The 44,707-nt window shown below is 50.0% G+C and carries 51 protein-coding genes; 26 read left to right on the top strand and 25 right to left on the bottom strand.

The genetic code is table 11. The annotated features are described in order from the left end of the window. Positions 1 to 37 precede the first annotated feature (37 nt). From J4F31_03210 to J4F31_03235, 6 genes are all read left to right on the top strand, one after another. The gene (locus J4F31_03210; GenBank protein ID MCE2495578.1) at positions 38 to 856 is read left to right on the top strand and encodes a hypothetical protein; all 819 of its coding nucleotides are present in this window, start codon (positions 38 to 40) and stop codon (positions 854 to 856) included. A gap of 54 nt (positions 857 to 910) precedes the next feature. Continuing rightward, positions 911 to 1,996: an acyl-CoA desaturase gene (locus J4F31_03215; protein MCE2495579.1), complete on the top strand. Its 1,086-nt coding sequence runs from the start codon at positions 911 to 913 to the stop codon at positions 1,994 to 1,996. Then, entirely contained in the window at positions 1,981 to 3,063 is a 1,083-nt protein-coding gene (locus J4F31_03220; GenBank protein MCE2495580.1) for an NAD(P)/FAD-dependent oxidoreductase, read from the top strand. The genes J4F31_03215 and J4F31_03220 overlap by 16 nt, the downstream gene beginning before the upstream one ends. A 30-nt stretch (positions 3,064 to 3,093) precedes the next feature. After that, positions 3,094 to 4,152 (top strand): endonuclease, encoded by a 1,059-nt coding sequence (locus J4F31_03225; GenBank protein ID MCE2495581.1) that lies wholly within the window; start codon positions 3,094 to 3,096, stop codon positions 4,150 to 4,152. Next, complete coding sequence (locus tag J4F31_03230) at positions 4,153 to 5,139, top strand: glycosyltransferase (GenBank protein ID MCE2495582.1); 987 nt, start codon at positions 4,153 to 4,155, stop codon at positions 5,137 to 5,139. A 91-nt stretch (positions 5,140 to 5,230) separates the two neighbouring features. After that, the gene (locus tag J4F31_03235; GenBank protein MCE2495583.1) at positions 5,231 to 5,749 is read left to right on the top strand and encodes a hypothetical protein; all 519 of its coding nucleotides are present in this window, start codon (positions 5,231 to 5,233) and stop codon (positions 5,747 to 5,749) included. Between the two features lie 100 nt (positions 5,750 to 5,849). Here J4F31_03235 and J4F31_03240 read toward each other — a convergent pair whose 3' ends face one another. The 6 genes from J4F31_03240 to J4F31_03265 form a co-directional block, all read right to left on the bottom strand. After that, entirely contained in the window at positions 5,850 to 7,250 is a 1,401-nt protein-coding gene (locus tag J4F31_03240; protein ID MCE2495584.1) for a response regulator, read from the bottom strand. A gap of 162 nt (positions 7,251 to 7,412) precedes the next feature. Next, positions 7,413 to 9,017: a hypothetical protein gene (locus J4F31_03245; GenBank protein ID MCE2495585.1), complete on the bottom strand. Its 1,605-nt coding sequence runs from the start codon at positions 9,015 to 9,017 to the stop codon at positions 7,413 to 7,415. A 54-nt stretch (positions 9,018 to 9,071) separates the two neighbouring features. After that, positions 9,072 to 9,242 carry a hypothetical protein gene (locus tag J4F31_03250; GenBank protein ID MCE2495586.1) on the bottom strand — a complete coding sequence of 57 codons (171 nt, stop codon included), beginning with the start codon at positions 9,240 to 9,242 and terminating at the stop codon, positions 9,072 to 9,074. A 114-nt stretch (positions 9,243 to 9,356) separates the two neighbouring features. Continuing rightward, positions 9,357 to 9,896 carry a hypothetical protein gene (locus J4F31_03255; protein ID MCE2495587.1) on the bottom strand — a complete coding sequence of 180 codons (540 nt, stop codon included), beginning with the start codon at positions 9,894 to 9,896 and terminating at the stop codon, positions 9,357 to 9,359. Positions 9,897 to 9,925: 29 nt separating this feature from the next. Then, complete coding sequence (locus J4F31_03260) at positions 9,926 to 10,843, bottom strand: hypothetical protein (protein MCE2495588.1); 918 nt, start codon at positions 10,841 to 10,843, stop codon at positions 9,926 to 9,928. Between the two features lie 21 nt (positions 10,844 to 10,864). Beyond that, on the bottom strand, positions 10,865 to 11,266 hold the full coding sequence (locus tag J4F31_03265) for a hypothetical protein (protein ID MCE2495589.1): 402 nt from the start codon (positions 11,264 to 11,266) through the stop codon (positions 10,865 to 10,867). Between J4F31_03265 and J4F31_03270 the strand changes: the two genes are divergently transcribed. Further along, a complete protein-coding gene (locus J4F31_03270; GenBank protein ID MCE2495590.1) occupies positions 11,267 to 11,455 on the top strand; it encodes a hypothetical protein in 189 nt (62 codons plus the stop codon). It begins immediately after the preceding gene. Positions 11,456 to 11,840: 385 nt separating this feature from the next. Here J4F31_03270 and J4F31_03275 read toward each other — a convergent pair whose 3' ends face one another. Continuing rightward, positions 11,841 to 12,269, bottom strand: coding sequence for a DUF2219 family protein (locus J4F31_03275; protein ID MCE2495591.1), 429 nt, complete (start codon positions 12,267 to 12,269; stop codon positions 11,841 to 11,843). Positions 12,270 to 12,380: 111 nt separating this feature from the next. Here J4F31_03275 and J4F31_03280 point away from each other — a divergent pair, with 111 nt between their 5' ends. Beyond that, positions 12,381 to 12,959, top strand: a complete 579-nt coding sequence (locus J4F31_03280; protein MCE2495592.1) for a hypothetical protein — start codon at positions 12,381 to 12,383, stop codon at positions 12,957 to 12,959. Between the two features lies 1 nt (position 12,960). Here J4F31_03280 and J4F31_03285 read toward each other — a convergent pair whose 3' ends face one another. Both J4F31_03285 and J4F31_03290 read right to left on the bottom strand, forming a co-directional pair. Further along, entirely contained in the window at positions 12,961 to 14,304 is a 1,344-nt protein-coding gene (locus J4F31_03285; GenBank protein MCE2495593.1) for a beta-lactamase family protein, read from the bottom strand. Positions 14,305 to 14,345: 41 nt separating this feature from the next. Then, a complete protein-coding gene (locus J4F31_03290) occupies positions 14,346 to 15,605 on the bottom strand; it encodes a proline dehydrogenase family protein (GenBank protein MCE2495594.1) in 1,260 nt (419 codons plus the stop codon). Positions 15,606 to 15,641: 36 nt separating this feature from the next. Between J4F31_03290 and aroB the strand changes: the two genes are divergently transcribed. The 4 genes from aroB to J4F31_03310 all read left to right on the top strand — a co-directional run bounded on the left by aroB (position 15,642) and on the right by J4F31_03310 (position 19,072). Beyond that, positions 15,642 to 16,742, top strand: coding sequence for a 3-dehydroquinate synthase (aroB, locus tag J4F31_03295; GenBank protein ID MCE2495595.1), 1,101 nt, complete (start codon positions 15,642 to 15,644; stop codon positions 16,740 to 16,742). A gap of 1 nt (position 16,743) precedes the next feature. Beyond that, positions 16,744 to 17,976, top strand: a complete 1,233-nt coding sequence (locus J4F31_03300) for a hypothetical protein (GenBank protein ID MCE2495596.1) — start codon at positions 16,744 to 16,746, stop codon at positions 17,974 to 17,976. A gap of 119 nt (positions 17,977 to 18,095) precedes the next feature. Next, positions 18,096 to 18,668 (top strand): alcohol dehydrogenase catalytic domain-containing protein, encoded by a 573-nt coding sequence (locus J4F31_03305; GenBank protein ID MCE2495597.1) that lies wholly within the window; start codon positions 18,096 to 18,098, stop codon positions 18,666 to 18,668. Continuing rightward, complete coding sequence (locus tag J4F31_03310; GenBank protein MCE2495598.1) at positions 18,614 to 19,072, top strand: zinc-binding dehydrogenase; 459 nt, start codon at positions 18,614 to 18,616, stop codon at positions 19,070 to 19,072. The genes J4F31_03305 and J4F31_03310 overlap by 55 nt, the downstream gene beginning before the upstream one ends. A gap of 401 nt (positions 19,073 to 19,473) precedes the next feature. On the opposite strand, the gene alaS is transcribed toward J4F31_03310, so the two are convergent. After that, the gene (gene alaS / locus J4F31_03315) at positions 19,474 to 22,080 is read right to left on the bottom strand and encodes an alanine--tRNA ligase (protein MCE2495599.1); all 2,607 of its coding nucleotides are present in this window, start codon (positions 22,078 to 22,080) and stop codon (positions 19,474 to 19,476) included. A gap of 166 nt (positions 22,081 to 22,246) precedes the next feature. On the opposite strand from alaS, the gene J4F31_03320 reads away from it, so the two are divergent. The 5 genes from J4F31_03320 to J4F31_03340 are packed head-to-tail and all read left to right on the top strand — an operon-like array spanning position 22,247 to position 25,399. Then, positions 22,247 to 23,218, top strand: coding sequence for a M23 family metallopeptidase (locus tag J4F31_03320; GenBank protein MCE2495600.1), 972 nt, complete (start codon positions 22,247 to 22,249; stop codon positions 23,216 to 23,218). Between the two features lie 36 nt (positions 23,219 to 23,254). Further along, positions 23,255 to 23,587, top strand: a complete 333-nt coding sequence (locus J4F31_03325; protein ID MCE2495601.1) for a MerR family transcriptional regulator — start codon at positions 23,255 to 23,257, stop codon at positions 23,585 to 23,587. Further along, entirely contained in the window at positions 23,584 to 24,165 is a 582-nt protein-coding gene (locus tag J4F31_03330; protein ID MCE2495602.1) for a LemA family protein, read from the top strand. Before J4F31_03325 ends, J4F31_03330 begins: the two co-directional genes overlap by 4 nt. Further along, positions 24,165 to 24,605 carry a TPM domain-containing protein gene (locus J4F31_03335; GenBank protein MCE2495603.1) on the top strand — a complete coding sequence of 147 codons (441 nt, stop codon included), beginning with the start codon at positions 24,165 to 24,167 and terminating at the stop codon, positions 24,603 to 24,605. Before J4F31_03330 ends, J4F31_03335 begins: the two co-directional genes overlap by 1 nt. Next, positions 24,605 to 25,399, top strand: coding sequence for a TPM domain-containing protein (locus tag J4F31_03340; protein MCE2495604.1), 795 nt, complete (start codon positions 24,605 to 24,607; stop codon positions 25,397 to 25,399). Before J4F31_03335 ends, J4F31_03340 begins: the two co-directional genes overlap by 1 nt. Before the next feature lie 120 nt (positions 25,400 to 25,519). Here the strand turns inward: J4F31_03340 and rfaD are convergent, their stop codons facing one another. Genes rfaD through mqnB form a run of 3 tightly spaced genes read right to left on the bottom strand, consistent with a single transcriptional unit; the run spans position 25,520 to position 28,001 of the window. Further along, on the bottom strand, positions 25,520 to 26,491 hold the full coding sequence (rfaD, locus tag J4F31_03345) for an ADP-glyceromanno-heptose 6-epimerase (GenBank protein MCE2495605.1): 972 nt from the start codon (positions 26,489 to 26,491) through the stop codon (positions 25,520 to 25,522). Continuing rightward, complete coding sequence (locus tag J4F31_03350; GenBank protein MCE2495606.1) at positions 26,488 to 27,324, bottom strand: 1,4-dihydroxy-6-naphthoate synthase; 837 nt, start codon at positions 27,322 to 27,324, stop codon at positions 26,488 to 26,490. The genes rfaD and J4F31_03350 overlap by 4 nt, the downstream gene beginning before the upstream one ends. Continuing rightward, complete coding sequence (mqnB, locus tag J4F31_03355; GenBank protein MCE2495607.1) at positions 27,321 to 28,001, bottom strand: futalosine hydrolase; 681 nt, start codon at positions 27,999 to 28,001, stop codon at positions 27,321 to 27,323. The genes J4F31_03350 and mqnB overlap by 4 nt, the downstream gene beginning before the upstream one ends. Before the next feature lie 37 nt (positions 28,002 to 28,038). Between mqnB and J4F31_03360 the strand changes: the two genes are divergently transcribed. From J4F31_03360 to J4F31_03370, 3 genes are read left to right on the top strand one after another with little or no spacing between them, the layout of a single operon-like run. After that, positions 28,039 to 29,025, top strand: coding sequence for an amino acid ABC transporter substrate-binding protein (locus J4F31_03360; protein ID MCE2495608.1), 987 nt, complete (start codon positions 28,039 to 28,041; stop codon positions 29,023 to 29,025). A gap of 4 nt (positions 29,026 to 29,029) precedes the next feature. After that, positions 29,030 to 29,434, top strand: a complete 405-nt coding sequence (locus J4F31_03365; GenBank protein ID MCE2495609.1) for a hypothetical protein — start codon at positions 29,030 to 29,032, stop codon at positions 29,432 to 29,434. Between the two features lie 18 nt (positions 29,435 to 29,452). Continuing rightward, the gene (locus J4F31_03370) at positions 29,453 to 29,851 is read left to right on the top strand and encodes a hypothetical protein (GenBank protein ID MCE2495610.1); all 399 of its coding nucleotides are present in this window, start codon (positions 29,453 to 29,455) and stop codon (positions 29,849 to 29,851) included. A 10-nt stretch (positions 29,852 to 29,861) separates the two neighbouring features. On the opposite strand, the gene J4F31_03375 is transcribed toward J4F31_03370, so the two are convergent. The 5 genes from J4F31_03375 to J4F31_03395 all read right to left on the bottom strand — a co-directional run bounded on the left by J4F31_03375 (position 29,862) and on the right by J4F31_03395 (position 32,082). After that, a complete protein-coding gene (locus J4F31_03375) occupies positions 29,862 to 30,587 on the bottom strand; it encodes a hypothetical protein (GenBank protein MCE2495611.1) in 726 nt (241 codons plus the stop codon). Next, on the bottom strand, positions 30,584 to 30,763 hold the full coding sequence (locus J4F31_03380) for a hypothetical protein (protein MCE2495612.1): 180 nt from the start codon (positions 30,761 to 30,763) through the stop codon (positions 30,584 to 30,586). Before J4F31_03380 ends, J4F31_03375 begins: the two co-directional genes overlap by 4 nt. A gap of 15 nt (positions 30,764 to 30,778) precedes the next feature. Next, the gene (locus J4F31_03385; GenBank protein MCE2495613.1) at positions 30,779 to 31,072 is read right to left on the bottom strand and encodes a hypothetical protein; all 294 of its coding nucleotides are present in this window, start codon (positions 31,070 to 31,072) and stop codon (positions 30,779 to 30,781) included. Between the two features lie 71 nt (positions 31,073 to 31,143). Then, positions 31,144 to 31,557: a hypothetical protein gene (locus J4F31_03390; protein ID MCE2495614.1), complete on the bottom strand. Its 414-nt coding sequence runs from the start codon at positions 31,555 to 31,557 to the stop codon at positions 31,144 to 31,146. A 144-nt stretch (positions 31,558 to 31,701) separates the two neighbouring features. Next, positions 31,702 to 32,082, bottom strand: coding sequence for a YrdB family protein (locus tag J4F31_03395; protein MCE2495615.1), 381 nt, complete (start codon positions 32,080 to 32,082; stop codon positions 31,702 to 31,704). Positions 32,083 to 32,189: 107 nt separating this feature from the next. On the opposite strand from J4F31_03395, the gene J4F31_03400 reads away from it, so the two are divergent. The 4 genes from J4F31_03400 to J4F31_03415 are packed head-to-tail and all read left to right on the top strand — an operon-like array spanning position 32,190 to position 35,367. Then, positions 32,190 to 32,609 (top strand): 6-carboxytetrahydropterin synthase, encoded by a 420-nt coding sequence (locus tag J4F31_03400; GenBank protein MCE2495616.1) that lies wholly within the window; start codon positions 32,190 to 32,192, stop codon positions 32,607 to 32,609. Further along, positions 32,599 to 33,465, top strand: coding sequence for a ChaN family lipoprotein (locus J4F31_03405; GenBank protein ID MCE2495617.1), 867 nt, complete (start codon positions 32,599 to 32,601; stop codon positions 33,463 to 33,465). Before J4F31_03400 ends, J4F31_03405 begins: the two co-directional genes overlap by 11 nt. 1 nt (position 33,466) lies before the next feature. Continuing rightward, on the top strand, positions 33,467 to 34,348 hold the full coding sequence (gene fabD / locus J4F31_03410; protein ID MCE2495618.1) for an ACP S-malonyltransferase: 882 nt from the start codon (positions 33,467 to 33,469) through the stop codon (positions 34,346 to 34,348). A 2-nt stretch (positions 34,349 to 34,350) separates the two neighbouring features. Further along, a complete protein-coding gene (locus J4F31_03415) occupies positions 34,351 to 35,367 on the top strand; it encodes a multidrug transporter (protein MCE2495619.1) in 1,017 nt (338 codons plus the stop codon). On the opposite strand, the gene rfbB is transcribed toward J4F31_03415, so the two are convergent. From rfbB to J4F31_03440, 5 genes are read right to left on the bottom strand one after another with little or no spacing between them, the layout of a single operon-like run. Beyond that, on the bottom strand, positions 35,364 to 36,428 hold the full coding sequence (rfbB, locus tag J4F31_03420; GenBank protein MCE2495620.1) for a dTDP-glucose 4,6-dehydratase: 1,065 nt from the start codon (positions 36,426 to 36,428) through the stop codon (positions 35,364 to 35,366). The genes J4F31_03415 and rfbB overlap by 4 nt on opposite strands. Position 36,429: 1 nt before the next feature. Continuing rightward, entirely contained in the window at positions 36,430 to 37,455 is a 1,026-nt protein-coding gene (gene galE / locus J4F31_03425; protein MCE2495621.1) for a UDP-glucose 4-epimerase GalE, read from the bottom strand. A gap of 3 nt (positions 37,456 to 37,458) precedes the next feature. Next, positions 37,459 to 38,445 carry an SDR family oxidoreductase gene (locus J4F31_03430; protein MCE2495622.1) on the bottom strand — a complete coding sequence of 329 codons (987 nt, stop codon included), beginning with the start codon at positions 38,443 to 38,445 and terminating at the stop codon, positions 37,459 to 37,461. Positions 38,446 to 38,455: 10 nt separating this feature from the next. After that, positions 38,456 to 39,766, bottom strand: coding sequence for a UDP-glucose/GDP-mannose dehydrogenase family protein (locus J4F31_03435; protein MCE2495623.1), 1,311 nt, complete (start codon positions 39,764 to 39,766; stop codon positions 38,456 to 38,458). Then, positions 39,763 to 40,890 carry a DegT/DnrJ/EryC1/StrS family aminotransferase gene (locus J4F31_03440; protein ID MCE2495624.1) on the bottom strand — a complete coding sequence of 376 codons (1,128 nt, stop codon included), beginning with the start codon at positions 40,888 to 40,890 and terminating at the stop codon, positions 39,763 to 39,765. Before J4F31_03440 ends, J4F31_03435 begins: the two co-directional genes overlap by 4 nt. A gap of 91 nt (positions 40,891 to 40,981) precedes the next feature. Between J4F31_03440 and J4F31_03445 the strand changes: the two genes are divergently transcribed. After that, positions 40,982 to 41,737 (top strand): hypothetical protein, encoded by a 756-nt coding sequence (locus J4F31_03445; protein ID MCE2495625.1) that lies wholly within the window; start codon positions 40,982 to 40,984, stop codon positions 41,735 to 41,737. After that, the gene (locus J4F31_03450) at positions 41,737 to 42,954 is read left to right on the top strand and encodes a 3-deoxy-D-manno-octulosonic acid transferase (protein MCE2495626.1); all 1,218 of its coding nucleotides are present in this window, start codon (positions 41,737 to 41,739) and stop codon (positions 42,952 to 42,954) included. Before J4F31_03445 ends, J4F31_03450 begins: the two co-directional genes overlap by 1 nt. Here the strand turns inward: J4F31_03450 and J4F31_03455 are convergent. Both J4F31_03455 and J4F31_03460 read right to left on the bottom strand, forming a co-directional pair. Then, positions 42,925 to 44,067, bottom strand: a complete 1,143-nt coding sequence (locus J4F31_03455) for an acyloxyacyl hydrolase (protein ID MCE2495627.1) — start codon at positions 44,065 to 44,067, stop codon at positions 42,925 to 42,927. The two genes, J4F31_03450 and J4F31_03455, sit on opposite strands and share 30 nt — an antisense overlap. A 74-nt stretch (positions 44,068 to 44,141) precedes the next feature. Next, positions 44,142 to 44,513 (bottom strand): hypothetical protein, encoded by a 372-nt coding sequence (locus J4F31_03460; GenBank protein MCE2495628.1) that lies wholly within the window; start codon positions 44,511 to 44,513, stop codon positions 44,142 to 44,144. Between the last annotated feature and the right edge of the window lie 194 nt (positions 44,514 to 44,707).

The following is a 44,707-nucleotide window of genomic DNA, read 5'->3' on the forward strand; positions in this document are numbered from 1 at the left end:
CCTCCGGAGCAGAGAGCTGAATCCTACTCTCGGCTAAATCGGGCACGAATATCTCGGTACAGGAAAGGGCAATCAGAAGATCTCGGTCGGACACATAGACTCGAAATTCGGAATCAGCATTCATCAGATACCACATGTAGAACGCTTGGTAAAAAGCCTGAACATCGACGTAGAAGGCATTCACGTACACACGGGATCAGATATCTTGGATGCCGATGTTTTCATAAGAGCAGCGGAGATTCTCTTTTCCGTGGTCGAAAGGTTCGACTCGGTCAAGTTCATCGACTTTGGGTCGGGGTTCAAGGTCGCCTACCGGCCGGGCGGACTCGATACTGATATTGAAGCTTTTGGCGAACGATTTTCCGAATCCTTCAATCAATTCTGTGCCCGACAAGGAAAAGAATACACGTTAAAATTTGAACCGGGCAAATTTTTAGTGAGCGATGCCGGATACTTCCTGGTTCATGCCAACGTTATCAAACAAACGACCAGTTGCGTGTTCGTCGGAGTCGATTCGGGCTTTAATCACCTCATTCGCCCCATGTTCTACGATGCTTACCACCACATCGAGAATTTGAGCAGACCCGGTGGCCCCGAAAAGGTATACACCGTAGTCGGTTATATCTGCGAATCGGACACCTTTGGAGTCGATCGGCGACTGGCCGAAGTCCAACAAGACGATATTCTAGTGATGCACAATGCCGGGGCCTGTTGCTTCACCATGTCTTCGAATTACAACAGCAGAAACAGACCTGCCGAAGTGTTGTTACACAAAGGAGAAGCTTTACTTATCAGGGACCGCGAGACCTTTGAGGACATCTTACGACATCAGCTAGACCCCGATTATATAAAATAAAGAATGCCTCAATTGGCGTTGAAATGATTAAATTGCAGTGCCTTAATATATTCTATGAAGTTCAAGAAAGTCACTTTCCCACGAACGCAAGATGCCGAGTTCATTAAAACACTCCGCGAACGCGTAAATATCTATTTCAAGGAGAATAACATAAGTCGATATGCGAACGGACAAATGGTGTTCAAGACCATTTTCATGATCCTGTTGTACGCTGTCCCTTATTTCTTGCTCGTTTTCGGGGCTGCTGATCTTTGGTGGGAGCAGCTCATCCTTTGGTCGTTCATGGGGCTCGGCATGGCCGGAATTGGTCTCAGCGTGATGCACGATGCAAATCACGGAGCTTACTCAAGGAATGCCGCGATCAATAACGTTCTCGGACATACGATCAACGTGCTTGGAGGATTTGAGACGAACTGGAAATTGCAGCACAACGTATTGCACCACAGCTATACGAACGTTCATGGCATGGACCAGGATATCAAATCGGTACCGGTATTGCGCTTTACTCCGCACGATCGCCGTTTTTGGTTCCATCGCTTTCAGTTCTTGTACGCTTGGTTCTTTTACTCGCTCATGACCCTGTATTGGATGACCGCCAAGGACTTTGTACAGCTCGTTGGTTTCAAGCATCAAAATCTAGCAGATGTGCCACAAAAATTCGGAAACCTGATGTCGAGAATGATCACTTGGAAGGTGATTTACTACGTGTACATCATGGCCATTCCGATCATCGTGGTTCCCGGAGCTTGGTACTGGGTTTTGATCGGTTTTGTGATCATGCATTTGATCGCAGGAAGTATACTGAGTGCGATATTCCAGCCCGCTCACGTAATGCCGGATACAGAATTTCCGGTCCCAAGCGAAAAGGGAACTATGGAGAACAACTGGGCCATTCACCAACTATTGACCACAACGAATTTTGCTCCTCGCAGCAGATTCTTCAGCTGGTTCGTAGGTGGGCTCAATTTCCAGATCGAGCATCACTTATTCCCGAACATCTGCCATGTTCATTATAAAAAGATCTCGAAGATCGTTCGCGAAACAGCCAAGGAGTACGGACTCCCGTATTACTCTCAGCCGAATTTCGCCATGGCCTTGATTCAGCACACACGCTTTCTTAAAAAATTAGGGAAATCGTAAACGTAGCCATCATCGGCGCGGGTCCGGCCGGATGCGCTGCTGCCCTGGCCTTTCGCGATTCCAACCTATCTGTAGCACTTATAGATCGTGCCCATTTTCCGCGCGATAAAACCTGCGGCGACGCGCTTCCTGGACGAACATTTCGATATGTCAATCAACTCGTGCCGGGAAGCGAAGGGGTCTTCTCCGGAATTGATGACAAACAGGTGCTCAGCTCATCAGCGGTTTACGCCAAAGGGCGCAAGGTTCTGACCAAATCGTGGGTACTCCCCGCGGTGAATAGTCCGCGACTTCATTTCGACAATTACCTTTTTGAATCGGTTATCACACATACGAACACTCGGGTGTATCGGGGTATTCGGATCACGGATATCGAGAGGTTTAATGGACATTTTGTTCTAAATGACCAATCGGGAAAGGAGGTGATACAAGCGGAATCGGTGATCATTGCTGTAGGTGCCAATGCCAATCTTCGAGAACAAGTTTTGGGTCGTCGGGTAGTCACAGGGAATTACGGTGTTGCCGTTAGTCAGTATTTCGAAGGTGTTGACATCTCAGAGGACCAAAACCACCTCTTCGTACCCTATCGACAGAAAATTCCCGGATACTTTTGGATATTCCCTCTTGGACAGAATCAGTTCAACGTAGGCTACGGGCTCCTCAGCAAAAAGAAAGTGTCGGTATCCAAGATGTTCGAAGACATCCTTCATGGCGACCCACATATCGCCAAGCATTTTAACGAGGCCAAAGCATTGGGCAAAATAAGAGGGCATAAACTTCCTTTCCCATCATTCAGCTGGCCCTTGACGAGCGATGGAGCGCTCATTATCGGAGATGCTGCGGAGCTGATGGATCCTTTGCTCGGTCACGGGATCGATAAGGCCATGCTAAGCGGCATCATCGCAGTCGAGACGCTCATCGATGCATTTGCGCAAGGCGACCTTTCAAAAGAATCCCTCGGCGTTTATGAAGAACGGATCGAAAAGGAAGTGTATCCGGAGATCAAATCGAACGCGCGGTTGCTTCGGATACTCTATCCGATCATGAGATTCGTGAACCTGTTCTGAAATGCGTATTTATTGCGCTACTTTTGTTTCATGCGACACATCATTACGCGTTTAATCATGGTTCCCTCGTGTTCGGTATGGGCACAGGGAAACTACTATCAAAACGCCCTTGGATTGCGCGACGACTCGCTAAAAACGGCGTTGCACGACATCATCGATAATCACAACCCCTTCCCATATACGAGTTCGGGAACCGACACCTGGGACATTCTGAAGGACACCGATCGCGATCCCAACAATTCCGATAACGTCATTCTATTGTATTCGGGCCGATCCGTAGATGCGGATCAGGAGTACAATAATGGAGCGGGCTGGAATCGAGAGCATGTTTGGACTAAATCGCGTGGCAACTTCGGCACGAGCCAGGGAGCTGGAACCGATGCACATCATTTAAGACCGTGCGACATCAGTGTAAACAGCGTTCGTGGAAACAGAAATTTTGACGATTGTGCGAGTTGTGTTGATGTGATCGATGAAGGAACCGACACGGGCAGCGATTACGACAATGTCGACTGGACCTTTGAACCTAGAGATGCTGTAAAGGGTGATGTGGCGCGAATGATCTTTTATATGGCCGTGCGCTACGAAGGCGGTGGCGGAGACCCCGACCTGGAACTTACCGATGTATTGCAGCCTCAAGGGTCAACACAACCGCTTCACGCCCGCATGAGCACGTTGCTCGAATGGCACAGAAACGATACGGTCGACAATTTCGAAATGAACCGTAACGAAGTCGTTTATGGGTATCAGGGAAATCGCAATCCGTTCGTGGACCACCCCGAACTGGCTGAGCACCTGTGGGGGTTGCTACAGCAGATCCATTGGAATGGCCAGAACACGATAGGGATCAACGAGCCCGAGGAGAGTACGTTCACCGCTTTCCCGAACCCGACCGATGATGTGGTACAATGGAATGAAGTGGCTGAAATGGCCCAGGTATTCGATTTAAGCGGAAAGCTGCTGATCACCGTAGAGTGGACGGATCGAATCTTGATGTCGAATGCCGGGATCGCGGCCGGAACGTACGTGCTGGTGGTGCATCGTGCCGCAGGCACAAAAGAGATCAACCGCATCGTATATCGCCCTTAAATGCATATTCTGATCGTTCATACGGCTAAGATCCCCGTGTACCATTATGGCGGAACGCAGCGCGATATCTGGTATCAGGGAAAGCTTTCCGTAGAGCTGGGACATCGGGTAACGTACTTGGTCGGTGAAGGATCACGCTGTGAATTCGCCGAGGTGCGGATTTTAGACCGAGAGCGGCCCATCGCGGAGCAAATTCCGGAGGATGTTGACGTCCTTCACTTTCATTACAACGAAGCTGCAGCGGCGACCATTGAAAAGCCCTATTTGATTACGATTCACGGGAATTGGGGTAAGGACGAAGCCATAGACCCCAATACGGTATTCATTTCAAAGGACCATGCTTGGCGTCACGGTGGTGATGTTTACGTGTACAACGGGATGGATTGGCGCGATTACGGCGTTCCCGATCTGGAGAATGACCGGGACTTTTTTCACTTCCTGGGGAAGGCGGCCTGGAGCATCAAAAACGTTCGCGGAGCTATTGATGTGGTAAAGCAGGCTGATGAACGGTTACGGGTATTGGGTGGCGTCCGTTTCAACTTCAATATGGGCATACGGTTCACATGGAGTCCAAGAATCTCGTTTCACGGCATGGTTGGCGGGGAAGAAAAATACAGGCTCATCAACGGGTCAAAGGGGCTGATATTTCCCGTATTGTGGCCTGAACCCATGGGGTTGGCGGTCATCGAATCCATGTATTTTGGCTGCCCGGTTTTTGCTACTCCATATGGCTCGCTTCCTGAATTGGTCCCCTCTTTTGCAGGTACGCTGACGAATGACTCTGCAAGTATGGCAGGGGCCCTTTCCAAAGCTTCTGAATTCGATAGATCAGAGATCCACCAATACGCCAAAGAGAACTTCAACGCCCTTAAAATGACCGAAGGGTATCTTGAATTGTTCGACCATGTACTTTCGGGGAAAAGCGTTCACGAATCGCCATTGAAAGTGAGAAAAACCCTGCCGAACAAGGCCTTAGGGTGGTTTTAGGTGTATTGTGGCACAATAGTATACTTTTCTGGAACAATTTTGAACTTCGATTAGGTTGATTCTCTGGACATTAGCATCAAACCTAATTGTCATGAAACCCTACCTCACCCTCAGTATCATTTTGATCTCGAGCGCACTTTTTGCGCAGTCGAGTGACATTCCAGAGTTCACTGTTTGTACAGACAGTCGACAAATTCATGTTCATGCAGAAGAAGCCACCGTTCAGTGGGTGAATTGCGATACTCGCGAAGAGATCCCCGGCGCCGATTCTGACAATTTCCTGCCTCTAAAGAATGGCTATTATTCAGCTATCGTAACTGTGGGAGATCGAGCGTATCAAACTTCGTGTATCGAAGTAAATGGATGGCCTGCTGAAATGACCAAAGGTGAGCCTGTGGAACTACACACACGAGTAGAGGCCGTAGAATGGATCATGAACCAATCGGACGATGAAGTTCACATTTTTAATGAAGATGGAGTTTGGATAGACACCTATTACAGCGGTTTCGCTACTGACTCTGAACTCTCCTCAGGAAGATATAAAGTAGCGATACATACCGTGACGGATCAATGGATGATCCGAGACCTAATCGTATCGTATGAAGATTAAAACATTTAGGTAATGGCTGACAACACACGTTAATGGTATACGAGTAGAATTCGTGTTGTCCTCCAAAAGAGTCCCGGCATTAAGTCCGGGATTTCTTTTTTTATGCCGAAACCGAAGATGGAGGCACTCCAAAATGCTCTGTAAAACAGCGGGTGAAATAATTGGCACTGCTGAAGCCCACAGCATACCCAACCTCCTTGACTGAATATGAACCGATCCTTAAGAGTGCCATGGCCTTTTTCATGCGGTAGGTCCGAATGAACTGGGTTGCCGACAGTCCGGACACAGCCTTTAACTTACGATGTAGACTAGAACGACTTACACCAAGCACTTCAAACATCATGGATACGTCAAAATCTTCCCGACTGAAGTTTTCGCTAAGTACCTCCTGAGCTTTGAGAATGAAGGGATCCTCCGTAGGCACTTCAGTATTATCCGACTCTTGATTCAAGTACTCATTCCTGAAAGAATCGCGCAAGGTCTCTTTTGGCTTGAGGAGATTCCCAATTCGAAGAACAAGCTCCTGTTTGCTAAAGGGTTTAACCACATAATCGTCTGCCCCTGTTCGCAATCCGGTCAACTTGGTCTCCAAGGCACTCAATGCGCTGAACAAAATTACCGGAATGTGACAAGTCTCATCTGTACCTTTCACCATCGAACAGAGCTCGATACCGTCTACTTCAGGCATCATGATGTCGGTCAAGACTACGTCCGGAATCAATTCCAAAGCCTTGGCAAATCCCTCCCGACCATTCTCTGCCTCTGCGATCCGGTATTCCGTCATGAGGGAGACCTTCAGGTAACTGCGGAGGTCGTCATTATCCTCCACGATCAAGATCAAAGGCTGATCTTCGTTTTCATGCTCTTCTACTCCGTTTTTACCCCATGACTCGATAGTGGGTATTTCTATTTCGAAATGCGATTCTTCTTCTTCTCGTTCCGATGATTCGTGGAAAGGTATGGTCAGAACGAAACTTGCACCGCCAAGTGAGGAGTGCTCTATCCAAAGATCTCCGCCCATTAGGTCGGCGTATTCCTTTGAAAGGGCCAGCCCACTTCCGGTTCCGCCGGCTCTGTAGGAATCGCGTTTTCCAACCTGATAAAAAGGCTTGAACACAGATTCGTGGTCCTCTGAATCTATACCTGGTCCATTATCCTCTACTTTTATTTCAAAAGAATTCTCGGAATAACCTAAGGTTACATTTACCTGCCCCTTTTCAGGTGCGTACTTTATTGCGTTCGACAGGAGATTCACCAGTATGCGTTCGACCTTTTGTCCATCATAGCCAACAGTTCTAGTCTCCGGCACCTCTACAGAAAGAGTGATCTCTTTCTCGCGAGCCAAGGTCTCCATACGCTCCGATACCCCATTCACGAATCCCGACAGCTCTCCAAGCATGAACTCGGGTTGAAGCATCCCCTCTTCGATCTTGTTTAAATCGAGCAGCTGACTCACGAGCTGAAGCAGGTCACGTCCATTGCGTTGTGCGATATTGAGCAAGTACCTTTCACGCTCATCCGTCGAATCCTTGGACAGATCATTTATAGGACCTAAGAGTAAGGTCAGGGGCGTTTTGAATTCATGAGAAATGTTCGAAAAGAATCGGATCTTTGCCGCTTCAAGTTCTTTGACCCTTTTGGCCTCGTTTCTTTAGAATTGCAACTAATTTCTCAGGGCAATTCTCCTGTTTCGGAACCGAATGAATCCGGCACCTGAAATGATCATGATCACGATATAAACCGCAAAGGCCATTGGGCTCCTGAACCATGGAGGCCTTACATGCACTGGAATACTCATTATGGAACCATTCTCGGTGCCCTTCCAGTCGATAGCTTTTATACGAAGCTCGTACTTCCCTTCGGGAGGCTCTAATAGGGAGACAACGTTGCTCGACCCCAAAGGAATCCAATCTTCTTTATCGGATATACTGTAGAAGTACCTCGTTTCGCTCGTTCTTGTGTAGTAAGGCCACAAGAACTCAAATCTCAACTGACGAGCTTCGGAGGATTTAAACTCCCAGAATTTACCGGGTGAAGGAGGCCGAGATTTCGGAACCGGCCTTCCGTTGCTAAAACACTGAATCTCCTTTAACTGAATGGGAATATCCTTAGGTTTTAGAACTAGATCCGTTGGGTCAAAAACGGTCAGACCTTTCATTCCACCAAAGGCCAATTTATTCTTCAGTTTTACGGAAGACCGCGTGTTGAACTCGTTCCCTTGGATTCCCGTTCCGTAGGAATAATTCAAAAAAGCCTGCTTGGTCGGGTTAAATCTAAAGAGCCCTCTGTTGGTACTCATCCACAGGTAGCCAAGCGGGTCTTCTTCCAAGGAATAGACCGTAGTATTGGTTAGACCCTCTTCTACTCCATAAGAGATTACTTGGTCATTCTCCGGAAAATAATACAGCAGTCCGCTACCCCGGATAGTCATATATAAGCCGCCCTCGTCGGTACCGTGAATATCCGTGATCTGATAATCCGGGGACATGCTTTTGCCATAGGTACCATCGGGGTACAGGCGATGAAGGCCAAATAAGCTACCCATGAACAAGGTACCGTCACGAGCTTTGAAGACACAAGTGGCCGAATTCATCCATCGAGTGATAGAATCCTTGCAAAACCGCACCGCTTCAAATTCACTACTTACCTCATCGTAGTACAAAGCATAAGACGAGGCAAAGGCAATGATGCGTCCATCGGCAGTCTCATGAAAGAGTTTAACTCCCCCATCAATTCCGTATCCCGTCTCTTTTCCCCTATCAAAAAATCGAACGCGTCCGTGTTCATCTTTGAGGATCACCCCCGATTGAGTAGCTACCCATTCCCTTCCTTTAAGATCAGAGAAGTAGTCCTTCACACTGTATCGGTCGCTGTCGTCGCGGAACGGTTTCACCAAGGTCGCAAAGTCCTCAAAAGTGGAGGTGCGCTCGTTCAGCTTCATTAAATCCCTGAATAGAAATACGATCTCATTGGACGGCCCCAACCGTAGCATAGGAATGTAGTTCTCGAGGTTCTCGCTGCCCGCTCGTCGCCCCCCATTGGCAAAGTATTCAAATGGTGTATCCCTCGGGCTGCAGATATAAAACCCTTCGCCATTTCCGCCGATCAATATTTGACCATCCTTGAGACGAGCGAACTTTTGCGCCGAGATATCGGAACCTATCCTCAACTTGCTCATTGGAAACAGTGCCGAATCCGCCTCCTCGTCGTACAGAAACAATCCCTCCAAACAATTGATCCACAGAATTCCGTTTCCATCGCGAATCATAGATGAAATACTCACTCCGGGGAAGTGCCTCCGAAAATCTATGCTCTTACTTTTTCAGGTTCGCAAATCGAACTTGATCATGACCCCCCTCAAAGAGGTTAAATACAGCTTATCTCCTTCCTTCAGTATCCAACGGAAGTGATCAAATTTCCACTTCGTGGGCGGATCCTCACCTAAAAACAACTCGACTTCAGTAAACGTAGGAGCATCACCTAGAAAATCCACGCTGTAAAAAAGCTTATTGACGCTGGTTATCCAAAGCGTATCTCCACTTACCTCTATATCGTAGACCGATCCATACGGCCTTCCAAACTCTATCGATGGATACCTGTTCGCCGCTCAGGAATCCAATGCTTCAACCTCGCTCCAGTCGCTACCAACCGAAATCTTACCTATGCGACCAAGCCGATCTAAAAACACGATCTCACCGGAGGGCATTTCCCTAAAGGTCTTGATCTCACCCCAGCGCTTATCGACCAATTGCGTATCGGAAGGAATCCGATGAACGTTCTGACGTTCCCGATCGATCACGTTGATCTCTCCATCCATCATGCCCAACCACAAACGCCCGAAACGATCTTCGAACATGGCGTTAACCTCATTCAAACTCAAGGAGTTAGAATCGGCCGGATTATGATAAAAGTGATCGAATTCAACACCGTCATAGCGGTCGAGTCCGCCCGGTGTGGCCAACCAAATATACCCTCGATGATCTTCGAGTATATTCATGACCAAGCCCTGCGACAATCCTTGCTCGGTCGTCACTAGCTCATACTCGTAATAGGCATTCCGTTCAAACTCCCGTTCCCCGTCGTAGGCAGGAACGAAAAGGAGTACTAAAAGCATGATCGAAAGCCGGTGGTAGACTTTCGCATTCATAGGGTTAGGTTATTCAAAAGATGGGCTTTTTATTCAAGTACGAACATTACCGCCGTTCCGGGCACCGTATAATTCTCATTATCAAATCGGTACGCGACGGCCGTGGTCGAACTATTCAATAAAACCAGTCCATTTTTAGGGTCCTGGAAACGGAATCCAACGAACGAATTCGAAGTTCCATCGAGCCGGGTAAAGCGTTCTGAGTGTTCTTCCTTACTGTATTTTCCAATGCCTGGTTCCTTGCGGAACGATATGCACCTTCGCACCCATTCAGAACCCTCCGGATACGTTTCGAGCCGAGACCAATCGAGCCGATTAATACTGTCCGGAGATTCGTAGGAGTTCTCTACTCCGTACTTAGTGCGGTAAAACTCGGTTCCGGCATGTAAAAAGGGAATTCCTTCAGAAAGTAGTACTCTGCCCAGAGCTAATTGATGTCTCCTGCGCAGTAACGAATCCGATTCTTCGGGTAACGAAATTCTCAGTTTATCCCACAGGGTGTGATTATCGTGGCAGCTCACATACGATATGAAGTTCGGATATCGGCCCGAACCTTCGAAGTTCAAGCGAACTCCTGGCAAACCTTTGTCATCGCCTTGAACCCAACCCCGATCGTGTTCGTCGAAGACCGACCCTTTGAAGCCATCTCGAACATCATCGCTAAATATGGCCACTTCCGGAAATTGGTCCGCATTGTCCTTCAACGCCAACTGACCGTCCGGCAAGGGTGAACTCCCCGCTTTCCACGGCTCACCGTAAAGCAACACATCGGGCCGCAGACCCCGCAATTCAGAAGCGATCGCATTCATGGTCTCTATATCGTGAATGCCCATGAGGTCGAATCGAAAGCCATCAATATGATACTCGTTCATCCAATACTTCAGCGACTCGATCATGAACTGCCGCACGGCCGGATGCTCGGACGCGATCTCGTTACCACATGCCAACGCATTGCTAAAGGATCCGTCCTAGTTCATGCGATAAAAGGTTCCCGGCGCCAAGACCTCAAAATAACTGTCCTGCGTTAGTCGCGTATGGTTGTAAACCACATCCATGACCACGCGAAGGCCTTGTTGATGCATCGCTTGAACCAACTCCTTCAGCTCTCGAATTCGGACCGCGCCATCGGTCGGATCCGTACTGTAGCTGCCCTCCGGAGCATTGTAGTTCAGCGGATCGTAGCCCCGGTTGTATTGCGGCTCGTTCAAGCGCGTTTCGTCCACCGAGTAAAAATCAAAAATGGGCAACAAATGAACATGAGTAACTCCGAGCGACGCAATGTGCGGCAATACCACGGGCGGCTCCGCCAACCCCTTGAAGGTTCCCGGATGCTGTGCTCGTGGACCGGGATCGATAGTAGCATCGCGCACGTGCAGCAGTTCATGATCGATTCGCCCAGCGAGCCCAATGCGGGAGGTGTGTCCGACTCCCAACCGGCCGGATCCGTTCTATCTAGATCGATCACCTGCGCCCGCACGCCATTCGTTCCGACCGCAACGGCAAACGGATCGGGTACAGCGCGGGACCAAGCCCCCTCTCGATACACCGAAAACGCATAATACGCTCCGGCCAAATCGCCCTCGAAACTTCCGAACCATGTATTGTCATCACCAGCCTGCAGAATACAATTCGCCGTATCCGGTCCACCCAAATCGGCGGCGTAATAATGAATGCGCACCGAATCCGCCTTCGTGGCCAACAGCTTGAACGAGGATCGCTCCGGGGTGTAAGTCAGTTCAAAATCTTTTGGTGGTTCGGATGCCTTGCGGCACGATAGGCAAGCGAGCATACAAAGGCCAACGAAGCGGATGCTTTTCATTTTTATTCCATTGAATTAAGGGCCTAAAATAAATACCCTACTCGAAAACCCGCGTAGTGATGTGCCTCGAGTTCTTTTACATCGGGACTCGACCAGTTGAATTCGACGCTAAGTATCACCCCCCTCTACTGGGCTTCTACGCCGGCCATTCCATTCAACCTTCCAACATTCATTTGGTCGCGATGGAGCGCTTCGGGGTCCGATCCAAAAGGCGCTCCCGGCAAAGTAGCATCGTAAAGCACTGCGGTGGCGTCGATCCCGAACTTAGCTCTGACGTAGGTACGGTCTGCGGTTCGAGGCGCAAGGGGGGAATCCACCAATCCAACATAGGCGGTACCTCCTATACCGGCCGAGGTGTTCAGTGAACCGACATCGGTCCCGTATCGGCCCGAGAGGGCCCAAAAACGATCTCCAACGACATAATGAAGTTCGAACCCGAATTGCACAATGGGCATGGATCTTAGTTGCGCATCCCGGCCGTAGGCGGTGGAACTCCCTTCGAGCCGCGAATGGACCTCGTTTTGCAGTTCGCCTCCACGAACTTCGTCGCCCATGACCCCGCCCGAACTGTTTATGTTAAGCCGTGTACTACCGCCATTCGTCCATGCGGAGCGCTCGATCGCAAGAGACAGCGTAGCGGTCTAGGGGCGGTTTCCGGGCAAACCATGCCCGAACCGGTCACTTTCCCGGAAGGTGTTTACGAGCTCGATCAAGGAGTGCGCCGCGAACTCATGGGAGCCACCGACAGCATGTCGTTCGAGAAGGCGATAGACATTTACCGCGAAGAAATGGAGCGGATCGATGAGGCCAACTTGGATACCATGCTCGGTATTTGGCGCAAGTACGGTTGGCTTTCACCCGACCAGGTCGGCGGTAAAGGCGCACACGCGCAGTGGCTCGTTGTGCAGCACGCTCCGCTCGAGATTCAACTCGAGTACGTTAGTGTCATGAAAAAAGCAGCTGAAAAAGGTGGTCTGAGAAAATCGAACCTGGCCACCTTCTTGGATCGCGTAAATCTTCGGCAAGGGCTCCACCAAACCTATGGTTCCCGGATCGGCTATGGGCCCGATGGACAAGCTTACATTTCGCCGGTGAAAGATCCCGAAAACCTCAACGAGCTTAGAGAAGAGATGGATATGTCGACCATCGAAGAGTACGCCGAGAAAATGAGCATTCAATGGAACCTCCAAAACTACGTCGACAGCTTACCCATTTACCGCGTTTGGGAATGGGGATCGCAGTAGGTCATTCTTTCTTAAAATCGGCCACAAACTGCCCTTGTTCCAGGTGAAAACAGCAGAATTCGCCCGACTCATCCTTTGAGAAGGTCATTACGATACCCGCGCGCTCCAAAGTGAACACGTCGTCTCCTTGAGGCTCCAACGGCAATTCGGGCTGTCCTTCGGCTTGAGCCGTGAGCTGCGCGCCATTGGTTCGGACTTCTATCGGTAATGGGAATGTTTCGCTTTTGTAGGTCCCCTCGAGCGAATGTAGGTACTCAGGGCTCAGGTCTACCTGCACGAACGTCGGCATTTCGAGGATATCGCCGTAAAATGCGGATGCCGCAACAGCGCGCATTTCATCGATATCGTAGCGGACTACATTAGCCGTGAAGGCGATCGCCAAATCATCCTCCGGCACATAAACCAGCACTGCGGCGAAGTCGTCGATTCCCCCATTGTGTCCGAATCCCTCTTTACCGTGCACATCAATCGGAAAGATCCCCAATCCATATCCATCTTCCACGGTGGTCATCTGACTCAGTTGATCATCACCAATGAGTTTCCCCGAAAACAACGCCGTAATGAAGGTCGTTAGATCCTCGGCGGTGCTCACCATGCTTCCGGCCCCGTGCGGAATACTCATATCCGTTTCGGTCGAGGGGATCCACCGGCGGCCATCCCATTCGTAGCTTTGGGCTTCATTCTGACCCTGCGGGTCGATGGGTCCACCGTAGTAGGTTCGCTTGAACTTGAGCGGCTTGGTGATCTTTTTCTCAACGAGTTGCGCATAAGATATGCCCGTTTCCTTTTCGAGAATGTATCCGAGAAGGACGAAATTCGAATTGCTGTACGAATGCTTGGTTCCCGGTGCAAACGCAGGTTCGAACTCGTAAATGCGTTGCAGCATTTGTTCGTGCGTTTGTGCCGTTTCCATGTACTCGAGGTATTCAGGATCGGAGGTGATTGAATATATCCCACTTGAATGATTGAGCATTTGTTTGATCGTGATGTTCGCCGCGTTGGGGACGGACGGGTACCAGTTACTTAAAGGATCGTCCAAACTCACATCCCCTTTTTGGACCAACTGCATAATCATGACGGCCGTGAAGGTCTTGGAGATGGAGCCGATACGGAAGGCGGTTTTATCGTCGGGGGCTACATTTCCGCTTTCATCGGTATTGCGCACTCCGATCGATTTGGAAAACAGCAATTTCCCATCGGCCCGCAGGGCCAAAGCACCCGAAGCGCGCTGGTGGGCATTAAGCGTGTCGAGATAATTCGAAAGTTGTTGGGTATTAAAATCCTGCGCGAAGATCGCCGCAGAAAACAAGACGAATTCGATCGCTAAAAGTTGGCGCTTCAACATATAGTGAAATCGTTTATTGAAGGACTAAGGTAAGAAAATGACTAGGCGCGCACCTGCACTCCCTTCTCGGCTTTTCGGCGAATCACCTCCTTTGTCAGGAGCGTAAGCTCGCGTCCGGCCTGCCCTTCCACTGAGGTATTTTCTTCGGCGCGACGAAACAAATAGGGCATGACGTATCGCACCGGACCAAATGGAAAATATTTCACCACGTTGAAACCGCGGTCGGCCAGGTTGAAGCTGATGTGATCGCTCATTCCAAAGAGCTGCGAAAAGTAAACGCGCTTGTCGTCCTTGGCTATGCCGTACTTTTCCATGAGATCGACTCCTAGTTGAGAGCTTAGTTCGTTATGGGTTCCCGCAACGATGGCCATTTGATCGATGTGCTCCAAGATGAAGCGGAAGGCCTCATTGAAATCGCGGTCGGTATCGTCCTTGGTCTTTTGGATGGGATCGGTATAGCCTTTTTCGCGTGCGCGTTCCCTTTCTTTTTCCATGTAAGCCCCACGGACGATCTTGATGCCCACTTGAAAACCATTCTTTACGCCGTCTTCATAGAGGTACTTCAGGTAATCGAGGCGATCGTGCCGATACATCTGAAGTGTATTGTATACGATAGCGCGATCCTTGTTGTACTTGGCCATAAGGTCGCGAACCAATTCATCAACAGGATTCTGAATCCAGCTTTCTTCGGCATCGATCAGCAGCGGAAACCCTTTCTCGGCCGATTTCGCAGCAACCTCATCGACCCGCGTTTTGGCCCGCTCCCACTCGGCTTCTTCCTTTGAAGATAGCTGTGCGCCCGATTGAATTTTTTCGAGTAAGCCAAAACGAATGAGCCCGCTCGGTTTAAGAACGGTAAATGGTATTCCCTGTACACTTTCGGCCCGATCAATGATCTCGAGTGCTACGTGCTGCGCATTATCAAGCACATCGCTAGTTACCTTACCTTCTACCGAATAATCGAGAATCACCTCCACGCCCAGTCCGCGCAGTTGCGCCAAGGTACGCTCGCACTCCTCCATGGTTTCTCCTCCGCAAAAATGGTCGAAGACCGTAGCTCTAATGATGGGCTTGATAGGTAAATGCAAGAACAGGCCGATCTTGGTCAAGGCCTTTCCGATAGATACGAGCCACGGATAGTTGAGCATGCTGAACAGGTAGTAAGCCCTGCGCAATTCGCGGTCGCTTTTGGCTCTGAAAGCAACGCTAGTATCATCAAAATGTATTCTCTCGGCCAATGAAGTCAACTTTGCGTTAATCCCACCGGGGATATTACGGCAAATATAAGCTTGTTCAAGCATTCTCCTGTATATTTAACGCCTCTAAGCCGAGACCCTATGTCCCCATCACTTCTCGAGACCAACGACTACCCCATTTACTTCGGCGAACAGGGCATTCGCGCGCTGAACGAATCGCTCCGCAGCGGTGACTACAGCTCCGTTTTCGTGCTGGTCGACGAGAATACCGAACAGGCTTGTCTCCCCATTTTCCTGCATTTCGCCGATGCCGTTGAGCACGCATCGACCATTCGGATCTCCTCGGGTGAGGAGCACAAGGATATCGACACTTGTCGCAGTATTTGGTACGAGCTCCTTACACGTGGAGCCGATCGGCATTCACTGCTGATCAACCTCGGAGGTGGGGTCATTACCGACATGGGCGGGTTTGCCGCAGCGACCTTCAAACGGGGAATCGATTTCATTCACGTGCCAACTACTCTGTTGGCTCTGGTCGATGCTTCGGTAGGCGGAAAAGTCGGGATCGATTTCGAAGGAGCCAAAAACCAAGTCGGCGTATTTGCCCAGCCCGGGGCCGTGCTCATTTTTCCGAAGTTCCTCAAGTCCCTCAGTAAACAGCATTACCTCGCCGGTTTCGCCGAAGTGATTAAACACGGACTCATCGCCGATGCCGATTACTGGAGGCGTTGCACGGAAACCTCCTTGGCCGATACCGACGACCTACAGGGGCTCATTTACGAGTCGATCCGCATCAAATACGAATTCGTAAAGCGCGATCCATTTGATCGCGGCAACAGGCACGCGCTGAATTTCGGGCATACGGTCGGACACGCGCTCGAGAGTCATTTCTTGATCGACGATGAGCGCATGCCTCTCCTACACGGCGAAGCGGTGGCAGCGGGCATGGTGATCGAAAGTTACCTCAGCTACCGAATGGCCGGGTTACCGCACGACCAATTGGACGAGATATCCGGATTTATTTTGGATCTTTTTGGGAGCGCGCCCTTGCGGGCAGATGAGGGAGTCGCCGTCCTCGAGTGGATGCGCAAGGATAAGAAGAACGTTTCGGACGAAATTCGCTTTTGTCTGATCCCAAAAATTGGCGAATTCAAAGTAGGTGAAGCATGTTCCGACGAACTCATACACGAAGGATTGAATTACTACCTTCAACGAGCCGAGTTACAACCAAAAAAGCACTGAATTGAGCACCATCCGCCTTCAATGGTCCCTTTGGAAGAACGAGGAGGTTCGACTGCCCGATTCAAAATCGTGGTGGAACAGGTACTACTTGATCAAAGCCCTTAGCGGACAATCACTTTCGGAGCCCAAAATTTACCAAGCCGATGACGTGCATAGAATGTACGATGGGCTAACGCAAACTGGAGCCGAGATCAATGTTGGCGGCGCGGGTACTGCGTATCGATTCATGACCGCAAATTTGGCGCTCCGAGCCCGGCGATCGGGCCGAACGTTCCGCCTCGACGGAAACGATCAAATGAGAAAAAGGCCCATTCGCGCATTGGTTGATGCTCTACGACTCCTTGGCACCCGCATTGAATACGTAGGCAATAAAGGATATCCACCACTACTCATACAGCCCGGAAATCTGAAGGGTGGTACACTGCACTGGAGCAATCGCGAGTCGAGTCAGTTCGTCAGTGCCCTGATGATGATCGCGCCATATTTGGACGAAGGGCTACAGATTCGATGGTCGGGCCGGTTGGTATCGGGCAGCTACATCGACCTCACACAAGAAATTATGGAGGCATGTGGTGCTACCATCCAGCGCGAAAAGCATAAGATCGTGATCGAACCGGGTGAATACAGCGAAGACTTCCACATCCGCCCGCAGGGCGATTGGAGCAGTGCGGCATTTTGGCTGAGTGCTTTGATGCTGCGCGGACGCGGTAGTGTGACCTTGCGCGATCTGTACCCCGGCACTCACCAAGGCGATGAGTGCCTCCTCGGAATTTACAAGAGTTGGGGCTTGCAGGCCACACCGACACAGGTGGGCATGCATGTTGCGTTGCTCGATCGAAACTTGCCCGAACGGCTCGACATCGACTTGGGTGACGCGCCGGACTTGGTTCCGACCATGGCTGCCACTGCCGTCGGACTCCGGATGGTGGGGCGCATTAAGGGCATTGGACATTTGCGGTTCAAAGAGAGTAACCGGCTCGAATCGCTGAAGGCCGAACTGGAAAGATGGGGCGCTACGGTTGAGATCGGTGAAGATCAGCTAAAGTGGGGGTCATTCGCCAAACCGCAAGAGGACATCGTACATCGGACCTATGGCGATCACCGAATGGCCATGGCCTTTGCACCTTTGGCACAAATCAAGGAGATCAAGATCGAAGACCCGGAAGTGGTAGCTAAGAGTTATCCACTGTTCTGGGAAGAAGGCGAAAAGCTGGGGCTGGCTTCGAGTTCTTAATTCTTAGTTGGTTGATTAGTACCAAAATTTAGATTTATAGCTTCAATCGAAAAGCTAAAGCTTACGGCTTATGGCTACAAAAACATAGACCTCAACACTAAACGCTAAGAACTATGGTAATGAAAGCCGCATATCGCGAAATATACGGAGGGGCTGAAGTGCTCGAATGGCGCGAAATACCTACTCCAGAACCTAGTGCCAATGAGGTGCGGGTTAAGGTTGTCTACACGAGTGTGAACAGGGCGGATTCTGAAGTCGTGATGGGGAATTACTGGTTATTCCGGCTTTTTACCGGCCTTTTTCGCCCGAAATACCCGGTTCCGGGGGCCGATGTATGCGGCATCATCGATAAAATTGGCGCTGGGGTGACTCAATTCCAAGTGGGCGACCGTGTAGTTGGTTTAAACGACAATAGCCATCCGACACAGGTCGAATACTCGGTATGGCCCGAAAAGAGCAGTTTGCGTAAAATACCAAGCGAAGTTTCGTTCAAGGATATCATTGCCTGTGCCGAAGGCGGATATTATACGCTGAATTTCATCAATAAGGTGAATATGAAAACCGGTGATCGGGTTATGGTAAATGGAGGAACCGGAGCTATAGGCTCTTCGGCCATACAGATCCTGAAGCAAATGGGGTGTACCGTTGTAGCTACTCGCGGACCGAGCACCTCGAGCTCGTTCGGTGCTTAGGGGCGGAGCAGGTCATTGATTACACACGGGACGATTTCACGAGAGTCGACGATCAGTTCGACTTCATCTTCGATTCGGTCGGAAAAAGTCGATTCAAGTATTGCAAACGAATCATGAAGCCCCGTGCAGTTTACATCAGTTCTGAACTGGGCCCAAAGGCCGAGAATATCTGGTTAACACTGGCCGGATTGTTCACGAAAAAGAAGCGGGTAAAGTTTCCTGCTCCTTCGAATCCGGCCGAAAACCTCGAAAAACTCATCGCCCTAATTTCCGAAGGCTCATTAAAGGGTGTGGTCGCTAGAGAATATCCTCTTGAAGAAGTTCAAGAAGCTTACACCTATGTCATTGGTGGGCAAAAAGTCGGGGCCGTACCGGTGTCTCTAGGCGCAAATACCGGAGGGTGACGGAAAAATCTATGAGCTGTAGGCTTAGCTTTAGCTTTAGCTTTAGCAAAGATCAAAAAGGCCCCGTTCGTCCCAAAAATTAACCGTTCGTCCCAAAAATTAACCGTTCGTCCCAATTGGAACGTTGACAAGTGCTTTAGTTAGTGAAGTTGAGCAGAATGCAGAACCAAGGAGCTAAAGCTTATGCCATTGGCATTTCAGAAGAAACTGATTTCGGCTTGGCCGAAACCTGATTCGCCATAGGCGAACCTGATGCAAAGCGCTTGATTTCGGTTCCTCCGAAACCCGATTCGCCATAGGCGAACCTGATGCAAAGCGCCTGATTTCGGCTCCTCCGAAACCCACTTATACCACTTATGAAACTGCTAGCACCGCAGATGGGCCTGAGTTGATCCTGTGGCTCAACCCTGAAAGAGTTCTTTTGCTTTTTCCAGCGCTCGGTCGATTCCGCCCGCTTCCTTACCCCCCGCAGAGGCAAAGAACGGCTGCCCGCCGCCGCCGCCTTTGATCTCTTGTGCGAGATCGCGAATGATCTTTCCGGCATTCCAGTCTTTGGATTTCACTAAGGGTTCGCAGACCAAGAGGTTGAGGTTAGGCTTTCCATTATGGACGGTGGCTATTACGACCACCAGGTCATCGTTTTCCGCCTTGAGTTCAAAGGCCAAGTTCTTGATACTTCCGGGATCCAGGTCAACTTTAGCCACGATCAACCGACCTCCGTCGATGGCAATGGCGTCTTTCAGCAGTTCGTCCTTGAGTCCGCCCGCCTTCTCAGCCAATAGCGATTCGATCTGACGCTGCATCTTGTGGTTTTCGTCGCGCAGCTGAGCGATCGACTTCAGTGGATCTTGCGACTTCAACAATACTTTTACCTGTTGTAAAAGTCCCTCCTGCTCGCGGAAATAAGCATCGGCCTTATCGGCCGTAATAGCCTCAATACGGCGGATTCCGGCCGCAATGGCTGACTCGCTCACGATCTTGAAATGCCCGATTTGCCCCGTGCTCGGAACATGTGTACCTCCGCATAGCTCGAGGCTTTCGCCGAACTGAATAACCCGAACGGTATCTCCATACTTTTCGCCGAAAAGCATCATGGTGCCCATATCCTTAGCTGTACTCATTGGAACTGAGCGGTGTTCTTCGAGTTGAATATTTTGACGGACTCGTAGGTTCACCCAATCTTCCACGCGTTTGATCTCCTCATCGGACATCTTCTGGAAGTGGGAGAAATCGAACCGCAAATGATCCGGATGCACCAAACTTCCTCGCTGTTCTACGTGATCGCCGAGTACCTCGCGCAAGGCCTTATGAAGCAAATGCGTGGCCGAGTGGTTATTCTCCGTTCTTCTTCGAACTGAAGAATCGACAACAGCTTTGTACGTGCGGTCGGTGTAGCACGGCAACTCGGTGGTCATGTGTACGATCAAGTTGTTCTCCTTCTTTGTATCGAGGATCTCGATCTTATCGTCGTCGCACTGAATGTAACCGCGATCTCCTACTTGCCCCCCTCCTTCGGGATAGAATGGAGTGAGGTTGAAAGCGATCTGAAAGAGTTCTGCTTTTTTAGTTTTCACCTTGCGGTAGCGCGTTACCCGAACATCCGTCTCGAGGTAATCGTAGCCCACGAACTCCTCTTTTTCGTCATGAGTGAGCACCACCCAATCATCGGTCGTCACTTCAGCTGCGGCGCGTGATCGCTCTTTTTGACGATTGAGTTCCTGTTCGTACTCGGCTCTGTTCATCTCCATTCCGCACTCGCGCAAAATGAGTTCTGTTAGGTCCGTTGGAAACCCGTAGGTATCGTAAAGCTCAAAGACCTTGTCCCCGGCTAGTTCGTTACTCTTACTTTCGGAAAGGTACTGATCGAGGTGCTTAAGACCTTGTTCCAAGGTACGCAAGAAGGAAGCCTCTTCCTCTTGTATTACTTTCTCAATGAGGTCTTTTTGTTGACGCAATCCCTCGAAGAAATACCCCATGAGTTCATCGAGCACCTCGATGAGTTTGTAAATGAACGGTTCTTTTTGGTTGAGGAAGGTAAATCCGTATCGCGATGCACGGCGAAGAATTCGGCGAATTACATAACCCGCACCGTTGTTACCGGGTAATTGTCCATCGACGATGGAGAAAGCGATAGCTCGGACATGATCTGCGACAACGCGCATGGCGATGTCAGCCTTTTCGTTTTCGCCGTAAGTATGATCGGTTAGTGCTCCGATTTTGTCGATGATGGGCTTGAAGACATCGGTGTCGTAATTCGACTTTACGCCTTGTAAAGCCATGCACAAACGTTCGAATCCCATTCCGGTATCGACGTGTTTTTTAGGAAGGTGAACCAGCGACCCATCGGCCAGTCGATTGTACTCCATGAAAACGAGGTTCCAGATCTCCACGACCAGCGGGTGGTCTTGATTGACCAACTCGGTGCCGGACTGAGCACGGCGTTCTTCATCGGACCGCAGGTCGATATGTATTTCAGAAGAAGGGCCGCAAGGACCTTGATCGCCCATCTCCCAGAAGTTATCTTTTTTGTTCCCCATCAGGATCCGGTCTTCGGGAACGATGTTCGACCACTCGCGGAAAGCCTCGCGATCCATACCGAGGTCATCACCTTCATCACCTTCGAACACAGTCACGAACAGGCGATCTTTGTCGAGTCCGTAGACGTCAGTAAGCAATTCCCAAGCCCAAGCGATCGCTTCCTTTTTAAAATAATCGCCGAACGACCAGTTTCCGAGCATCTCGAACATGGTGTGGTGGTAGGTATCGTGCCCCACCTCTTCGAGGTCGTTGTGCTTTCCCGAAACGCGCAAACATTTTTGCGTATCGGCCACGCGGGCATGCTGAATTTCCGCATTACCCAAGATCAGGTCTTTGAACTGATTCATACCCGCATTGGTGAACATGAGGGTAGGATCGTCCTTGATCACCATGGGTGCGGAAGGAAAGATATGGTGTTCTTTTTCGGAGAAGAACAACAAAAACTTGCGACGGATTTCCTGTGAAGAGATCATATAGCGGTCGAACTTTGCCGACATTCTATTGTTGATAACTGAATGTCAGGCAGTTACAAAACAAGCTTAAATAATGTGTATTTTTGCAGCGCAATAAGTACTTAAAAGGGTACCGTTTTTGCCTGGTCAAAAGTGGTCCAAATTTAAGGAATCCGCAATCATTATGGCGAATGTCAGATATTACTACGACAGCGAAACGCTGAGTTACAAAAAGATCGAGAAGAGCCCGAAGGACACGGTGCGCTCGGTTTTGCTGTTTCTTTCGGCCAGCGCGCTCTTTGCAGTGCTGATGTTGTTCGTATTGTTCACTTTCTTCGACTCTCCAAAAGAGAAGCGATTGAAGCGCGAATTGGAGCAAATGACGTTTCAGTATGAGATGTTGAATGACCGCATGGATCAGATTCAGGTGGTCATGAACGACATACAGGAGCGCGATGATCATATTTACCGAGTAATTTTCGAGACCGACCCCATTCCCGCGAGTATTCGGAAATCCGGGTTTGGAGGGGTAAACCGCTACAAGAAATTGGAAGGGTATCAGAATTCCAAGCTCGTTGTGGAGACTACCAAGAAGCTCGATCAGTTGAGCAAACAGGTCGTGATCCAGAGCAAGTCGTTTGACGAGGTCATCGAAAAAGCGAAGCGCAAAGAAGATATGTTGGCGTCCATTCCGGCGGTTCAGCCCGTGGCGAACAAGGATCTTAAGCGTATGGCCAGTGGGTACGGTTACCGGATCGACCCGATCTACAAGACCCGAAAGTTCCACGCCGGTATGGACTTTAGTGCGAATACGGGTACACCTATCTACGCTACCGGTGACGGGGTGGTAACACGAGCCGATCGCCGCAGTAGTGGGTACGGAAATCACGTTCGTATCGATCACGGATATGGTTACCTGACCCTGTACGGTCACATGAGCAAAATGTTGGTGCGTCCTGGACAAAAAGTAACTCGCGGCGAAATCATAGGTTATGTAGGAAACACCGGAAAGTCGGTCGGACCTCACTTGCACTATGAGGTGCACAAGAATGGCAAGCCAGTAAATCCGGTGAATTTCTATTTCAACGACCTTACTCCGGAGGAATACGAGATCATGATCGAGTTGTCTCAGCGCCCAACGCAGTCACTCGACTGATAATTTGCTATCTTCGATTCCCCTATCGAAGATTGAATGTCTGACCCCGCTACATCCAAGAAACTGTATTACTCGATCGGCGAAGTTGCCAAGATGTTCGATGTAAACACGTCGATGATACGTTATTGGGAGAAAGAGTTCGACATTTTAAAGCCTAAGAAGAACAAAAAGGGCAATCGTTTATTTACTACAAAAGACGTTGAAAACCTCAAGGTGATCTACCACCTTTTGAAAGAAAGGGGGTTCACCATTGACGGGGCAAAGAAAAAGCTACGCGAAAACAAATCGGACTCGGTGAATACCGCCGACGTAGTTGCGCGTTTGAAGGAGATCAGAAACACATTAATGGAAATCAAAAGACAATTATGAAAAGGGGAACACTCATTCTCTTAGTGGTCGTTGGAGCTATTTTGCTCATCGGCTTTAGTATGTTCAATATCGCGACAGGCACGTACGACAAGGCCGTGGGGTATCAAGAATATGTTGATCAAGCTTGGGGCGATGTGCAAAGCAGCTATCAGAGACGTGCCGACTTGATCCCTAATTTAGTGGCAACCGTTCAGGGAGCTGCCGAGAACGAAAAAGAGATCTTAGTGCAGGTGACGCAGGCTCGCGCAGGCATTACGGAAGCCACCACTCCTGAGGAAATGGAACTCATGGGTCGAAAGATCAACACGGCCATCAATCTGGCCTTTGAGCGATACCCGGAAATCCGAAGTACTCAAAACTTTGCCGAGCTCCAGTCACAATTGGAAGGGACCGAAAATCGCATCAATGTAGCCAGGAGTCGGTATAATGAAGCCGTGGCGCGCTATAATACTTTTATTCGCGGATTTTGGAAGCGCCTGTACCTAGGTTGGTTGGGAGCCCCCGATGAATTCCCACGGAAAGACTCGTTCAGTGCGAAGGCAGGAAGCGAAGACGCGCCGGAAGTGAGTTTTGAGTAATGGCGAAACCTGTCGATCAATTCTTAACCACCGACGAACAAGAGCAGGTCATTGCGGCTATAAAGCAAGCAGAGCTCAAGACTTCGGGTGAAATCCGCGTACATATCGAACGACATCACGAAGATGAGCCCTATGCACGGGCGACCGAAATCTTTGGAAAACTGGGTATGCACGAAACCGCCCAACGCAATGGGGTGTTGATCTATGTTGCCACAGACGACCATCGCTTTGCCATCATTGGCGATGAGGGAATTGATGCGGTAACCCCTGATGATTTCTGGGAGTCGACGAAGGACGCCATGCAAACCCTCTTCAGAGTGGGGCGATTTGCGGACGGATTAGTAGCCGGGATCATGAGTGTTGGAACCGAGCTCCTGCACCATTTCCCGTACCAAGACGACGACGAAAACGAATTGCCGGACGAAATCTCAACGTCGTGATGAAAGCCAAGCATCTCATTCTTTTATTGGCCGTCTCAGTAACGCATCCGGCCGTAGGCCAAGATTTTCCACAACCGAAAAAAGGGCGAATTGTACATGATTTTGCCGAGCTTCTCAACGAGCGCGAAGAGCAGGCCTTGGAGCGCAAGTTGGTGGCGATGAACGACACCACGAGCGTTCAGATCGCGGTCATTACCATTGGTAGCCTTGGTGGATATGACGTGGCCGAATACAATATCAAGCCGAGTCACCTTTGGGGCATTGGTCAAGCGAAGGAAGACAATGGTATTTCCATTCTCATAGCGAGGGACGATCGCCGTGTGAATATCTCGACCGGATATGGCGTTGAGGAATTCGTTACCGACGCATTAAGTCGTCGGATCATCGATCAATACATGGTGCCGGAGTTTCGCAATGGCCACTATTACGCCGGGCTGGACGCAGGTACCGATGTGCTCATCGGATTGGTGAACGGTCAATTCGATGCTTCACAACTGGAAAAGCCGAAAGGCGAGCAAAAGGTTCCGGCAGGAGTCATATTCGTGATCGTATTGATCATCGTATTCGTTTTCGTGATGGCCTCGCGCGGTGGAAGAGGTGGCGGACGCGGAGGTGGCCGTAGAAGATCGGTCGCAACGGATGCCCTGTTAACGGCGTTTTTACTAAGTCACTCGGGTCGCTCCAGCTGGGGCGGCGGAGGCGGCTTTGGCGGTGGAGGCGGTTTCGGAGGAGGAGGTTTCGGCGGCTTTGGTGGCGGTGGATTTGGCGGCGGCGGAGCCAGCGGATCATGGTAAAAGTGCAACGCACTTTTACCCGTTCTTAGTTCTTACTGTTTAGTTCTTGGTTACCCGAACTCTGTCCATAGTGATAATCCACTGAACAATAGAATGAACTTAACACTCAGAACTATGAACTCAGTATCGTTTCCCCTCCAAGAGGTAACCCTTAACATACTGCTCTACCCCATTCTCCAAACTCGTAAAGGGCCTGTCGTAACCGGCATTGCGCAATTTTGACATATCGGCTTCAGTGAAATACTGATACTTATCGCGGATATCTTCCGGGGTATCGATGAACGAAATATTGGGTTCGAGCCCCATACCTTTAAACGTCGCCGTAGCCAAATCGATGAAACTTCTGGCCTGACCCGTTCCTAAGTTGTACAATCCGCTGCTCTCCTTTTTCCGATGATGCATGAGCCAGTACAAAACGTCAACGGCATCCTCCACATAAATGAAATCGCGCAGTTGCTCGCCATCCTTAAACTCGGGATTGTGACTTCTAAACAGTTTCATTCCACCCGTAGACTGCACCTGATTAAAGGTGTGAAAAACCACACTCGCCATTCGGCCTTTGTGGTATTCGTTTGGACCATAAACATTGAAGAATTTAATACCCGCCCAGAAATACGGTTTGCGCTTTTCCGCTAGTGCCCACTTATCGAAGTCGTTCTTTGAATCGCCATAGGGGTTCAGCGGCTTCAGGCGGTCCACGATGTCGTGGTCATCCTTGTAACCAAAATCCCCCAACCCATAGGTCGCCGCACTCGACGCGTAGATCAAGGGCAATCCAAACTCCACGCAATTGTTCCAAATTTCCTTGGTGTAATTGAGGTTTAGGCGATCAAAAAGCGCCACATCGAACTCCGTAGTATCGGTCCGCGCCCCGAGGTGAAACACGAACTCAACGAGCCGATGATTCGCCCGAAGCCATTCCGGAAACTCATCGCGATGAACGGTTTCCATATACTCTTTCTCGGTCCAATTGGACTTCTTATCGGCTCTATCGAAATCATCGACCAACACGATATTCTTGAACCCTTCGCGGTTCAATTTTCCTACTAAAACACTCGGGATGAATCCGGCCGCGCCGGTTACGACGATCATGCGCTCACGTATAGCGGCGTGTCGGCTGAATCGATGAGTCCTTGCCGCAGCATTTCGGCCCGCATGAAATCCACGGCCGCACGCCCATTCTCGCCCAAAGTTACGGTATAATCGTTGACGTACAAGTCGATGTGCCGATACATCACCTCGCGCTCCATCTTCTGCGCATGACACCGCACGTACTCCTCGGTTTGTTCGGGGTTATTCCGAGCGAATTCAACGGATAAGCGCAGCATTTCTTCTATTTCCTTCTGAGCCTGCGGCTCGATGCGGGAGTTCACGGCAATGCCACCCAAGGGTATGGCGTGGCGCGTCTCTGCTTCCCAGAACTCACCGAGATCACGCACCTTGGCCAGACCCTTTTCCGCGTAAGTGAAACGATTTTCGTGAATGATGACCCCCATGTCCACCTCGCCGTTCAACACCGCGTCTTCGATATCACTAAACAACATCGGCACTTTATTCTTCGCCTCAGGATAGGCAAAGCCCATGAGAAAATTAGCCGTTGTGCGTACGCCAGGTATCGCGATCCGTGCCTTTTGCGGGTCCAGCCCTTCGGTCTCCTTTCGAGCGATCAACAAAGGACCAACGCCCCGGCCCAAAGCGGTGCCGCTGTTGAGCAGTCGGTATTTATCGGTCAAATGCATCAGGGCGTTGAAACTCAGTTTTGTAATATCCAGATCCCCCTCCGCGGCTCGTTGGTTCAACTCCTCGACATCGAGTAAAACGGGTTCGAACCTCATATCTCCGGTATCGATTTTTCCATGAACCAGCGCATCGAAAATAAAGGTATCGTTAGGACAAGGCGAAAAGCCCAGGGTATAGGTCGTCATAATTGGTTCAAATACGCGATCAGGGTATCATTGAGCGCTTCGACGGCCCGTTTCAACTCCCAGTTATCGCGGTTGCGTCGTTCGACGTAATTGCTAACGGACCTAATTTGCGTAAAGTTCAATCGGCCCACGCGACAGGCGTACATGAAGGCAGCGCCTTCCATACTCTCGACCTGAGGCTGAACACGGCGTTCGGTCTCTTCAATGGTGACCTCATTCCCATGCACTTTATTCACGGTAACCGCCCGAACTTGGGTCAGTTTAGCCAATGGACCGTCGGTCATTGGCTCCGGATGCTCTATGACTCCGCTGCTGAAAGGGAAATCGTCGTCTTCCAGCAAGTCTAGATCGATCAAACTCAAGAAATTCTCCCCGTCCTCGGCCCCCATTTCCGGGAACTCATCTCGTGTCACCTGAACTACCTGAGCCACGTCTAACGATCGATCAAAGGCCCCACAAACTCCCGCATTGATGGCGATGTCGTAATGAGCACGGGCAAAGGCATCGCCCAGCCAAAACGCCGTGGCCATCATGCCCACTCCGGTTGTAAGTACATCGATCTTGTGTCCACGGTGATGGTATCGCACGGCTTTCGAATTCAACCGCTCCCCTTCGCCCAGGGATTGAATGAGGGATTTAATTTCAAGGGAGGTCGCGCTGACCAGCAGAATCTTCATAATATTCTATCTTAACGTCCCCCAAAGTTAGCATCCCATGCGCACATTTTTAGTGATTTTTTTCATCACTTTTTCAAGCCTGACCATAGCCCAAGAAGCCAACCTGAAATTGGTGGCGGACTATTGGCCGCCATTCACCAACGAGCCCAACCAAATAGCTTTTGCCCAGAGCCTGGTATATGAGGCCCTAAGTCGGGCCGATGTTCAAGCAACCACCACGATTCTTCCGTTCGATGACGTTTTAGCATCCTTGCGCAGTGGAGATGCCATGGGAAGCCCGGCCTTGTGGTTCTCATCGGACCGAGCGCAGCATTTACTGTATTCAGAACCTTACCTCGAAAATCAAGTGATCTTGGTCGGAGCAAAAGGCGCGGATGTCAGTGCCCGATCGCTTGTAGACCTCCGGGGAAAACGCATTGCCGTGGTTCAAGGCTACGCTTATGGAAACATGGACGAATCGGGCGTTATACTGATTGAAGGTGCCGATCAACAAGCTTGTTTGATCCGTGTTTTGAACGGTGAAGCGGACTACATGCTCGTCGATGCGCTATTGGTGAACTACGTGATGCAGCGGCAAGCCGAGCAGATGGTTGATAATCTCGCCGTAGGCGAAAACGTGCTTTTACATAAACCCCTTCATTTTGCGGTTAGGAAGGACATGGAGGGAGCCGAGAGTTTGATCGCGGCGTTCAATGCTCAGATCGAAGAAATGCAGAACGACGGAACGTACAACCGAATTCTGGAGTTGAACTCCATTCAGAAGGATGTGGACGGCGATGGTAGGCTCGATTACGTTCTGAGTTCCGATGCTTCCGGGTCGGCGCCGATGATGGCGAGTGATGCCTATCGTTTGTATCACGATCAGCAGGCGGAGACCCGGGGGTCATTTTATGTCGATGGTCAGCGTTATGCGACTTTGGATGAAGTTACGGCAGCGCACGGACATAATCCTGAAGCCCTGAGAGTTGAACAGGAAGTTCGCGGAGATAAGACCGGTGTTTATCTGTGGAATTTCGACCTCTGAGCCGATGTTCAAAGTGTTCAACAAACGGAGGTCGACGTCGCTCCAGAACGGTAAGGCAGGTCGCTATTTATCTTATGCAGTAGGGGAGATCATTTTGGTCGTGGTTGGGATCCTGATCGCCCTGCAAGTAAATACTTGGAAGGAAGGGCGGAAAAACAGGGATACGGAGCGGAAATACCTCGAAGCGCTCCTTGAAGACATTCACCTCGATCTGGAACACAATGAGGGTGTGGTGAATAATTCGACCCACAACCTTACGGCAATGAATAATGTGCGCGAGGCCATTCGTTCAAAGGCACTTTTTGAAGAGCTCGAATTCGGAACTTTTCCTCTTTCCTCGCAGAATGATACGATCAAATTTATAACGAGCATGGGCCGAATGGGATTCATGATCCTTCATCAATACTAGCTAAGCACTTTTGATGACATGAAATCTGCCGGCAAGACGTCGTTGATCCGCGACCCCGACTTGAAGAAGGCGATCTTTGAATACTATCAAACGATGGAGCGACTCGATGATTGGACGCACATCAAGCGCGTTGATCATCAGCGCATGACGCGAATACTTTCAGAGGTCATGCCCCACGAGCTCCGGCTATGGGTCAATTACCGAGTTCCGGAAAAAGATTCCCTTTGGCGGGCTGCTGCGCCGGATCCGGAATTGATGAGGGAAGCGCTGAAACAACACCCGGATTTTGAAGCGGCTTTGGAAGGCGTGATCTTCACGGCCAACCGGTTGATTATTGAACGGGCCTGGCGCGATGGCGAAGCTCATCGGCTCGAGGAACTTCTCGTGGCATACCTGGAACGCGATCACTCCGAATAAGTCGGTGGGCTCAATCACCCATGCCGATCACGATCCCCGCTTGAATGCCGTAGTTATTTGACCACATTTTCATATCGCGCAGCTCGCCGGCGACTAAATCCGTTATGAATGTAACTCCTGAACCTTCGGTCCAGAGGTCTTCTACCCCTCCCGAGCCGTTCCGGGGCACCTGGTAGTACGGCATGATTCGGATTCCGACCGCTTCACCCAGGGCCAAAACGACTTGCGCATTAAATGTCGTTGCCCCATTCATATGCAGTCCTTCATTCGCTCTGCGCCATTTGTTTTGATCCGTTGACCAGTTGTAAAGCTTAAAGTTGTACAGGTCCATGGAGGCGCCTACGCTAAAGCGCGACAATTCACTCCGCCAAATGTTGTAGAAGACGATGTAGCGAAATCCGTTGTGCTTGACTCGGAACGAATTCTCGAAGGGCTGACCCCAGGGGTCAATGCCCTCCAAGGTGCCTAGGCCTGCTTTTTTGTAATCGAAGATCATCTCGATACCCCAATGTTCGTCGGTAGCACCAAAGCCCCAAACTATACCTGACATGTCGCTGAGGTAACCGATTTGTTTTTCATCGGTGCCAAAGTAAAGGTTCGTGGCTTCCACGACTCGATTTACATTGTTGTTCGATTGGGTCATGGTAGCCCATTGATAGCCGCCTGTGAAGTACCGCTGCGACTGTGCGCTAAGAGCAACCGCGGCGGTTGCGGTAAGGAGTAAGAACTTTTTCATTCGAATGGTTTTCCGGTGAGTTCAATGGTGACCGTGTGCTCACCGTTGCGGTAACGTTTCCATGTTTCTCGGCCATCGGCCGGATACTCAATGCGGTGTTCTACCCAATCGTACAGTTTAGCGGGATCGGGGTTGATGAAGTCGATATAGATCAAATTTTCATTGAGTGCTATCACATTATTCCAATTGCTTTAGGTACTAATCGCCGGACCAAACATTCCGGCCCAATCCGGTGAGCTCGAAAAGGACCATAGCGTGTGCTCAACGGTATCGCTTAAAGTGCTGTTGGCATTATTTTGAAAGAAGACCAAGCGACCACAATCGGTACATACCGTACTGTCGCCATCATCGGTCTTTAGTACGAAGGCGTCGACATTGTATACCCCGGATTTATTCTCGAAGAATTCTTTTCCGGTGACGACGTCTTTATTGCACGCCGAAGCCATAATGGCCAGTAGCGCAATGAAATAGAGGGGTTTGATCATGACCTGTTGATTTACGGTAGCAAGTTGCAACAGCAAAAGCCTCAGGTCAATAGGACATTTGTACTAATTCTTCAACCGGGCCATACGGAAGAATCGTAGGCCAAGAAGAGCGTAACGCTGGCCATGATCTTTTCGAACAGAGAGGTAGCCAATAGGTTCCCGACCGTATTCAGGGCGAACAGCCCACAAAAAACCCATAGGGCGATGCGAACGTAGAGTGAATTTTGCCAGTGACCTATGAACCCGGCCCTTAGAGCCACGATGGCCATGGCGATCAGGTTAACAATCATAGAAACCGTTTCCATGACCACGAGTTGTTCCTGGTCTTGGAGTCGACCACCCCAAAGTTTATCCATCGGCATGAATCCGGCCCAGGCCAACAGGTGGAACATGGAGATCGCTCCGAATAGGATCAAGAGTGCTCGTGCTATGGACGTGATGTTCATGATGATATTCTGAGCACCTAAATATATTTTATTTCGCAAGGGTTTCTTAAAAGCACTTGCCGTCAACGGCTCAAGGGGCCGTGTAAGCGATGAGGCCAGGTGAAGATTTGTATTGGACTCGGCGCAAACCCATCGGGCCGCGAGGCCCAGAATCAAACAAAAAAAACGTGCCGGGACAGACATTCATCGCTGGCCGAGAAGCCAAAGGATGCGGTCCCAGGATAAAATGTAGTGAAGCACCGTAACAGCTAGGAAAACGGCGCCTAGTCGAGGGATCGACAAATCGAAGCAGGCCCAAATGGCACAAGAGAATAGGGTCCACTCGAGGGCCAACCGAATGGGTCCGGGGGTTTGCACGAAGGTCTTTCCGGAGCGACTGGGATCGTTCCTTGTGGCGAAAATGGCCCAGAGGCTCATGGCGAGTGTTGGGAAAAGAAGGGCCCACCAATAGTGCCGGCCTTGGGCGGCAATGTGGTATCCCCAAAATCCGAGGGCGAGTAGCATGGCGATTTCGAGGATGAATCGGACCGCTAAATTAAGAGGGTGGCTACCGAGGCGAAACATAGTACAGCGGTTTAGTTGCAAGGTATCAAGGTACTCATTTGACGAATGAGGAACTCACTATATTCAATACCTCAGGTGTCGTATCTTTGCACCAAATTTAAGCAGGCATGGCCTTAGTATATATTCAGCGAAGGGAGCGATTTAGTGCGGCGCATCAATTGTACAACCCAAATTGGACTGTCGAGCAGAACGATGCGGTCTTTGGGAAATGTGCCAATGAGAATTTTCACGGTCATAATTTCGCTTTGATCGCTACGGTCAAAGGAGAGCTGGATCCGGATACTGGCTTCGTAGTGAACTTGATAGACCTGAGTAGATTGATGAAGGAAAAAGTGATCGACCAGGTGGATCACAAGAACCTGAACCGGGACGTGGATTTTATGCGAGGTAAGATGGCTTCGACTGAAATCCTTATCATTGAGTTCTGGAACATACTAGCTCCGGAGATCGAAGCTTTAGGTGCGAAACTGCACAAGCTGCGATTGGAGGAGACGGAAAATAACTTTGTGGAGTATTATGGGGAGTAAGAAGATAGCGTTAGTGCTAGCATTGGCTTTAGCTTTGACCGGAGGAGTATGGGCGCAGCCTAAAGCATCGGCTTGGTTCAACGCCGAAGGTAAAGAGGTCAAGTACGAAAAACTCAAGAAGGACTTGTTGAATGCCGATGTGATCCTGTTCGGTGAGCTGCATAACAATCCGATCTGCCACTGGGTGCAGTGGGAAATGACTGATTTTGTTAATCGCGAGGGAGAGGGTCGGTTGATATTGGGCATGGAGATGTTCGAGACCGATCAGCAGTTGGTGCTCGACGAGTACATGAGTGGGCAAATGTCGGAGCGCAGTTTTAAGGGTCAAACTCATTTTTGGCCCAATTACTCTACCGATTACAAGCCGATAGTTGAATACGCCAAGGAGAATGGCATTCCGTTGATCGCGACGAACGTTCCCCGCCGCTATGCCAACATCATTTATTTGAATGGTATGGCTGCGCTGGATTCGCTCCCCGCTGCGGCTAAAGCTTATTTCCCGGCCGGAGATATGCCACTCGACACTAATTTGAGAAGCTATCGCGAGATGCTTGAAATGGGAATGGGTCACGGCGGTTGGGACATGATACGCGCTCAGGCAATGAAGGACTGGACCATGGCATGGAGCATCAATAAAAATTTAGAAGAGGGCGACAGTTTCTTGCATTTTCATGGAACTTTTCACAGCAAGTACGGTGAGGGAATTGGCTGGTACTTGCGTCAGATGAACCCGAATTTGAAGATCGTTGTGATCGCTTCGGTGGAACAAGCAGAAATTGATGAATTAGAAGAAGATCATCTCGGTGAAGCCGATTACATCATCGCTATTCCCGAGACCATGACCAAAACTCACTGATATGAAAGCATACGTTTTTCCGGGCCAAGGCGCTCAGTTCGTTGGAATGGGGCAAGACCTTTACGACAGGGGTGGTGCATTGAAAGAGCGCTTTGAGCAAGCAAACGACATTTTAGGATTCCGGATCACCGACATCATGTTCAGTGGGACCGACGAAGAGCTAAAGCAAACAAAAGTTACCCAACCGGCCATTTTTCTCCATAGTGTGATCTCGGCTGAAGCCGTGGGTTCAGCGTTTACTCCGGATATGACCGCCGGGCATTCCCTCGGGGAATTTAGCGCGCTGGTTGCTTCGAAGTCAATGAATTTCGAGGACGGATTGAAATTAGTATCTCAGCGTGCGTTGGCCATGCAGGAAGCTTGCGAAGCGGAGCCTTCTACCATGACGGCGATTTTAGGGTTGGACTACGCTGTTGTTGAAGACCTTTGCAGCCAGGTCGACGGAATCGTTGTACCGGCCAACTATAACTGTCCGGGTCAACTGGTGATCTCAGGCGCATATCCGGCCGTTGAGGCCGCGTGTAAAAAAATGCAGGAAGCGGGTGCACGAAGAGCATTGATACTTCCAGTGGGGGGCGCTTTTCACTCGCCATTGATGGAGCCGGCTCGTGAAAAGTTAGCTGCCGCGATAGAGAACACGTCGTTCAGTAATCCTATTTGCCCTGTATATCAGAATGTTCCGGCGGCCGCGGTTAGCGATGCCGGTGAGATCCAAAAGAACTTGGTGGCGCAATTGACGGCACCGGTGAAGTGGACTCAAAGCGTAGAGGCCATGGTGGCCGGTGGAGCTACGGATTTTATTGAAGTTGGACCGGGAAAAGTGTTACAAGGGTTGGTGAAGAAGATCCATCGAGAGGCGAATGTATCTTCTTTTAGCCTTTAACGATGCTCGTTCAACGCAGCATTGATTTTAGAAACCTGGTCTGGTATACGAGGGGAGGTATTCTATTCATGGCGATCTATTCGGCCGCTGTGGTTATCGTATATGGCATTTTCGGCCTTAAGTTCGTCAGCATACCGTGGGCTGTAATTCCGGTCGTGGGTGTAGCTGTTTCATTTTACCTGGGTTTTAAGAACAATTCGGCCTACGACCGAACCTGGGAGGCTCGAAAGATTTGGGGAGGCATTGTGAACTCGAGCAGAACCTGGGGGATCATGGCACGTGATTTCGTGCAGGATATGGACGGAATCGCGGGGTGGAGCGAAGAGCAGCTTAAAAAGATGCACCGCAAGTTGATCTATCGCCAAATTGCGTGGCTATATAAGCATCGTAGGCAACTTCTCGAACATAGAACTTGGGAGCATTACGAGCCCCACAACGAGCCCTATCGATTGAGTTTGGCGAAGAACTTTTTTAATCTCTCACGGGAAGAGGAGATTCAGTCATTCTTGGATCCAGAGGAACTCAAGTCGATCATGAATGCCAAGAATCCGGCCACTCAGTTGATCGCGAATCAAAGTGCTGACATTACGCAACTTCGCAAAGATGGGGTGATCACCGATTACCAGTATGTGAAACTCGCTGGACTGCTCGAGGAGTTTTACACGCTACAAGGTAAAAATGAGCGCATTAAAAACTTTCCCTTACCGCGACAGTACGCCACTTCCTCAATGTTATTCACCATTTTATTCATTTTTCTGCTTCCGTTAGGTCTCGTAGAAGCTTTTGATAAAATGGGCACTTGGATGGTATGGATGACCATTCCCTTCACCGTGATCGTAGGTTGGGTATTCCTGATCATGGAGATCGTAGGCGATTATGCTGAGAACCCGTTTGAAGGTTTGGCCTTCGATATTCCCATGACGAGCTTGTGTCGAACCATTGAGATCGACCTGCGGGAGATGTTGGGTGAAACCGATTTGCCCGAGCCTATTAAGCCGGTGGGCAACGTTCTGCTTTAACGCTCTGCGTACATCTCTTTGTAGTAGTCTTGGTACGCGCCTGAAGTAACTCGGTTCATCCATTCTTCATTAGCCAAGTACCAGTCAATGGTTTCAGACAACCCCTCTTCAAAAGTTACTGAAGGTTCCCATCCAAGTTCGTTCTTGATCTTGTTGGCATTGATGGCGTATCGACGGTCGTGCCCGGGACGATCCGTCACATAGGTGATCAATGCTTCAGAAGTGCCCGGCTCGCGACCGAGTTTTCGATCCATCTGTTCTATGAGCGCTATAATGAGGTCGATGTTCTGCCATTCGTTGAATCCTCCGATGTTATATGTTTCAGCATTAACACCTTCGTGATAAACGAGGTCGATCGCTCGCGCGTGGTCGATCACATACAGCCAGTCCCGAGTGTATTTTCCATCGCCGTATACCGGCAAAGGTTTATTGTTCTTGATGTTGTTGATGAATAAAGGGATCAATTTCTCCGGAAATTGATTAGGCCCGTAATTGTTAGAGCAGTTCGTTATCACATAGGGCAAACCATAAGTTTCACCGTAAGCGCGCACGAAATGATCACCACTGGCTTTACTGGCCGAATAAGGAGAATTTGGATCATATGGAGTAGTTTCCAAGAACAGTCCGGAGTCACCCAAAGTTCCGTACACCTCATCTGTTGAAATATGATAGAACCGTTTTCCTGTATAGTCTCCTTTCCAGGCATCAACCGCCTCATTCAAGAGGTTTACGGTTCCAATAACATTCGTGCGAACGAAAGCCAATGGATCGCTGATACTTCTATCAACATGACTCTCGGCAGCCAAGTGAATTACACCGTCGAAGTCATAGCGGCCGAAAAGATCTTTCAGTGCCGCTACATCGTTTATGTCGATCCTCTCAAACTTGTAGTTCGTCGCCCCGTATACATCGCTCAGGTTTTCTAGGTTGCCCGCATAGGTCAAAGCATCGAGATTGACGATCAAGGTATCCGGATATCTATTCACCAGCACACGTACAACATGCGAACCAATGAATCCGGCTCCACCCGTTACCAGTAGTGTTCGTTTGAATTCAGACATTTTATTCTTGTTTTTTAAGTGCTTCTTCAAAGTTCCATGCGGAAGAGAGCATTTCTTCCAATGAACGCTTGGGCTCCCAACCGAGTATGTTGCGGGCTTTAGAGATATCAGCATAAACGGCCTCAACATCTCCAGGTCTTCTATCCACCAATTCATATTCAATGGAGATTCCGGTGGACGACTCAAATACGTTGATCATCTCGAGCACCGTGAATCCGTCTCCTGAACCGAGGTTAAATACCTCAAAATCTCCTTCACTCCTGCCGTCGATCAATCTCTGTACGGCGAGTATATGAGCATCGGCAATATCAACCACGTGAATATAATCCCGAACACAAGATCCGTCGCGAGTATTATAGTCGCCCCCGAATACTCGAAGTTTCGCCCGTTTTCCGACAGCCGTTTCCGTGATGTATGGTACCAAATGGTGAGGTTCACCATCTTGGAATTCCCCAATGATCGATGATTCATGAGCACCGATCGGATTAAAATACCTGAGGGATATGACGTTCACTCCACTAACCTTGCTGAAGTCCTTCAGAATATCTTCACCTATCTTCTTCGTATTTCCGTAAGGCGATTCCGCTTCTTTTACCGGGGCATTCTCGCCAACCGGCAAAACATCCGGATTTCCATATACGGTGCAACTAGAGCTAAACACGATTGGAGCAACCGAGTATTTTTCCATGCATTTCAGCAAATTCATGGTGGATATCAGGTTGTTCTCGTAATACTTGAGTGGATCATCCACCGATTCGTTCACCAGCAAGAAAGCGGCAAAATGAATTACTCCGGAGATGTCCGGATTTCTCTGAAAAACGCCATCCAACTCCTGTAGGTTGCACATCTCGATCGGCTCAAAGAGCAACTCTCGGCCGGTGATCTTTTCGATACGTCCTTTGACTTCGTAGTCGGATTCACTCAAGTTGTCGATGACCAAAGGCTCATACCCCTTTTCTATCAGCGACACACATGTATGAGCCCCAATGTATCCGAGTCCGCCCGTAACCAAGATCTTTGCTCCCATGGGTCAGCGTTTTATGTACTTATCGAAATTGTAGTGAGCCGTTTCATTCAATCGCTCCTTCGGCAGGCTCTTGAAGTATTCATAGGTGATCTTCAATCCTTCTTCGCGACTTACTTTAGGCTCCCATCCGAGGATCTCTCGAGCCTTGGAGATATCGGGTTGACGAACTTTGGGGTCGTCTGTCGGAAGATCTTTGAATACGATCTTTTGGTCCGTTCCCGTGAGCTTTATGATCTCTTCGGCAAACTCCAATATGGTGATCTCATCGGGGTTGCCAATATTGACCGGATCGGAACAGTCGCTGAGTAATAAGCGGTAGATCCCCTCAACGAGGTCATCTACATAACAAAAACTCCTCGTTTGTGAGCCATCTCCAAACACGGTCAAATCTCCTCCTCGGAGCACTTGTCCAATGAATGCGGGCAATACCCGACCATCATTCAATCGCATTCGAGGTCCATAGGTATTGAAGATTCGCACGATACGGGTTTCTAAGCCGTGGAAGGTGTGGTAAGCCATGGTAATGGCTTCCTGAAAACGCTTGGCCTCGTCGTACACTCCACGTGGCCCAACCGGATTCACATTCCCCCAATAGTCTTCGCGTTGCGGGTGTACCAAAGGGTCACCGTAAACCTCAGAAGTAGAAGCGATGAGCAGCCGTGCATTCTTTTCTTTAGCTAGCCCGAGTAAATGATAGATACCCAGTGACCCCATTTTTAACGTTTGGATCGGGATCTTTAAGTAGTCGATAGGACTTGCCGGCGAAGCGAAGTGAAGAATGTAATCCAAATCTCCACTTACGTGAACGAATTTACTCACGTCATGATGGTAGAACTCGAAATCATCGCGATGCATTAAATGCTCGATGATTCGCAAATCACCGGTGATCAAGTTATCCATAGCCGCAACTCGATAACCTTCGGCAAGGAATCTATCGCATAAATGACTTCCCAAGAAACCTGCGGCTCCCGTAATCAGTACTCTGGGCATAGTTTATAGTTTATCGCACGACTTCTCGACCGATACTGCTGTAGAAATATCCACGCTCTTTCATCTCGTCGAGGTCGTACAGGTTTCTTCCGTCAAAAATGACCTTTGAGCCGATCTTATCTTCGACTTCATCGAAATCGGGGTTTCTAAACACCCCCCATTCAGTACAGATCACCAAAGCATCGGCTCCATCTATCGCTGAGTATTGATCATCAGTGTACTTGATCTTGTCTCCAATCAATCGCTTTACGTTGTCCACGGCCTCAGGGTCAAATGCAGTGATCTCAGTACCGGCCTCGGTCAACTTATCGATAATGTACAAAGAGGGCGCCTCTCTAATATCGTCGGTGTCGGGTTTGAAGGCCAATCCCCACATTCCGATCTTCTTGCCTTGGAGGTTACCCCCGAAGTAATCGAGCACCTTAGATACAATGACCACTTTCTGCTGCTCGTTAACGCTCATCACGCTCTCGAGGATTTTAAAATCATAACCGTACTCACGGCCCGATTTTGCCAAGGCCTGAACATCTTTCGGGAAACAGCTTCCGCCGTATCCGATTCCGGGGAACAAGAAGTGCTTACCGATACGCGTATCCGTTCCAATTCCGATTCGGACCTTGTCTACATCGGCCCCTACTCGTTCGCAGAAATTGGCGATCTCATTCATGAAAGTGATCTTGGTCGCCAAGAAGCTGTTCGCAGCGTACTTGGTCAACTCGGCAGACTTTTCGCCCATGAAAATGATCGGGTTTCCTTGACGAACATAGGGCTTGTACAAGCTCTCCATGAGGTCCTGAGCACGCTCAGTACTGCAACCGACAACTATACGGTCTGGCTTCATGAAATCGTCCACCGCAAATCCTTCACGCAAAAACTCAGGGTTCGAAACTACGCCGAAATCAACCTGAGCATTGGCGGCCACGGCAGCAGTAACTTTCTCGGCAGTTCCTACCGGTACTGTACTCTTGTCTACGATCACCTTGTAGTCTCTGATCATCTTTCCCAAGTCATCAGCAACCCCCAAAACGTAGCTCAAATCGGCTGAGCCATCCTCCCCCGGAGGAGTTGGAAGCGCGAGAAAAATGATGTCGGCAGGGTGTACCGCCTCGGCCAAATCAGTCGTGAATTTTAATCGGCCCGCTTTGATGTTCCGCTCGAACAATACATCCAAATGCGGTTCGTAGATGGGCACTACGCCATTACGCATTTTATCCACCTTAGCTTCGTCGATATCAACACAAATAACTTTATTCCCCGTTTCAGCTAAACACGTACCGGTTACCAATCCTACGTACCCGGTACCTACTACTGCTATATTCATGACAATGGTGTTTTTACGGCTTTAATGATTACATCTTGTTGTTCCTTGGTCATCTCACTGTGCATGGGCAAGCTAAAAACCTGAGCACACAATCGCTCGGTCACAGGGAAACTTCCCGATGTGTAGCGATCGTCTTGATAGGCCTTTTGCATATGTAGCGGCACAGGATAATAGATCATAGCAGGCACATCGCGCTTCTGCAACTCAGCCACTAAGGCGTCTCGGTCCCCATCGACCAATTGCAATGTATATTGGTGGAAAACGTGGGTCGATTTATTTGCCCGCGCCGGCACCTTGATCTGAGGCATATCGGAGAATGCAGCGTCGTAATAATCGGCCGCCTCACGGCGCGCTGCGTTGTACCGATCCAAATGGCGTAGTTTAATTCGGAGGATGGCCGCCTGGATACTATCGAGGCGTGAATTCACCCCAACTTGGTCGTGATAGTAGCGGACTGACTGACCGTGGTTCGCGATCTGACGCAAGTTGTTGGCCAACTCATCGTCGTTGGTAAAAATGCACCCACCGTCACCGTAGCAACCCAAGTTCTTCGACGGGAAAAACGAAGTCCCTGAAACATGACCAATGGTACCGGTCTTCCTGACCGTTCCGTCGCTAAAAGTATAGTCCGCTCCAATGGCTTGGGCATTATCCTCAACCACATACAAATTGTGCTCCTCGGCGATCTTCATGATCTCTTCCATAGGAGCACTTTGTCCGAATAAATGTACCGGAACGATCGCCTTGGTCTTAGGCGTAATGGCCTTTCGAACAGCAGCGGGATCGATCTGGAAAGTATCTTCGTTTACGTCCACCAATACCGGGGTGTATCCCAGAAGCGCGATCACCTCTGCGGTCGCCACATAAGTAAATGTAGCCGTGATCACCTCGTCACCGGGCTTTAACCCAAGTCCCATAATGGCGATTTGCAGGGCATCCGTACCGTTGGCACAAGGTATGGCGTGTTTTACACCTAAATATTCTTCGATCTCCGATTGAAATGATTTTACCTCGGGACCGTTAATATAAGCTGAGGAGCGCACGACATCCAAAATGGCCGCATCGATCTCCTCTTTGATCAAGTCGTACTGCGCCGGCAGGTCGACCATCTGAAGTTTTCTCATAGCATGTAATTAGTACCTTTACAAGCAAATGTAGCAATTAATGGTAGGGAAGAAATTGATTCTTGGCAGGATTTCAAAACAACTATCACGGGTGATATTGCTCGTGCTTTTGGTTCAGGTCATAGCCGCCAACTTCGCCAATGCTCAGGTGACCGCACGCGACACTAACGCGGTGATCCCCATGATCCGGTTCTCGTATGCCTATCAACTTCCCTTTGGGGACCTCGACGATCGATTCAGCGACCACAGTGCCCTCACCCTCGACTTTACGGTCAAAACAAGCAAACGCCTCCTTTTTGGTGTTGGCGCGAGTTTCGAGTTCGGAGGCGGAGTGAAGGAGGTGACCATTCTCGACAGCATCGCCACCTCAGAAGGGCAAATAATAGACGCCACCGGGCGCTTTGCCGATATCCGAATTTTCCAACGCGGTTTACGCGTCTACGGAAACATCGGTTACCTCTTGGGTGGCCCCGGCCCTAACCCTAATTCGGGATTCTACGCCATGGGCCGCATCGGCTACTGGCAGCATAAGATCCAGATCGAAAATCCGGGCGACATTACCCCGCAACTCAATCCTACCTACGCCAAATACTACGACCGCCTTACAAGCGGAATTTTCTTCTCCGAATCGCTCGGTTACCAATACCTCTCGAGCAACGGCTATTTCAATATGTTCGCCGCGGTGGAACTCTCGCAAGGCCTATTACAAGGTCGGCGTCCTTGGCAAATGGACCTGCGCGCGCCCTACGAAGAATCGCGCCTCGATATGTCCCTCGGCTTTCGCATCGGTTTCACCGTGGCACTCTACCCCAAATCGGACCGAAACGCCAAGTACTATTATTATTGATGAGCTTCCGGGTCCCACACTGGTACACCGTCGGCATAAAGGGTTATGGACTGGCTCTGCGCCTCGCGGCGCGATGGGTTCCTAAAGCCCAACTTTGGACTGCAGGCCGGGAAAATTGGCGAAAGAGGTACAAAGAACAACTTCAAGGTATTCATAAGCCGATCTGGTTTCATTGCGCCTCACTTGGCGAGTTCGAGCAAGGCCGACCCGTTATCGAGGTCCTACAGGCCAAGCGACCTAACACCCCTATTGTGCTCACCTTCTTCAGTCCTTCGGGCTTCGAAGTCCGAAAGAATTACAACGGCACCGACGCCGTACTGTACCTTCCGCTCGATACACCCGCGAATGCGCGAGATTTCATCGAACTGGTAAACCCCTCGGCTGCCGTATTCGTCAAGTACGAACATTGGCTACATCTTCAGTCGGCCCTCGACGAGCGCAGCATTCCGCGTTTCCTCATTAGCGCGCGCCTGCGGCGCGATCAAATCTTCTTCCGTCCCTACGGAAAGGTTTTTCGCGATGCCCTCAGCCATTTCGAGCGCATATTCGTTCAAGATGCCGCTAGCCTCGATGCAGCCTTATCTTTGGAGATAACAGAGGTCGAAGTTGCCGGCGATACGCGTTTCGATCGAGTCGTTCAGATCGTTGAAGCGGCCAAGCGAGACGAAAAACTCGATCGCTGGAAACCAGACGGAAAAGTTCTCGTGCTCGGAAGCTCTTGGCCCGCGGAAGAAGCCATTGCACAACAGTACTGGAAGGGACCCCTGATCATTGCCCCACACGAGATCCACGAAGATCACTTACGCGACATCGAAAAGCGTTTTCCCGAAGCTGAGCGATACACGAGCACGGACGACCTGACGAGTCGTGTACTACTTATAGACACCATGGGCATGCTCGCCAAACTCTATCGCTATGGAGATGCTGCTTTGATCGGTGGCGGATTCGGGAAAGGGTTGCACAATACACTTGAAGCGGCGGCATGGGGACTACCAGTTTTCATAGGTCCGAATCACGAAAAGTTCATCGAAGCTAAAGAGCTCTTGCAAGCCGGAGCCGGCGTGAGCATGAAATCAGAAAACGATTGGGCCGCGATCCCCAACCCCGAAGAATGGGGCACCCTCGGAGCGCGAGCTTCGGAATATGTTCGCGCCAAAACCGGGGCGACCAACAAGATCGTCGATCACTTATTGCGAATTGTAGATCGTCGCGGTTGATCGCTTCGAGTGTGTAAATATTGTGTACCCTACCCCCCACTCGATCCAGTCGGCGGCGGCTCCATTCTGCGTTTTGAGTGCAATTTGAGCAAAGAACCGCGGGGTAAACTTGTAATTCAATCCACCCCGCGCCCAAACATCGCCCCGAGCGTCGATGGTCTTGTACACATAGCGACCCAATTGCGTCACCAATCCAAATTTCTCGATGTTGTACTCATGTCCCAGGTGCACACCGATATTCCGGTAGTCGCCTTTCACAGCTGGCTGCCCCATGTCCCACTCATCCGAGTTTTCGTAAAGGGATCCGCCGTAAAAGAAATCCACCCCGGCTGTCCAAGCACCTTTATGACTGTACACCCTGCGAAAATCGAGTACGATACTGCTGGTTGCATACCGCAATCCTTCGGCCGAATCGCGCTCGGTCTGAACCGTTCCAATACTAACGTAAGTGTTTACATCGATCGACTTAGGCTTGGGTCGAGCGCCCCCGTATATTCGCTCCGGGCGGGCCGATAGTATCATATTGGGATCCTGAGCCTGGACGAACTTTTGGAATGGGTTGAAATGGTATCGAAAACCGACATTGAATCCAACCATATTTAATCCGTAGTTCGGTGTAAATGAACGTCCATTCGAGAAATGGGTCAAATCGAGTCCGTAGGTCAAATCGATCTCGCGGTTGATCTCGCTTTTTCCAGCGAGGTTGATGTTGAAATACACCGTTGTGCGCGAGCCAATGGCGTCGTTATAGGGATTGGTCTCCGGGTCGTAGGCCTTAAGGTCGTATGTGAGTCCGGCCGCAACCTCCCAGAGCAAAACGTGTTTTCGTTCGGTATTGGTCAGGGGCTGTGAAAACCAAGCATATATCGCGTTCGGATTCCCCATGATCTCGGGGTCCCCGATGATTCCGGAATAATAGCCTATTCCGTAGCCGGGAAAATTGGCATTGCTCTGCCGCCACTCCTTGCCGTACGACTCCCACCCCAATCGAATTTCGACTCCGGCATAGCCATTGTCCAAGAACCCTTCCAGGCCTTCCCCGGTGTACAGGTGGGAGCCGCTGTGGCCCGTGATTTGCAAAAAGTTGAACTTACCGTAGTTGGGATCGGACACCGCTCGGTCCTACCAAGTCTGCCCGGTTACCCATCCGCCCGAGAGGGCGAAAACCAAAATGGGTAAATACTTTTTCATGGTTCCAGGCTGAAATTACGCGGGTGAGGTCGGTAGATGTTGCCCGACATGAAATCGACGGAATGACTCACAGCCCGGGCCGTGAAGTCGAGGATGAAGTAGGCTGTTGAGACTTTTCGCGCCAGGGTGTCCGTTAGGATGACGCCTTTGTCCGGATCCAGAATCTGGATAACGCTACTGTGTTGCACGACGGTTGCCGGGATCTTGAGTTTTCCGTTCGTAGGCGATCCGATCTCAACTTGATCGATGTATACGGTGACATCGGGCGAAATAGTTTCATCGAAGCGCAGGGTGTTGTTGCGACTTCCGAAAACAGTGGCGCAGGACGACAAGGCCGCTGCAGCCAGCAAGGTTAATAGGTAGCGCATAATGGTGTTTTGGTGAATGCAATGTACGTTATTCACCCTTTTCTTTATTAGACGAATGTCGGGAGGGGTTGAGTGGTTGATTAGTTGATTAGTTGGATAGTTCTTACGTAAGCGAATTGTAATACTCCCCATATTTCAGACCAACAATGCGGTTTTGTTAGTTAATAATTGGGTTTGATTAAAGATAGATTCTT

This window comes from Flavobacteriales bacterium, assembly GCA_021296215.1.
In the GTDB taxonomy this organism is placed as follows: Bacteria; Bacteroidota; Bacteroidia; order Flavobacteriales; family ECT2AJA-044; genus ECT2AJA-044.

What these genes read in the sequence shown, in the direction of transcription:
- J4F31_03215 (MCE2495579.1), top strand. Translation starts at nt 911, where the DNA reads ATGAAGTTCAAGAAAGTCACTTTCCCACGAACGCAAGATGCCGAGTTC.
- J4F31_03225 (MCE2495581.1), top strand. Translation starts at nt 3,094, where the DNA reads ATGCGACACATCATTACGCGTTTAATCATGGTTCCCTCGTGTTCGGTA.
- J4F31_03230 (MCE2495582.1), top strand. Translation starts at nt 4,153, where the DNA reads ATGCATATTCTGATCGTTCATACGGCTAAGATCCCCGTGTACCATTAT.
- J4F31_03235 (MCE2495583.1), top strand. Translation starts at nt 5,231, where the DNA reads ATGAAACCCTACCTCACCCTCAGTATCATTTTGATCTCGAGCGCACTT.
- J4F31_03245 (MCE2495585.1), bottom strand. Translation starts at nt 9,017, where the DNA reads ATGATTCGCGATGGAAACGGAATTCTGTGGATCAATTGTTTGGAGGGA.
- J4F31_03255 (MCE2495587.1), bottom strand. Translation starts at nt 9,896, where the DNA reads ATGAATGCGAAAGTCTACCACCGGCTTTCGATCATGCTTTTAGTACTC.
- J4F31_03275 (MCE2495591.1), bottom strand. Translation starts at nt 12,269, where the DNA reads ATGGGCGACGAAGTTCGTGGAGGCGAACTGCAAAACGAGGTCCATTCG.
- J4F31_03280 (MCE2495592.1), top strand. Translation starts at nt 12,381, where the DNA reads ATGCCCGAACCGGTCACTTTCCCGGAAGGTGTTTACGAGCTCGATCAA.
- J4F31_03285 (MCE2495593.1), bottom strand. Translation starts at nt 14,304, where the DNA reads ATGTTGAAGCGCCAACTTTTAGCGATCGAATTCGTCTTGTTTTCTGCG.
- J4F31_03290 (MCE2495594.1), bottom strand. Translation starts at nt 15,605, where the DNA reads ATGCTTGAACAAGCTTATATTTGCCGTAATATCCCCGGTGGGATTAAC.
- aroB (MCE2495595.1), top strand. Translation starts at nt 15,642, where the DNA reads ATGTCCCCATCACTTCTCGAGACCAACGACTACCCCATTTACTTCGGC.
- J4F31_03305 (MCE2495597.1), top strand. Translation starts at nt 18,096, where the DNA reads ATGAAAGCCGCATATCGCGAAATATACGGAGGGGCTGAAGTGCTCGAA.
- J4F31_03320 (MCE2495600.1), top strand. Translation starts at nt 22,247, where the DNA reads ATGGCGAATGTCAGATATTACTACGACAGCGAAACGCTGAGTTACAAA.
- J4F31_03325 (MCE2495601.1), top strand. Translation starts at nt 23,255, where the DNA reads ATGTCTGACCCCGCTACATCCAAGAAACTGTATTACTCGATCGGCGAA.
- J4F31_03330 (MCE2495602.1), top strand. Translation starts at nt 23,584, where the DNA reads ATGAAAAGGGGAACACTCATTCTCTTAGTGGTCGTTGGAGCTATTTTG.
- J4F31_03335 (MCE2495603.1), top strand. Translation starts at nt 24,165, where the DNA reads ATGGCGAAACCTGTCGATCAATTCTTAACCACCGACGAACAAGAGCAG.
- J4F31_03340 (MCE2495604.1), top strand. Translation starts at nt 24,605, where the DNA reads ATGAAAGCCAAGCATCTCATTCTTTTATTGGCCGTCTCAGTAACGCAT.
- rfaD (MCE2495605.1), bottom strand. Translation starts at nt 26,491, where the DNA reads ATGATCGTCGTAACCGGCGCGGCCGGATTCATCCCGAGTGTTTTAGTA.
- J4F31_03350 (MCE2495606.1), bottom strand. Translation starts at nt 27,324, where the DNA reads ATGACGACCTATACCCTGGGCTTTTCGCCTTGTCCTAACGATACCTTT.
- mqnB (MCE2495607.1), bottom strand. Translation starts at nt 28,001, where the DNA reads ATGAAGATTCTGCTGGTCAGCGCGACCTCCCTTGAAATTAAATCCCTC.
- J4F31_03360 (MCE2495608.1), top strand. Translation starts at nt 28,039, where the DNA reads ATGCGCACATTTTTAGTGATTTTTTTCATCACTTTTTCAAGCCTGACC.
- J4F31_03365 (MCE2495609.1), top strand. Translation starts at nt 29,030, where the DNA reads ATGTTCAAAGTGTTCAACAAACGGAGGTCGACGTCGCTCCAGAACGGT.
- J4F31_03370 (MCE2495610.1), top strand. Translation starts at nt 29,453, where the DNA reads ATGAAATCTGCCGGCAAGACGTCGTTGATCCGCGACCCCGACTTGAAG.
- J4F31_03375 (MCE2495611.1), bottom strand. Translation starts at nt 30,587, where the DNA reads ATGAAAAAGTTCTTACTCCTTACCGCAACCGCCGCGGTTGCTCTTAGC.
- J4F31_03385 (MCE2495613.1), bottom strand. Translation starts at nt 31,072, where the DNA reads ATGATCAAACCCCTCTATTTCATTGCGCTACTGGCCATTATGGCTTCG.
- J4F31_03395 (MCE2495615.1), bottom strand. Translation starts at nt 32,082, where the DNA reads ATGTTTCGCCTCGGTAGCCACCCTCTTAATTTAGCGGTCCGATTCATC.
- J4F31_03400 (MCE2495616.1), top strand. Translation starts at nt 32,190, where the DNA reads ATGGCCTTAGTATATATTCAGCGAAGGGAGCGATTTAGTGCGGCGCAT.
- J4F31_03405 (MCE2495617.1), top strand. Translation starts at nt 32,599, where the DNA reads ATGGGGAGTAAGAAGATAGCGTTAGTGCTAGCATTGGCTTTAGCTTTG.
- fabD (MCE2495618.1), top strand. Translation starts at nt 33,467, where the DNA reads ATGAAAGCATACGTTTTTCCGGGCCAAGGCGCTCAGTTCGTTGGAATG.
- J4F31_03415 (MCE2495619.1), top strand. Translation starts at nt 34,351, where the DNA reads ATGCTCGTTCAACGCAGCATTGATTTTAGAAACCTGGTCTGGTATACG.
- rfbB (MCE2495620.1), bottom strand. Translation starts at nt 36,428, where the DNA reads ATGTCTGAATTCAAACGAACACTACTGGTAACGGGTGGAGCCGGATTC.
- galE (MCE2495621.1), bottom strand. Translation starts at nt 37,455, where the DNA reads ATGGGAGCAAAGATCTTGGTTACGGGCGGACTCGGATACATTGGGGCT.
- J4F31_03430 (MCE2495622.1), bottom strand. Translation starts at nt 38,445, where the DNA reads ATGCCCAGAGTACTGATTACGGGAGCCGCAGGTTTCTTGGGAAGTCAT.
- J4F31_03435 (MCE2495623.1), bottom strand. Translation starts at nt 39,766, where the DNA reads ATGAATATAGCAGTAGTAGGTACCGGGTACGTAGGATTGGTAACCGGT.
- J4F31_03440 (MCE2495624.1), bottom strand. Translation starts at nt 40,890, where the DNA reads ATGAGAAAACTTCAGATGGTCGACCTGCCGGCGCAGTACGACTTGATC.
- J4F31_03450 (MCE2495626.1), top strand. Translation starts at nt 41,737, where the DNA reads ATGAGCTTCCGGGTCCCACACTGGTACACCGTCGGCATAAAGGGTTAT.
- J4F31_03460 (MCE2495628.1), bottom strand. Translation starts at nt 44,513, where the DNA reads ATGCGCTACCTATTAACCTTGCTGGCTGCAGCGGCCTTGTCGTCCTGC.